A 56,279-nucleotide genomic window follows, 5' to 3' on the forward strand; every position below is an offset into this window, starting at 1 on the left:
CACCTCGCCCGACGGCGGCATCCTCGACGACTTCATGTTCGCCAATCTCGGCGACGCGCTGTTCCTCGTGGTCAACGCGGCGCGGCGCGAGCACGATTTCGCCCACCTGCGCGCCCACCTCTCCGAGGCCTGCGAGCTGGAGGAGCTGAGCGACCGCGCCCTGATCGCCCTGCAGGGCCCCAAGGCCGAGGCGGCGATGGCCGCGCTGGGCGCCCAGGTCGGCGAGATGCGCTTCATGGACGTGGCCGAGACGGCGCTGGCGGGCGTGCCGTGCCTCGTCTCCCGCTCCGGCTACACCGGCGAGGACGGGTTCGAGATCTCGCTGCCCGCCGACCGGGCAGAGGGCGTGGCCGAGGCGCTGCTCGAGCAGCCGGGCGTGGCCCCCGCCGGCCTCGGCGCGCGCGACAGCCTGCGGCTGGAGGCGGGCCTGTGCCTCTATGGCTCGGACATCGACGAGACCACCAGCCCGGTCGAGGCGGGCCTGCCCTGGGCGATCCAGAAGATCCGCCGCCGCGGGGGCGCCCGGGAGGGCGGCTTCCCCGGGGCCGAGCGGATCCTGCAGGAACTCGAGGCCGGCCCCGCCCGCCTGCGCGTCGGCCTGCTGCCCGAGGGCCGCGCCCCGATGCGCGCCCCCACGCCGATCTTCGCCTCCGAGGACGCCGCCGAGCCGCTGGGCCAGGTCGTCTCCGGCGCCTTCGGCCCGACCCTGGGCGGACCCATGGCGATGGCCTATCTCCCCCTCGACCATTCCGCCCCGGGAACCCGCCTGTTTGGCGAGGTCCGCGGCAAGCGCCTGCCGGTGCAGGTCGCCCCGCTTCCCTTCGTCCCCCACCGGTACAAGCGCTGAGGACCGCGATGACCAAGTATACCGAAGAGCACGAGTGGCTCGACCTCGACGGCGACATCGTCACCGTCGGCATCACCGAGCACGCCGCCGAGCAGCTGGGCGACATCGTGTTCATCGAACTGCCCGAAGTCGGAGACGAGGTCGCCGCGGGCGCCGAGGTCTCGACCATCGAATCCGTCAAGGCGGCCTCGGACATCTCGGCCCCGGTCGACGGCGAGATCGTCGAGGTCAACGACAAGATCGTCGAGAACCCCGCCCTGGTGAACGAGGATCCCTCGGGCGCCGGCTGGTTCTTCCGCATGAAGATTGTCGACGCCGGCGCGCTCGACGAATTCATGGACGAGGACGAGTACAAGACCTTCATCGAGTGAGGTCGCGCGGCCGGCGCCCGCCGCCGGCCGCTCCCCCCGTCGCCTTTCCCCAGCCGCCGGCCCCCGCCGGCAGGGAGACCCCATGCCCTTCGCCTTCACCGACTACGACCCCTACGACTTCGCCAACCGCCGCCACATCGGCCCCTCGCCGGCCGAGATGGAGGAGATGCTGGCGACCATCGGGGTCGAGAGCCTCGACGCGCTGATCGACGCGACCGTGCCCCAGGGCATCCGCCAGGACGCGCCGCTGGTCTTCGGGGCGCCGCTGTCGGAACGCGAAGTGCTGTGGAAGCTCCGCCGCACGGCGGAGAAGAACAAGGTCCTGGTCTCGATGATCGGGCTGGGCCACTACGGGACGGTCACGCCGCCCTGCATCCAGCGCAACATCCTGGAAAATCCCGCCTGGTATACGGCCTACACGCCTTATCAGCCGGAGATCAGCCAGGGCCGGCTCGAGGCGCTGCTGAACTTCCAGACCATGGTCTCGGACCTGACGGGGATGGACATCGCCAACGCCTCGCTGCTGGACGAGCCGACGGCGGCGGCCGAGGCGATGGCGCTGGCCCGCCGGCAGTCGAAATCCAAGGCCGCGGCCTTCTTTGTGGACGCCGACTGCTTCCCGCAGACGATCAACGTGGTGAAGACCCGGGCCGAGCCGCTGGGGATCGAGATCGTGGTGGGCGATCCGTTCAAGGACCTCGACCCCTCGGCCGTCTTCGGCGCGCTCTTCCAGTATCCCGGCGCCAACGGCGACGTGCGCGATGTCTCGCCGCTGGTCGAGAAACTGCATGAGCACAAGGCGCTGGCGGTGATCGCCGCCGACATGCTGGCGCTGACCCTGCTGAAAAGCCCCGGCGAGATGGGCGCCGACGTCGCCGTCGGCTCGACCCAGCGCTTCGGCGTGCCGATGGGGGGCGGGGGGCCGCATGCGGCCTACATGGCCTGCGCGGACGCGCACAAGCGGGCGATGCCGGGGCGGCTGGTGGGCGTCTCGGTCGACGCGCGGGGCAACCGCGCCTATCGGCTCGCGCTGCAGACGCGCGAGCAGCATATCCGGCGCGAGAAGGCGACCTCCAACGTCTGCACGGCGCAGGCGCTGCTGGCGGTGATGGCCTCGATGTACGCCGTGTTCCACGGGCCGCAGGGGCTGAAGGCGATCGCCCAGCGGGTGCACGAAAAAGCCGTGCGCATGGCCGACGGGCTCGAGAGTCTGGGCTTCAAGGTCGGCCCCGCCGCCTTCTTCGACACGCTCTGCGTCGAGACCGGCCCCTTCCAGGGGGTGATCATGCGCGCCGCGCTGGCCGAGGGCGTGAACCTGCGCGCCGTCGGCTCCGACCGCATCGCCATCGCGCTCGACGAGATGGTGCGCCCGGCCGAGATCGAGGCCGTCTGGCGCGCCTTTGGCGGCGCCATGGCGGTCGAGGGCCCGGCCCCGGCGCCCCGCCTGCCGGCCGAGCTGCTGCGCGAGACCGACTACCTGACCCACCCGGTGTTCCACATGAACCGGGCGGAGGCGGAGATGACCCGCTACATGCGCCGCCTCGCCGACCGGGACCTGGCGCTGGACCGGGCGATGATCCCGCTTGGCTCGTGCACCATGAAGCTCAACGCCACCGCCGAGATGATGCCCGTCACCTGGCCCGAGTTCGCCGGCATCCACCCCTTCGCCCCCGCCGACCAGCGGCAGGGCTATGCCGAGATGGTGGCGGACCTGTCCGAAAAGCTCTGCGCGATCACCGGCTACGACGCGGTCTCGATGCAGCCGAACTCCGGCGCGCAGGGCGAGTTCGCGGGGCTGATGACGATCCGGCGCTACCACATCGACCGGGGCGAGGGGCGCCGCGACGTCTGCCTGATCCCGACCTCGGCCCATGGCACCAACCCCGCGACCGCGCAGATGGTCGGCTACAAGGTGGTGGCGGTGAAGGCGCGGGCGAACGGCGACATCGACGTCGAGGATTTCCGCGCCCAGGCCGCGAAATACGAGGGCCGGGTGGCGGCCTGCATGATCACCTACCCCTCGACCCACGGCGTCTTCGAGGAGACGGTGCGAGAGGTCTGCGAGATCACTCATCAGGCGGGGGGGCAGGTCTATCTCGACGGCGCCAACCTGAATGCGATGGTGGGGATCGCGCGGCCGGGGGACGTGGGCTCGGACGTGAGCCACATGAACCTGCACAAGACCTTCTGCATTCCCCATGGCGGCGGCGGTCCGGGCATGGGGCCGATCGGGGTGAAGGCGCATCTGGCCGAGCATCTGCCGGGCGACCCGATCTCCGGAGAGGGGGCGGTCGCGGGGGCCGAGTGGGGCTCGGCCTCGATCCTGCCGATCTCCTGGTCCTACATCCTGATGATGGGCGGCGAGGGGCTGACCCAGGCGACCAAGGTGGCGATCCTGAACGCCAATTACATCGCGGCGCGGCTGCAGTCGGACTACAAGATCCTCTACGCCGGCAAGGGCGGGCATGTGGCCCATGAGCTGATCCTCGACACCCGCCCGCTGGCCGACAGCGCCGGGGTGACGGTGGACGACGTGGCCAAGCGCCTGATCGACTGCGGCTTCCACGCGCCGACCATGTCCTTCCCGGTGGCCGGCTGCCTGATGGTGGAGCCCACCGAGTCCGAGCCCAAGGCCGAGCTCGACCGCTTCTGCGACGCGATGCTGGCGATCCGCGCCGAGGCCCAGGCCATCGAGGACGGCGAGCTGGACCGCGAGGCCAACCCGCTGAAGGGCGCGCCCCACACGGTCGAGGATCTGGTCGGCGACTGGGACCGCCCCTACTCGCGCGAGCAGGCCTGCTATCCCCCGGGCGCGTTCCGGGTGGACAAGTACTGGGCCCCGGTGAACCGGGTCGACAACGTCTTCGGCGACCGCAACCTGGTCTGCACCTGCCCGCCGATGGAGAGCTACGCGGAAGCGGCCGAGTAAGCGCCCCGTAGCGCAGGCGTCGCGCAGGCGCCGCGTCGGCCGGCGCGCCGGTCGGACCTGTCCGCCCGCGGCGCGCGGCTGGCGTGGCGCCTCTGGGCGCCGTCTCGTCCGGCGGGCGGGGGCGAGGGCGGCCAGCGGGGAGCGCCGCGTCAGGCGTCGCTCGGCTGGTGGAGGGTCGCGCCCGCGGCGCGCGGCGGGCCGGGCGCCGTGTGTCGCCGTCTCCTGATGCTGGGCCTTGGAGCGGGTCCTCGGCGAGGCGCTGTGCGTGGGCGGGTCCGGCGCGCGCGCCGCCGCCCCGCAGCGGCGTCGCGTCGCTTGATCGGCGGGGGGGCGCGGGGCAGGGTCGCGCCGCCCAGACCCATGATCCCAGCCCCGGACCTCTGCCATGACCCCGCCCCCCCGCGCCGTCGTCTTCGACGTCGGCAACGTGCTGATCGACTGGCAGCCCACCCGCCTTTACGAGCGGCTCGTCCCCGACGCGGCCGAGCGCGAGGCCCTGTTCGCCCGCGTGGACTTCGCCGCCTTCAACCTCGAGGGCGATCGCGGCGACCTGGCCGAGGCCACCGCCGCCGCCGCCGACCGCCATCCCGCCGACGCGGCCCTGGTGCTGGCCTGGCGGGAGCGCTGGGCGGAGATGTTCGGGCCCGAGATCCCGGGCTCCCCCGAGATCTTCCGGGCGCTGAAGACCTCCGGCATCCCCCTGGCCGCGCTGACGAACTTCGCCCGCGACACCTGGCTGACGGCGCAGGAGAGCTTTCCGATGCTGGCGGAGTTCGACGTCGAGGTGGTCTCGGGACGCGAGGGCGTGATCAAGCCGCAGGCCGAGATCTACGCCCTGGTCGAGTCGCGCCTGGGGCTCTCGGGCAAGGACCTGTTCTTCACCGACGACAAGCTCGCCAATGTCGAGGCCGCCGCGGCGCGCGGATGGCGGATCCACCACTTCGAGGGGGCCGAGGGTCTCGCCGCCGCGCTGCGCGCGCAGGGCCTGCCGGTCTGAACGGGCAACCCCCGCGCGCGCGAGCCCGGCGCGCGGGGGTTCCGGGCCCGCATCGCCAGGCTCAGGTGGTGACCCGGGCCTCGAGCGCCAGGCGGCCGTCGGGGCTCACGGCCCAGAGGTCGGCCTTGCCGCCCAGAGTGCGGCCGCAGACCGTGAGAGTCTGGCCGCAGAACGCCGGCGCGACCGCACGATATTCGAAGGTTTTCGGAAGCTTCCGGGTCTCGTCGCGCAGCAGGTCGGCCAGCAGCTGGGCCATCAGGGCAGGGTCTACCACCCGCTCGGGATAGCCCTCGCGCTCGGTCGCATAGGGCAGATCGTAGTGGATGCGCAGCCCGTTGAAGGTCAGCGCGGCATAGCGGAACAGCAGCGTCGGATCGGTGGCGACCTCGCGGCGGAAGGCCGGACGCTCCTGCCGGGTCGGAGGCTCGCCGGGGGGCGTGTCCTCGGCGCTCCAGGGGGGGCGGAACACCAGGTCCTCCTCCTCGCGCAGGGCCAGGGCGCCGTCGACGAGGAACTCGTGCCGCACGGTGACGATGGCCATGGCCGCGGCGGCCGCCTGCTTGATCGCCACGTTCTGCAGGACCGAGACCCGCTCGACCTCCGCCCCGACGGGGATCGGGGCGAGATACTCCAGCCGGCCCCCCGCGCGCCGCCGCCGGGGCAGGCCGGTGTCGGGCAGGAAGCCGCCGGAGCGGGGCTGGCCGTCCTCGTGCAGGTCCGAGGGGCCGGCGATCTCGGGGAAGAACAGCAGGTGCCACATCGGCGGCAACGGCTCGCCGGGGGCGGGGGCGGGGCCCTGGCGATCGAGCGTCGCGTGCAGGGCGGCGACGCGCGCGGGGGCGATCGTCTCGCGCATCACGCGCGGCTCGCCGGCGCTGTCGGGGAGGGGGGGACGGGCGGGAGACGGAGACTCGCGGCCCATCCTCAGAACTCGGCCAGCGCGTCCAGGTCGATGGCCTCGAAGAAGGCCTGAAGGGTCTCCGCAGGGGCCGAGCCGGAGACCGAGACCAGGATCCGGCGGTCGATCAGCGACTGGATCTCGCCGTCCGGGGTGACGATGGCGCGGTGCTTGCCCACGCGCATCACCGTGCCCATCGAGCCCATCGCCGCGGCGTTGCCGAACATCGCCGACATGGCGGTGACCATCGGGCTGTCGGCGGCGAAGGTGACGGTGACCTGGTCGCTGCCGTCCGAGTAGGAGGCCGAGGACACCAGCCCGCCCCCGAACATCTGCGCCCCCATGGCCTGGTCGCCGCCTTCCTCGCGGGTCCAGCCGGCCGGCGGCGCGGGGAGGTAGCCGCCGAGGTCCTGCGCCTTCAGCTGGCCCAGCAGGGTGACCGCGAACTCGGCCTCGTCGCGGGCGGTGACGAAGTCGCCGGCGCGGTAGGCCTCGAGCGCGGCGTTGAGGCTGTCCTCGACGTCGTCGGCGCGGGCGGGGCCGGCGGACAGTCCCGCAAGCAGCGCCGGCAGCAGGAGCGTGGCGACCGCGATCGGGCGCAGGAATGTCATGGCTGGCCTCCCCAGGCTTGGCTGAGCCTCCTGGCGGAGGCTGTCGTGTTCCCGTCGGGTATAAGACCGGCGGGCGCCTCCCGGTCAAGGACGAGGACGGCCTGGCGAGGGCGGGCGAGGCCCGAGCGGGGTCGAAAGCGACAGATCGTTCATGTGAGGCTAATGTTCAGGGCGAACGCGGCGCGCCGGCGGCGTGTCCGCCCCCGCGTTTGCGGCCGCGCGCCGCCGGCGCTCAGGCCGGCGGTCCGCTCACCACCAGCGGTCGGGACGGGCGGCGAAGCCGGCGGCGCGCTCCAGCGCATAGGCGATGTCGAGCATCTCGGCCTCGCCCCAGGGCTTGCCGACGATCTGCAGCCCGAGCGGCAGACCCGAGGCGTCCACCCCCGTGGGCACGGCCGCGCCCGGCAGCCCCGCGAGGTTCACCGTCACCGTGAACACGTCGTTGAGATACATCGCGACCGGATCCGCGTCGGCCATCTCGCCGATGCCGAAGGCGGCCGAGGGGGTGGCCGGCGTGAGGATCGCGTCCACCGTCTCGAACGCCTGCTCGAAGTCGCGCTTGATCAGGGTGCGGACCTTCTGGGCGCGCAGGTAATAGGCGTCGTAGTAGCCCGCCGAGAGCACGTAGGCGCCGATCATCACGCGGCGCTGCACCTCGGCCCCGAAGCCCTCCGCCCGGCTCTTCTCGTAGAGGTCCACGATCGCGTCGCCCGCGCCCAGGTCCGCGCGGTGGCCAAAGCGCACCCCGTCGTAGCGCGCGAGGTTCGAGGACGCCTCGGCCGGCGCGATCACGTAGTAGGCGGGCAGGGCGTATTTCGTGTGGGGGAGGCTGATCTCGACCGTCTTCGCGCCCGCGTCGCGCAGCATCTCGGCGCCGCGGTCCCACAGGGCCTCGATCTCGGGGGGCATTCCCTCCATCCGGTATTCCCTGGGAATGCCGATGGTCTTGCCGCGGATGTCGCCGGTCAGCGCGGCCTCGAAGTCGGGCACGGCGAGCTCGGCGGAGGTGGAGTCCTTGGGGTCGAACCCGGCCATGCCCTCGAGCATGATCGCGGCGTCGCGCACGGTCTTCGCCATCGGCCCCGCCTGGTCGAGCGAGGAGGCGAAGGCCACGATCCCCCAGCGCGAGCAGCGCCCGTAGGTCGGTTTCACGCCCACGATGCCGGTGAAGGCCGCCGGCTGGCGGATCGAGCCGCCGGTGTCGGTCCCAGTCGCCCCCAGGCACAGCGCCGCGGCCACCGCCGAGGCCGAGCCCCCCGAGGACCCCCCCGGCGTCAGGTCGCGGTTCGAGCCCTTGGCCCGCCACGGGTTCACCGCGGGGCCGTAGCACGAGGTCTCGTTGGACGAGCCCATCGCGAACTCGTCCATGTTCAGCTTGCCGACCATCACCGCGCCCCGCTCCCACAGGCGCGAGGTGACGGTGGATTCGTAGGTCGGCTTGAAGTTCTCGAGGATGTTGGAGGCCGCCTGGCTGGCCACCCCCTCGGTGCAGAACAGGTCCTTGACGCCCAGCGGGATGCCGCACAGCGCGGGCGCCCCGGCCCCCTCGGCGTCCAGCCGCTTGTCGGCGGCGGCGGCCATCTGGCGGGCCTTCTCGGGGGTCTTGGCGCTGACCGCGTTCAGGGCGTCGGCCGAGTCGATGGCCGCAAGGCAGGCCTCGGTCAGCTCGGCCGAAGTGATCTCGCGGGCGCGGAGCTTGTCGCGGGCCTCGGCGATGGTCAGGCGGGTCAGGTCGGACATGGGGTCTCTCGGGCGTGCGGGAGGGAAGGCGGAGGGCGCGTCAGCGGACGCGGGTCACTCGACCACCTTGGGAACGGCGAAGAACCCCTCGCGGGTGGCGGGGGCGTTGGCCAGCACACGCTCGCGGATGCCGCCGTCGGTGACCGCGTCCTCGCGCCGGCGCAGGGCCATGGGCGTGACCGAGGTCATCGGCTCGACCCCCTCGACGTCCACCTCGCCCAGCTGCTCGACCCAGCCCAGGATGCCCGAGAGCTGGGTGGCGAGCGTCTCCAGGTCCTCGTCCTTCACCCGGATGCGGGCCAGGTGGGCGACGCGGGCGGCGGTGGCCTTGTCGATGGACATGGAACGGGCTCCGTCGGAGGGAAGTCAGGCGGGGATTTCGTGGCCCCGCTCTAGCCCGACGTCGGGTTCCGCGCAACCCGGGCCCGGGACGGCCGCGGGCTCGGGCCGGCGGCCGCGGCGCGCGCCTAGGACGGCGCTCTGGGCGCCCGCCGCTCGCCATGGCGCGCGAAGGTGACGATCAGCACGCCCAGCAGGGCGCCGTTCAGCAGGTGCCAGCCCCAGTGCATCCCATAGGGAAACGCCTCGCACACCGGCCCGGTCTGGTTGTCGAGCGTGCGCATGGTCAGCGAGACGACCAGCAGCCCCGCGGCCGTCGCGATCCCCCGCCAGGCGGGATGCGCGCGCAGACCCAGCAGCAGGGCGAAGCCGCACATCGCGAGCAGGGTCGGCACATAGCCGATCGAGCCGTTCAGCCGCCCCACCACCGGCGTCAGCCACCCCTGGAGCACCGAGGACACGGGAATGAAGGCCGCCGCGATCGCCGCGCCGCCCCACGCCGGCAGGCGCAGATAGCGCACGCCGGTCAGGTAGAGATAGAGCAGGATGAACAGCATGATCGGCACGACGTCGGCGATCACCGACCAGCGGTTCGCCAGCGTGTGAAACAGGAACGAGCCGATGCCGATCGCGGTCAGCACCCCGCACAGCGCGCGCACCGCCCAGTCCTCGTCGCGGCCCTCGCGCCGCGCGACGCTCCAGGCCCAGGCCGCCGCCAGCAGGAAGGCGGCGTTCGACACCGCGTTCAGCGGCTCGGCCCAGAACGAGGGGTCCAGCCGCTCGCAATAGGAGTCGATGGTGGCTGTCCAGTCCGACATCCGCGCTGATCCTTCCCCGACGATCCCGCTTGCCCGCTTGAGGCAAGCGCCTGGCCGCGCTCGCCTTCCGCAGGACGACGGGCCGGCGACGCGCCGGGCGCGAAGCTGCCGCGGCGCCTTCGCGGAGGATCTTGGCGGGCGCAGGGGGTTTGTCCATGCAAGCCTCCGTGTTTCCGTCGGGACGCGCTTTTGAATGTGTCATATCGGCCGCGATCGCCCTTGCCGTCTCCTGCCGGGCGGTTTCGCAGGGCGGGGCGGTCTGACCCCAGGGAACCCGCGCCGCGCCCCTTTATTCCTGCGACGGCCTGCGGCAAGACTCGGCCTCGCGCCGGCCGGGCCCGCCGGGCCGGGCGCCGACGCGACAGGCGAGGAGGAGACGATCATGAAAATCACCTGGCTGGGGCATTCCGGCTTCCGCATCGAGATCGCGGACCAGGTCCTGCTGATCGACCCGTGGCTGCACGGCAACCCGATGTTCGACGAGTCCAACGCCGAGGCCGCCACCAAGGGCGCCACCGCGCTGCTGCTCAGCCACGGCCACTTCGACCACACCAACGACTCGGTCGATGTCGCCAAGAAGACCGGCGCCAAGGTCGTCGGCATCTTCGAGCTGATGGGACACCTGGCCGAGAAGGAGGGGGTCGAGACCGTCGGCTTCAACCTCGGCGGCACGGTCTCGCTGGGCGAGGTCTCGGTGACGCTGGTCGGCGCGCGGCATTCCTCCTCGATGGCCGGGCTGGGCTATGCGGGGACCGAGGCGGGCTTCATGATCTCGGGCGAGGGGAAGACGATCTACTTCTCCGGCGACACCGACGTGATGGCCGACATGGGCGTCTACCAGGACCTGCACGCGCCCGACATCGGCATCCTGTCCTGCGGCGGCCACTTCACCATGGACATGAAGCGGGCGGCCTACGCGGCCAAGAAGTTCTTCAAGTTCAAGACCGTGATCCCGTGCCACTACAAGACCTTCCCGCTGCTGGCGCAGGACGCCAAGGAGCTCGCGAAGGGCCTGCCCGGCGTCGACGTGATCGAGCCCGAGGTGATGAAGGCGATCGAGCTCTGATCGCGCACCCGGCCCGACAGGGGCCGGAGGGACTGACGAAGGGCCGCGCGGATCCTTCCGCGCGGCCCTTCCGTCTTCCCGGCCCCCGGCCCCCGCCCGGGGACGGGCAGGGCGGCGAACGGTCGCCAGGCGCGGATTTCCTGGCCGGCGGCGTTGACCCGCACGCGCCTCGGTCCCAGATCGGGCGTGGCGGACGACCGCTTGCCATCCCGTTTCCCGAGGGGACGACCCCGCGGGTGGGAGCGTGTCATGGCCTGGGTCCTACTCTTCGCCGCCGGTCTTCTCGAAATCGTCTGGGCGGTCGCCCTGAAACAGTCGCACGGGTTCTCGCGGCTCGCGCCCACGCTGATCGCGGGGGCGGCGCTGCTGGGCAGCCTGGCGCTGCTGGCCCAGGCGATGCGCGTGCTGCCGCTCAGCGTCGCCTACCCGGTGTGGACGGGGATCGGCGCCCTGGGCGCGGTGCTTGCCGGCGTCGCGCTGGCGGGCGAGGCGCCGAGCCTGTCGCGCGTCCTCGCCGCCGCGCTGATCCTCGCGGGCGTGGTGTTGATGAAGACCTCGTCGAGCGGCTGACCCGGCGGGCCCCCGCGCTCCGCGCCGCTCAATCCCTGCGCTCCGCGCCGCTCAGTCCCTGCGCCGGGCGGCGAAGAAGGCGCGCAACAGCTCGGCGCAGTCGGCCTCGGCGAGGCCGCCGTAGACCTCGGGGCGGTGGTGGGCCTGGGGGTGGTCGAAGACCCTCGCGCCATGTTCGACGCCGCCTGACTTGGGGTCGGAGGCGCCGAAATAGACCCGCTCGATCCGGGCGCCGGCGATGGCCGCGGCGCACATCGCGCAGGGCTCGAGCGTCACCCACAGCTCATGGCCGGGCAGCCGCTCTGAGCCGAGCGCGGCGCAGGCCTCGCGGATCGCCAGGATCTCGGCATGGGCGGTGGGGTCGTGACGCTCGCGCACCCGGTTGCCGGCGGCGGCGCGGATCTCGCCGGTGGCGCGGTCGACCAACACGGCGCCGACCGGCGTCTCGCCCCGCGCGGCGGCTGCGCGGGCCTCGTCGAGCGCCTGGCCCATGCGCGAGGCGAACGGGAAGGCGCGGCTCATGGCGCGGACCCGGCGTCGACGGGCCGGGCGAAGCGGCGCAGGCCCTGCAGGGTCGAGGCGCGTTCGACAAAGCCCAGCCGGCGCAGGACGGCGACGGCGGGGGCGTTGCCCTCGCGCACCACGGCCTGCACCTCGACGCAGATGGCGCGGGCCTCGCAGAGGGCGGCGGCCATCGCCTCGGTCGCGAGGCCCGCCCCCCAGCGCTCGGGCGCGAAGGCGAACGAGGCTTCTATCGCGGCCGCGCCTTCCATCACGCAGAACTGCAGCCCGGCGATGCCCGCGGCGCCCTGGCGGTCGCGCCACAGCCGCAGGCCGAAGCCGTGGGCGGTCCAGTGGGCGGCGAAGGCGCGGGCGCGGTCGGCGGCCTGGGCGCGGCTCCACGGGTCGTCGTCGCCGATCCAGCGGCCGACCTCGGCGCGCCCGAACAGGGCCGCCGCGAAGGCCGCGTCGCGGGGGCGCACGGGCCGCCCCTCCAGCCGCTGGGTGCGCAGGATGCTCATGCCCGCGTTATGGCAAGCGCAGTCGCCCGCGGCCAGCGGCTTGCGCAGGGCCGGCAGGGGCGCGCGAGGGCGGGTTCGCGCCGGGAAATGCAGTCCGAAGCGAGGCGCGAGGCAGGTTCCTTGCGCCTTCCGCGCTCCAGGCGCGCGGAACCGCTTCCGTCCGGGCCTGCACGCTGCGATAAGCCGCCGATGACAAGCGATTCCGACAGCGACTCCGGGCGCCCGCGCCGCGGCGGCCCGACCCGTCCTTCCTCCAGGGGAAAGGACCTCGGCAAACCCGTGGGCAAGGGCGGCGCCGCGAAGGCCCGCGGGGGCGCCACGGCGCCCGACACGCCCACCGGTCCGCGGACCGAGCGGCTGGCCCGCCGCCTCGCGCGCGCCGGCGTCGCCTCGCGCCGCATGGCCGAGGAGATCATCCTCGCCGGCCGGGTGCGCGTGAACGGCAAGCCCGTGGACACGCCCGCGCTGAACGTCGATCCCTCGGATCTGGTCGAGCTCGACGGCGCCCCGATCGCGGACGCCGAGCCGCCGCGGATGTGGCGCTACTACAAGCCCATCGGCCTGGTGACCTCGGAGTCCGACGAGAAGGGCCGCCCGACGGTGTTCCAGCGCCTGCCGGCCGAGCTTCCGCGGGTGCTCTCGGTGGGGCGGCTGGACCTGAACTCCGAAGGGTTGCTGCTGCTGACCAACGACGGCGATCTGAAGCGGCGGCTGGAGCTGCCCTCGACCGGGTGGCTGCGCAAGTACCGGGTGCGGGTGCACGGCGCGCCCGACGACAAGGCGCTCGAGCCGCTGCGCCGGGGCGTGGAGGTGGAGGGCGAACGCTTTCAGCCGATGACCGTGAGCGTGGATCGGCAGCAGGGCGCCAACGCCTGGCTGACCGTGAGCCTGCGCGAGGGCCGCAACCGCGAGGTGCGCCGGGCGCTGTCCTCGGTGGGGTTTGACGTCTCGCGCCTGATCCGGGTCAGCTACGGCCCGTTCCTGCTGGGCGACCTCGAGCCGGGGCAGGTCGAGGAGATCCGTCCCAAGGTCCTGCGCGACCAGCTGGGCCTGCCCGCCGCCGAGGTCGAGCGTCCCGCCCCGCGCGCCGCCAAGCCCGCCGACGACGGCGCCGGCCCCGCCAAGGCGGCCAGGGGCGCCGCAGGCGCAGGCCCCGCTCGAGGGCCGAAGGGCGCCGGCGCCGCCGCGCGCGGAGCCAAGCCCGCGCCGCGCCGCGCCGAGGCGTCGGCCGGGCGCAAGCCCGTCGGCCCCAAGCTCGCCTCGTCCTCCTCCGACAGCCCCGGAGGGCGCAAGTTCGCCTCCCGCAGCGCCGAGGCGCCGGGCGGCCGCAGCTTTGCGTCCCGCGCGACCGAGGGCACGCCGGGCCGCAAGCCCGCGCCGCGCGACTCCGCCGCCCCGGGCGGACGCGGGTCGCGCAGCGAGACGCCCAGAGGCGACGGCCCGAGAAGCGACGGACCCAGAAGCGGCGCCGGAGGCGGCGGGCCCAGGAGCGGGCCCAGAGGCGAGGGGCCCGGAAGCGGAGCCAGAGGCGAGGGGCCCGGAAGCGGAGCCAGAGGTCAGGGGCCCGGAAGCGGGGCCAGAGGTCAGGGGCCCGGAAGCGGGGCCAGAAATCAGGGGCCCGGAAGCGGGGCCAGAAATCAGGGGCCCGCAAGCGGGCCCAGGGGGAGCGCGTCGAGAAGCGGCCCCAAGGGGGATGGACCCGGAAGCGGGCCCAGAGGCGACGGGCCCTCCGGGGGCCGCGGGCCTCGGGGGGGCGCGCCCGCTGGACGAGGGCCGAAGCCCCGGCGCGGCTGAGACCCCCGGCGCCCGGATCGCGAGCCGGGCGCCGGGCGAGACCGCCGCGCCCGCGCCCGGCACGCCTCCCGCCCGCCCACCCCGGCGCGCCGGGCGCGGCCGCTCTGCGCGAGGGGCGTCTGACGCATTCCAGAACCGCGAGGGGCGACGCGTCGGGCGCATCGTCGGGGCGCGACCGGCAGCGCCCGCGGCGACCCTGCGCCGCGCGAGCGCAGGCGCCGGGTCGCGCCGGCGCGCCGGCGAGGCCTCAGGCGCGGGCGGAAGGGTGCAGCTGCGGGCGGAACCCGGCCGCCAGCGCCGCCAGGATGGCGGGCGGGGTCAGGACCTCGACCTCGCCGTCGGGCAGGGGGCGGGGCGGGGCGTAGCCCTCCCACCCCCAGGGCAGCGCCGCTTCGCCCAGCTTCAGCGCCGGCGCGCCCTCGAGCCTCAGCATCGCGCCCTCAGGCAGGGCTGCGGCCGGGCCGCGGGCGCGGGGGCCGAGTCGCTGGGCGTGCAGGACAAGGTCCATCGCCGGCGCCCTGGGGCGCTCGGGCAGATCGTGGGCGCGGGCCCAGGCCTCGGCGAAGGCCAGCGCGTCCGCTCGGCGACACTCGAAACAGGGACGGTGACCGGCGGCGAGCGCGGTGGCCTCGTCGAGAAAGAACAGCTCGGTGTAGCCCGCCCCCATCACCTGCCGCCTGCGCCCCTTGAAGCTCAGCACGCAGCAGATCCACTGGCGCGAGACCCAGCGACGGCGCCCCAGCCGCGGTCCCTCGCCGGTCTGCGGGTCAGCGGGCAGGTGAAACCGTCCCCCGCGGTTGCCCATCATCCCGCCCCGGGCCGCGACGGCATGGATGGCCCCGGACGGATCGACGCGGTTCTCGCGCGGTCTCGACATCTGCTCGCCCCGATGCTGTCATCCCCGCCAGGGGGAACCGGAGCGTAGAATGCCCAGCCGACGCGTCCACGAAAAGGCCGCCCCGTGACCGAGCGTGATCGACCACGGGACGAGGACAGCGGGGCCGCCGCCCCGCGCCCGCCGATGCGCCGCGCCCCGGCGCCGCCCGAGATCGTCGAGATCGCCTCGCCCAACCATGGCCCGCGCCGCGGGGTGGCGGCGCCGAACATGATCCTGATCCACTACACCAACATGAGTTCGGCGGCCCTCGCGCTCGCGCGCCTGTGCAACCCCGCCGCGGAGGTCTCGGCCCACTACCTGATCGACGAGACCGGCGGGACCTTCCGCATGGTCTCGGAGATGCGGCGCGCCTGGCATGCGGGCGTGGCGGCCTGGGGGCCGGTCGAGGACGTGAACTCCCACTCGATCGGCATCGAACTGGCCAATCCCGGACCCGAGGCCGGCCTGCCGCCGTTCCCCGAGGCCCAGCTCGACGCGCTGGAGCGGCTGCTGTTCGCCGTGCGCCTGCGCTGGGCGATCCCGCCGGCGCGGGTGCTGGGCCATTCGGACGTCGCGGTGGGCCGCAAGATCGACCCGGGCGAGAAGTTTCCATGGCAGCGGCTCGCCCGCGCCGGCCATGCCATCTGGTCGCAGGCCGAGGCGCCCGATCCCGCGCCCTTCCTGCCCCCCGAGACGCTGCTCGGCGTCCACGCCCTGAAGCTCGGCTACCGCTGGCAGGAGACCGAGGCCGGGTTCGCCGACCTCGTCCGCGCCCTGCAGATGCGCTTTGCGCCCGACGAGACCGGGGCCCCGGCCAGTCACCGCCTCGCGGCGCGCGTCGCCGAGATGGCCGGGCGCTTCCCCGTCGCCGACGGCGAGCGACGCTCGAGCTACGCGCCGCCAGGGCCTTCGGGCCGGGTCCACGTCTCCGCGCCCCGCCCGGGGGAGGAGGATGGCGGCTTCGACCCGGATTTCGACCTCGACACCGAGTAGGGGACGCCTGCGCGCCCCTGGCTTGCATGGGCGACGCGGCGGCGCCATAAGCGCCCCCGGCGGATGGCCGGGCGGCCGCGGTTCCCCTCGCTCAGGCGGGCGGGGGCCGAGGAAGGTCCGGGCTCCACGGAGGCACGGCGCCGGGTAACGCCCGGCCGGGGAAACCCGAGGGAAAGCGCCACAGAGAACAGACCGCCGTCCGCGCCCCTCGGGGTCGGGCGGCAAGGGTGAAACGGTGGTGCAAGAGACCACCGCGCCCCTGGCGACAGGGGCGGCACGGCAAGCCCCGCCGGGAGCAAGATCAAGTTGGGCCGATCGCGCGCCTCGACGCGCAGGGGGTCGCCTCCGCCCCTTCGGCCGTGGTGGATCGCGAGAACCCGCGCGTGAGCGCGGGTCCAGATGAATGGTCGCCCAAGGGTCTTCGGACCCCTGACAAAACCCGGCCTACAGGCCATCCGCCGCCAGGCTTCGCCCTCGGGACCGCATTTCGCGCGCCCGAGGGCGTTTCGGGTCCCGCAGGCTGCGCGAGCGCGTGGTTTCGGCCTTCCGGCCCGTCGAATCGCGAAATCCGGGAAATCGTGGGATCGACCCCTTCCAGGTCGTGGGGATTCGCCCCACCGGGCGGGGAAATGGCGCCGCCGCCGCCCACTTTACGGGGAAATCCGGGGCCGCGGCCCCCCGGAGTGGCCTCGGCGCCACGCTCCCTCGTCCCCCTCGAAACCATATCTGGTGGTTAACGCAGCGCCCTTGCCCACATGTGCCAGTTGCCATCGGTCGGCCCCAAAGTGGCGAGAGGTGGGTGAGTTTCCCGTTGATGCCCACGGAATCCCATGCTAGAAAATCTCCAGAGGCAGAGAGAACAAACAAAGAGCCCGCAAGCAGGTTCATACAGGCAACTCTCTAAAACAAAGAACTAGACCGGCGCGTGACACGGCGCATCAAGTGACGGCGCGAAGCTGGAAGTACACCCGAGGGACAGCAGGGCGGGTCGCGCATGAGGCAGGCGCGGCCCGCTTTTCCTTTTGGGCGGCCTTCCGACGTGAGGGGACAAGCAGCCCATGTGGCAGCAGTTCACGTCCAGTTTCTTCAACAAGGTGGACACGAAGGGTCGTGTCTCCATACCCGCGCTGTGGCGCAAGGCGCTCGAGCTGCGCAACGCCGAAGGCAACATCGTGCTCGTTCCCGGCTTCCGCGACAAGAACTGTGTCGAGGGCTATGCGCCTGACGAGTATCAGCGCATGTCCGCCGCCGTCTCGCGCATGCACCCCTCCGACCCCAATCGCCGCAAGCTGGAATACCGTCTGATGGGCCGCGCCCTGCCGCTGCAGCTCGACGACAACGGCCGCATCGTGCTGCCCAAGGAGATGCGCGACCGCTTCGATCTCGATGGCGACGTCGCCTTCGTGGGCACCGGCGACAGCTTCCAGATCTGGTCCAGGAGCCGCTACGACGAACTCGTCGCGCCGCTCGACGACGACGAGGACTTCGACGCCCTCTCGGCCATGCCCTGGGACGGGCCGGGGGCAGTCCAGTGATCGCGGCCCTCGCCCTCTCCCCCGGGCTCGCGCCCGCCGACCGGCCCCGCGGACCCATTGCGCCGCCGCCCGCGTCCTCCGCGCCGGGGCAGGGCCACCTGCCGGTGCTGCTCGACGAGGTGCTGGCGGCGCTCGACCCTGCGGTCGCGCCGGGTCCGGTGCTTGACGGCACGCTGGGCGACGGCGGCTATACCCGCGCGATCCTTGCCGCCGGCGCCCCGCGGGTGGTGGCGGTGGACCGCGATCCCACTGCGCTCGCGCGCGCCGCGGCCTGGTCGCACGCGCACGGCGACCGGCTGTCGCTGGTCGAGGGGCGGTTCGGGGATCTCGACACGCTCGCCGCGCAGGCCGGGGCGGCGCCGCTGGGGGGCGTGGTGCTCGACATCGGCGTCAGCTCGATGCAGCTCGACGAGCCCGACCGTGGCTTCTCGTTCCTGCGCGACGGTCCGCTCGACATGCGCATGGAGGGGGCCGGGGCCGACGGCCCCTCGGCCGCCGACCTGGTCAATGAATTGCCCGAGGCGGCGCTCGCCGACATCCTGTTCCAGTATGGCGAAGAGCGCGCCAGCCGCCGGATCGCCAAAGCCATCGTGGCCGCCAGGGCCGCCGGGCCGCTGCGCACCACGCTGCGCCTCGCCGAGACGGTGGCGACCTGCGTTCCCCGCGCCCGTCCCGGCCAGCCCCACCCCGCCACGCGCTCCTTCCAGGCGCTGCGCATCGCGGTCAACGACGAGCTGGGCGAGCTGGCCCGCGCGCTGGGCGCCGCCGAGCGGGCGCTCGCGCCCGGCGGGGTGCTGGCGGTCGTCACCTTCCATTCGCTCGAGGATCGCGTGGTCAAGCGCTTCTTCGCGGCCCGGGCCGGAGGCGCGGGCGGGGGCGGCTCGCGCCACGCGCCGGTGAGCGAGGTGGACGCGCCGCGCTTCGACCTGCTCTCGCGCCGTCCTGTCGAGGCGGGCGAGGACGAACTCGCCCGCAACCCGCGCGCCCGCTCGGCCCGGCTTCGCGCCGGGCGGCGCACCGCGGCGCCGGCCGTTCCCATGGATCCCCGCGGCCTGGGCCTGCCCGGGCTGACCGTTTCCGCGCTCAAGGAGGTCGGGCGATGATGCGCTCGCTTCTCTACGTCTCCGCTCTTGCGCTGGTCTGCGTGGTGGCGATCTGGGCCTACCGGGTGATCAACGACACCCAGGATCTTGGCGACCAGGTCGAGGCGCTGCACGCCCAGATCGCGCGTGAGCGCGAGGCGATCGCCGTGCTGCATGCCGAGTGGGCCTGGCTGAACCGGCCCGAGCGGCTGGACCGCCTGGTCGCCTCCCATACCGAGGAGCTGGGTCTCGCCCCGCTTACGCCCGCGCAGTTCGCCGAGGCCGCCGCGGTGGCCTTCCAGCCCCCGCCCCCGCGGGCGCCCGGCCCGGCGCCGGAGCCCGCCGTGGCCCCTGCCGTGGCGCTGGTCGCCGCCCTGGCCGAGCCGATCCTCGCCCCCGAACCCGCCGCCTTCGCCGTGCCGCCGCTCGCCCCCGCGCTCGCCGCGGCCGAGCCGCCGGTGACGATGGCCGCGCTCGCGGGCACCGACGCCGTCGCGCTCGGCGTCTCGCCGCCCCCGCCCCGCCCCGAACGACGCTGAGCCGGAGATCCGCCATGACCTCGTCGCACGTCGATCCCCACGATCCCGCCGCCGGGCGCCTCGTCCCCCGCCCGCCCGAGGGGCGCGATCCCCCCCGCTCTCCCGGGGGGCGCGATGCGTCTGAGGGCGAGGCGGTCGAGGGCGTCGTCTACGGCGCCGGCGCCGACGCGCTGCAGTTCGACATCGACCCCGGCGCGCCCGAACACTCCCACGGGCCCGAGGGCGCGCGGCTCGCCGACGTCATCGCCGCCCGCCGCGAGGGCGTCGATCCCAACGCCGAGGCCGCGGCCCGCCGCGCCGACCGCCGCCGCCGCACCGCGGTGCAGGAGCGCGCCCGCGCCCGCTGGCGGCTGCATCTGCTGTGCTTCGCCTTCCTGCTGGCCTACGCCTCGGTCGCCGGGCGCATGGCGCTGATCGCGGGCTCCGAGCCCGAGGAGCCGCGCGCCTCGTTCTCGGCCCCGTTCTCGGCCGCGCGCGCGGAGATCACCGACCGCAACGGCGAGCTGCTGGCCGCCAACATCCCCGTCTGGTCCCTCTACGCCCACCCCGAGGAGCTTTTGGACAAGCAGGGCGCGGCCGAGAAGCTGGCCGCGATCTTCCCCGACCTGACCGTCCCCGCGCTGATGCGCCAGTTCAACGACGGCCGCCGGTTCCTGTGGCTGAAGAAGGCGATCACCCCCGCCCAGCGGGTGCAGGTGCATGACATCGGCGACCCCGGCCTGCAGTTCGGCCGGCGCGACATGCGCGTCTATCCCGGCGGGCGGCTGGCCTCCCACATCCTGGGCGGCGCCTCCTTCGGGAAGGAGGGCGTGACCGCGGCCGAGATCGTGGGCGTCGGCGGGGTGGAGTCCAAGCTCGACGAGGCGCTGCGCGACCCCGCCCGGGCCTCCGAGCCGATGCGTCTTTCGATCGACATGCGGGTGCAGCGGGCCTTCACCGACGTGCTGCGCGCCAACGTCGAGAAATTCCACGCGCGCGGCGCCGCGGGCGTGCTGATGGACGCCAACACCGGCGAGGTGATCGCGCTCGCCTCGCTGCCCGACTTCGATCCCAACGACCGTCCCCCGCCCCCGACCAGCGGCCTGCCCGACGACTACGCCACCTTCAACCGCGCGGCGCAGGGGGTCTACGAGCTGGGCTCGACCTTCAAGATCTTCAACGCCGCCATGGCGATGGAGGCCGGCATCGCCACGCCGCAGACGATGATCGACACCACCGGCCCGATGCACTGGGGCCGCTTCAAGATCTCGGACGCCCACGCGATGCCCGCGCGGATGACCCTGCGCGAGGTGATCATCGAAAGCTCCAACACCGGTTCGGCCCGGCTTGCGCTGCAGGCCGGCGCCAAGCGCCAGCGCGCCTTCCTCGAGACGCTGGGCCTGCTGGAATCGACCCCGGTCGAGCTGTCGGAGGCCGGGCGCGCCGATCCGCTGCTGCCCGCGCGCTGGTCCGAGATCTCGACGATGACGATCTCCTACGGGCACGGGCTTGCGGTGACGCCGCTGCACCTGGCCGCGGCCTACGCCTCGATCACCAACGGCGGGCTGCGGGTGAAGCCGACGCTGCTGGCCGGCGCGCCGGGGCCCGACGAGTCCGACCGCGTGGTCTCCGAACAGACCTCCGACGCGATGCGCGAGATGCTGCGCGCGGTGGTCACCGAGGGCACCGGGCGCAACGCCGACGTCGAGGGCTATTTCCTCGGCGGCAAGACCGGATCGGCCGAGAAGCCGCGCCGCAACGGGGTCGGCTACGACAAGACCAAGGTGCTGGCGACGTTTGCGGGCGTGTTCCCCGCCCATGACCCGGCCTATGTGATCGTGGTGACGCTCGACGAGGGCTGGACCGAGAAGTACGGCCGCCGCTGGCGCACCGCGGGCTGGACCGCCGCGCCCACGGTCAAGGATGCGCTGACCCGCATCGCCCCGATCCTGGGCATGCGCCCGCAGGCCGAGCCGACCGAAGGCGACGGGCCCGCCGGCGCGCGCCAGGTCGCGAGCCGCTGAGGCCGGGGATGGCGAGGCTCGCCTCCCTCGGTCTTCCGGCCGCGCCGGGCGTCGACCCGGAGACGGAGATCCTCGGCCTCGCCTCCGACAGCCGGAAGGCGGGGCCGGGCGTGGTGTTCTTCGCCCTGAAGGGAAGCGTGGACGGCGCCGAGTTCGCGCCGTTCGCGTTGCGCATGGGCGCCCCGGTCGTGGTCTGCTCGCCCGAGGGCGCCGAGACGATCCGCGCCGCCTGGGCCGCGGAGGGGCGCGAAACCCCGCCCGCAGGCCTGCCGCTGGCCGTGGCGGAGGCGCCGCGTCTGGCCCTGGCGCGGGCCGCGGCGGCCTTCTACGCGGCGCAACCCGAGGGGGTCGCAGCCGTCACCGGCACCAACGGCAAGACCTCGGTCGCCTCGTTCCTGCGCCAGCTGTGGACCGCGCTTGGCCGGCGCGCGGTGAACATCGGCACCATCGGCGTCGAGGGCGCCGTCGACCGCCCCGGCGGCCTGACCACCCCCGATCCGCTGGCGATGCACGCGCTGCTGGCGGAGCTGGCGGGCCTCGGCGTCGAGCGGGCGGCCATCGAGGCCTCCTCCCACGGGCTCGCCCAGCACCGCGCCGACGGGGTGCGGCTGCGGGCGGCGGGGCTGACCAACGTCACCCGCGATCACCTCGACTATCACGCGACGCCGGAAGACTATCTCGAGGCCAAGCTGGGCCTTTTCGCGCGGGTGCTGCCCGCCGAGGGGACCGCGGCGCTGAACGCCGACGACCCCTCCTTCCCTCGCGCCGCCCAGATCGTGCGCGCCCGCGGCCAGCGCCTGATCGCGGTGGGCCGGGCCGAGGCCGCCGACCTGCGCCTGCTGAGCGCCGACTACCACGAGACCGGCCAGACCCTGCGCTTCGGCTGGCAGGGCGAGATCCACGAGGCGGAGCTTCCCCTCGTCGGCGCCTTCCAGGGCGAGAACGCGCTGCTGGCCGCCGCCCTCGCCATCGGCTGCGGCGAGGCGCCGGAGGCGGTCTTCAAGGCCCTCCCCGCGCTGCGCGGCGTGAAGGGGCGGATGGAGCATGTGGCGACCCGGGCCAACGGGGCGCGGGTCTATGTCGACTATTCCCACACGCCCGACAGCCTCGCGACGGCCATCGCCGCCCTGCGCCTGCACACGCCCGGCCGGCTGGTCGCGGTCTTCGGCGCCGGCGGCGACCGGGACGCGGGCAAGCGGCCGCTGATGGGGCGCGCGGCGCTGGCCGCCGACCTGGTCGTTGTGACCGACGACAACCCCCGCTCCGAGGACCCCGCCGCGATCCGCGCCCAGGTGCTGGCGGGCGCGCAGGGCGCCGACCCCGCGCCGATCGAGATCGGCGACCGGGCCGAGGCGATCCTCGCCGCGGTGGACATGCTGGGGCCCCAGGATCGTCTGCTGATCGCCGGCAAGGGTCATGAAACCGGCCAGATCGTGGGCCACGAGGTGATCCCGTTCGACGACGCCGAACAGGCGCGCGCCGCAGTCCAGGTTCTGGATGCGGATCGGGAAACGGGGGACGCATGACCACGCTCTGGACCAGCGCCGAGGCCGAGGCCGCCACCGGCGGACGCGCCACCCGCGCCTTCGAGGCCGCGGGCGTGAGCATCGACAGCCGCGCGGTCGAGCCGGGCGACCTGTTCGTCGCCCTCAAGGACGCCCGCGACGGCCACGACTTCGTCGCCGCCGCCCTCGAGGCCGGCGCGGCCGCCGCCCTCGTCTCGCGCATCCCCGAGGGCCTGGACGAGACCGCCCCCCTCCTGATCGTCGAGGACACGCTGGCGGGCCTCGAGGGGCTCGCCGTCGCGGCGCGGGCGCGCACCAAGGCGAAGGTGGTCGCGGTGACCGGCTCGGTCGGCAAGACCTCGACCAAGGAGATGCTTCGCGCGGCGCTCAGCCCCCAGGGCGCGACCCATGCCGCCGAGAAGAGCTACAACAACCACTGGGGCGTGCCGCTGACGCTGGCGCGGATGCCGAAGGCCACGAAATTCGCGGTGATCGAGATCGGCATGAACCATGCCGGAGAGATCCGCCCCCTGACCCGGCTCGCCCGCCCCCATGTGGCGCTGATCACCACCGTCGACCCGGTGCACATGGCCCACTTCCGCTCCGAGGCCGAGATCGCCTTCGCCAAGGCCGAGATCCTCGAGGGGCTGGAGCCGGGGGGCGTGGCGATCCTGCCCCGCGACAACCGTCACTACGACCGTCTGGCCCGGCGCGCGCGCCGCCTGGGGGTCGCCACGATCCTGCGCTTCGGCTCGTCTCCGCGCTGCACGGCGCGGATGCTCAGGGCGGCGCCGGGGCCCGGAGGCACCGCGCTGACCGCGCGCATCCACGGGCGCAACGCGCTGGTCAAGATCGGCGCGCCGGGGCGGCATTTCGCGATGAACGCGCTGGCGGTGCTGCTGGCGGTCGAGGCGCTGGGCGCCGACGGCGCCCGCGCGGCCCTGGCGCTGGGCGCCTGGCACGCGCCGGACGGGCGCGGCAGCCGCTGGCGCATCGCGCTCGACGCCACCGGGCTCGACGGCGCGGTGCATCTGGTCGACGAGAGCTACAACGCCAACCCCACCTCGGTCGGCGCGGCGCTGGAGGTGCTGGCCGCCTCCGCCCCCGAGGACGGCTTCGGGCGCCACGTGAAGGGCCGCAAGATCGCGATCCTGGGCGACATGCTCGAGCTCGGGCCCGACGAGACCGCGCTGCACGCGGGCCTCGCCGAGCATCCCGCGTTCGCCGCCATCGACCGCGTGCACACGGTCGGCCCGCGGATGAAGGCCCTGCACGACGCGCTTCCGCCGGGGCGCCGCGGCCGCCATGCCGCGGACAGCGAGGCGATGGCCCGCGAGGTCCGCCGCCTGCTTGACGCCGGCGACGTGGTCATGGTGAAGGGCTCGCTCGGCGCGCGGATGGCGCGCGTGGTCGCGGCCGTGAAGGCGCTCGGCCGCCCCGCGCCCGAGCTCCCCGCCGGCGAGGACGAAGGACCCGACGCCTGATGCTGTATCACCTGCTCACCCCCCTCTCGCAGGGCGGCGACGTGTTCAACCTCTTCAACTACCTGACCTTCCGGTCGGGGGGCGCGTTCCTGACGGCGCTGTTCCTGAGCTTCGGCTTCGGCAATCCGATCATCAACGCGCTGCGGCGGATGCAGAAGAAGGGCCAGCCGATTCGCGCCGACGGGCCCGAGGGACACCTGCTGACCAAGTCCGGCACGCCGACGATGGGGGGGGTGCTGATCCTGTTCTCGCTGCTGCTCTCGACCCTGCTGTGGTCGGACCTGTCGGAGGGCTATGTCTGGGTCGTGGTGCTGGTGGTCGCGGGCTTCGGCGCCATCGGCTTCGCCGACGACTACCTCAAGGTTTCCAAGTTCGACGTGAAGGGCGTGCCGGGCCGGATCCGGCTGGGCGCGGGCTTCGCCATCGCGCTGTGCGCCGCGCTCGCCACCGTCTGGCTGCAGCCCGCGCCGCTGTCGGGCGCGCTGGCGCTGCCGATCTTCAAGGACATGCTCATCGACATGGGCATCCTGTTCTACCCCTTCGCGATGCTGGTGATCGTGGGCTCGGCCAACGCGGTCAACCTGACCGACGGACTCGACGGTCTCGCGATCATGCCGGTGATGATCGCGGGCGCGGCGCTGGGCTTCATCGCCTACGTGGTCGGGCGCACCGACTTCACCGAGTATCTGGGCCTCTCCTACGTCCCCGGCACCGGCGAGATCGCGGTCTTCTCGGCCGCCCTGATCGGGGCGGGCCTGGGGTTCCTGTGGTTCAACGCGCCGCCCGCGCAGGTGTTCATGGGCGACACCGGCTCTCTGGCGCTGGGCGGGGGGCTCGGCGCCATCGCGGTCGCGACCAAGCACGAGATCGTGCTGGCGGTGATCGGCGGTCTGTTTGTCGTCGAGGCGCTGTCGGTGATCATCCAGGTCGGCTACTACAAGATGACCAAGAAGCGGGTGTTCCTGATGGCGCCCATCCACCACCATTTCGAGAAGCTCGGCTGGCAGGAGGCCACCATCGTGATCCGCTTCTGGATCATCTCGGTGATCCTGGCGCTGGTCGGCCTCGCCACCCTGAAGCTGCGGTAGGGAGACCATGGCGCGCGCGCCCCGCCTCTTCGTCATCTCGGGCTGCTCGGGCGGCGGCAAGTCCACGCTGCTGGCGCAGATGGCCGCCCGCGGCTGGGCGGTGGCCCACGAGCCGGGCCGCGAGGTGGTGCGCGAGGAGACCGCGCGCGGCGGCGACGGACTGCCGTGGGAAAACCTGACCCGCTTCGCCGAGCTGTGCGTCGCCCGTGCGGCCGCCGACCACGCGGCGGCGCTCGCCCGTCCCGGCGCCACCCTCTTCGACCGCTCGATCCTCGACGCGGTGGCGGCGCTGGAGCGCGCGGGCCTGCCCGTGCCCGCCGCGATGGCCGCCGAGCTCGCCGCCCGCCGCTACGACGCGCCCGTGTTCCTCGCCCCGCCCTGGCCCGAGCTGCGCCGCCCCGACGCCGAGCGCCGCCTCGACCTCGCCGCGGCGGTGGCCGAGCACGACCACCTCGAAACCCGCTATCCCGCCGAGGGCTACCGGACCGAGCCGCTCCCCCGCCTGTCGGTGGCCGAGCGCGCCGACTGGCTGGAGGCCCGTCTCGACGCCCTGGAGGCCGCCGCATGATCCCCGTTCCCGGATACGAGGACGCCCGGGTGGGCGTTCTGGGCCTCGGCCGCTCCGGCCTCGCGGCCGCCCGGGCGCTTGCCGCGGGCGGCGCGGTCCCGGTGTGCTGGGACGACGGCGAGGCCGCCCGCGCCGCGGCCGAAGCGGAAGGCTTCGCGATCGCCGACCTGTCCCGCGACCGGGCCTGGGACGAGGGGCTGGCGCTGCTGTGCCTGTCGCCCGGGATCCCCGCGCTCTATCCCGCGCCGCACCCCGCGGTGGAGCAGGCCTGGGCCCGCGGCGTTCCCGTCGACAACGACGTGGGGCTGCTGTTCCGGGCCCTGGCGGCGGAGGATTTCGACCATTTCGACACGCCCCCGCGGGTGGTCTGCATCACCGGCTCCAACGGCAAGTCGACCACCACCGCCCTGATCGGCCACATCCTCGCGGCCTCGGACGTGCCCGCCCAGGTCGGCGGCAACATCGGACTCGGCGTGCTGGGGTTCGAGCCGTTCCACGACGGCGAGGTGCTGGTGCTGGAGCTGTCGTCCTACCAGATCGAGGCGGCGCGCCGGCTGGCCCCGGACGTGGCGGTGTTCCTCAACCTCTCCGACGACCACCTCGACCGCCACGGCGGGCGGGGCGGCTACTTCGCCGCCAAGGCCCGCCTGTTCGAGGCCGGCGCGCCCGAGCGCGCGATCATCGGCCTCGACGAGCCCGAGGGCCGCTTTCTCGCCGACCGCATGCGGGGCAGGGGGGGCGAGGGCGAGGACCCGGTCATCGGCCTGTCGCTGAGCCGCAAGCTGCCGGGCGAGAGCTGGGCCGTCACCGCCCGCAAGGGGTTCCTCGCCGAGACGCGCCGGGGCAAGCAGGTCGCCTCGGTCGACCTGCGGGAACTCGCCACGCTGAAGGGCGCCCACAACCATCAGAACGCCTGCGCGGCCTGGGCGGCCTGCCGCTCGCTGGGCCTCGCGCCGCGGGCGATCGAGGCGGCGCTGAAGTCCTTCCCGGGCCTGCCGCACCGGCTGGAACTGGTGGCGGAGAGGGACGGGGTCAGCTTCGTCAACGACTCCAAGGCCACCAACGCGGACGCGGCCGAAAAGGCGCTGCTCGCCTGGCCCCGCGTTCGCTGGATCGCCGGCGGCGTGCCCAAGGCGGGGGGGATCGCGCCGCTCGTCCCCCTCTTCGACCGGGTCGCCTGCGCCTACCTGATCGGCGAGGCCGCCGAGGCTTTCGCGGCCACGCTGGGCGACACGCCCCATGTGCTCTGCGGCGACCTCGAGACCGCCGTGGCCCGCGCCGCCGAAGACGCCCGGGCGGGCGAGGCGGTGCTGCTCTCGCCCGCTTGCGCCAGCTTCGACCAGTTCCAGAGCTTCGAACACCGCGGCGACGCGTTCCGCGCGCTCGCCCGCCGCGCCGCCGGCCTGCCCGCGCTCAAGGAGGATCCCGCATGACCGAGATGGTCTTCGGCCACGTCGCCGCCGCCCGTTCCTCCGAGCCGATCCTGACCCGCTGGTGGCGCACCGTCGACCGCTGGACGGTGGGCGCGGTGCTGGGGCTGATCGTGATCGGGCTGGTGGTGGGCATGGCGGCCTCGGCGCCGCTCGCCGAGCGGCTGGGCCTGCCGCCCTTCTACTTCGTGATCCGCCAGGCCGCCTTCGCCCTGCTGGGCGTGGGGCTGATGGTGGCGATCTCGATGCAGGACGTGCGCACCGTGCGCCGGCTGGCGGTGATGGGCTTCGTGGGCGCGCTGCTGACCTGTCTGGCGTTGCCGGTGATCGGCACCGACTTCGGCAAGGGCGCGATCCGCTGGGTCTCGCTCGGCGTGCTGACGGTGCAGCCCTCGGAGTTCCTGAAACCCGCCTTCGTGGGCTGCGCGGCCTGGGTGATGGCCTCGACCTTCGACCGGCGGGGCCCTCCGGGCAAGTTCCTGAGCTTCCTGCTCGCCTGCGCCTGCTCGGCGATGCTGGCGCTGCAGCCCGACTTCGGGCAGGCGGCGCTGCTGCTGGCGACCTGGGGGCTGATGTATTTCGTGGCCGGCGCCTCGGTGCCGCTGATGGTGGGCATCGCCGGCGGCGTCGCCGCGGTCGGGGCCTTCGCCTACGAGAATTCCCAGCACTTCGCGCGGCGCATCGACGGGTTCCTGGCGGCCGAGGTCGATCCCCGCACCCAGATCGGCTACGCCACCAACGCCATCCAGGAGGGCGGCTTCTTCGGCGTCGGCGTGGGCGAGGGCTCGGTCAAGAACATCCTGCCCGACGCGCACACCGACTTCATCATCGCGGTGGCGGCCGAGGAATACGGCCTGCTGCTGTGCGTGCTGGTGATCGGGCTGTTCCTGTTCATCCCGATCCGCGCCCTCTACCGCCTGACCGAGGAGCGCGACCCCTTCGCGCGCCTCGCCGGCGCCGGCATGGCGGGGCTGATCGGCCTGCAGGCCTTCGTGAACCTCGGCGTCGCCATCCGCCTGCTGCCGGCCAAGGGCATGACCCTGCCGTTCGTCAGCTACGGCGGCTCCTCGCTGCTGGCGGCGGGCATCGGCATGGGCCTGCTGCTGGCGATGACCCGCAAGCGCCCCCAGCGCGACGTGCTCGAGGCGCTGGAGCACTCGGCATGAGCCGGGGAAGGGGAGAGGAGGCGCCCTGCGGGCGGGCTCGGCTGCGCCGCGCGGGGGGCGAGCGTCGCGCCCCGAGCCTCGGCCGCCCCGACGGGCGCCGGGCATGAGCGCGCCCCATCTCGTCATCGCCGCCGGCGGCACTGGCGGGCACATGTTTCCCGCCCAGGCGCTGGCGCAGGAGATGTTGCGTCGGGGCTGGCGGGTCTCGCTGACCACCGACGACCGGGGCGCGCGCTACGCGGGCGGCTTCCCCGAGGCGGTGGCGCGGGTGCCGGTGCGCTCGGCCACCTTCGCGCGGGGCGGGGCGACGGCGAAGCTGGCGGCGCCGGCCCTGATCGGCGCGGGCGTCGTCGAGACGCTGCGCTGGTTCCGCCGCGATCCGCCGGCGGTGGTGGCGGGGTTCGGGGGCTATCCCTCGCTGCCTGCGCTGTCGGCCGCCGTGATCTCGGGGCGGCCGCGGCTGATCCATGAGCAGAACGGGGTGCTGGGGCGGGTGAACCGCCTCTTCGCGCCCCGCGTGGGCGCAGTCGCCTGCGGAACCTGGCCGCTGAGCAACGCCCCCGCGGGCGTGGACGCGCGCCACGTCGGCAACCCGATCCGCGACGCCGCCCGGTCGCTCGCCGGCGCGGCCTATGCGCCCCCCGGCGACGGGCCCCTGAACCTTCTGGTCTTCGGCGGCAGCCAGGGCGCCTCGGCCCTCACCCGCCTGGCGCCCGAGGCGGCCGCCGCCCTTCCGGCCGACCTGCGCGCCCGCCTGCGCGTCACCCAGCAGGCCCGCGAGGGCGAGGCCGAGGCGCTGACTTCCGCCTGGGCCGCTCAGGGCATCCCCGCCGAGGTCGCGCCCTTCTTCCCCGACATGCCCCGGCGCATCGCCGAGGCGCAGCTTGTGGTCTGCCGGGCCGGCGCCTCGACGGTGGCCGAGCTGACCGCGATCGGGCGCCCCTCGATCCTGATCCCCTATCCTCACGCGATGGACGACCACCAGACCGCCAACGCCAAGCCGCTCGCCGAGGCCGGCGCGGCGCGCGTCGCCCGCGAGGCGGGGTTGACGCCGCAGGCGCTTTGCGGGCACATCGCCGCCGTCCTCGGCGACCCCGGCCGGGCCGCCTCGATGGCCTCGGCCGCCGCCGGACTGGGGCGGCCCGACGCGGCCGAGCGGCTCGCCGACCTCGCCGCGTCCCTCGCCCGCCCCTGAGCCCCGCCGCCTCTCCCCGCCGCCCTTCCTCGCCTGCCCCTGATCCCCGGAGCCCGCCCATGTCCCCCGTCAGCCGTCAGCCGCAGGAGATCGGCCCGATCCACTTCATCGGCATCGGCGGCATCGGCATGTCGGGCATCGCCGAGGTGATGCTGAACCTCGGCTACGACGTGCAGGGCTCGGACGCCAGGGACTCCGAGATCGTGCAGCGCCTGCGCACGCTGGGCGCGCGGATCGAGATCGAGCAGAAGGCCGAGAACCTGGGCCGGGCCAAGGTCGTGGTGATGTCCTCGGCGATCAAGCCGGGCAACCCCGAGCTCGACGCCGCCCGCGCCGCCGGCCTGCCGGTGGTGCGCCGGGCCGAGATGCTCGCCGAGCTGATGCGCCTGAAATACAACGTCGCCGTGGCGGGCACGCACGGCAAGACCACGACCACCTCGATGGTCTCGGCGATCCTGGATGCGGGCGGGGTGGACCCCACGGTGATCAACGGCGGGGTCATCCACGCCTACGGCTCCAACGCCCGGATGGGCGAGGGCGAGTGGATGGTGGTCGAGGCCGATGAATCGGACGGCACCTTCAACCGCCTGCCCGCGACCATCGCCATCATCACCAACATCGACCCCGAGCATCTCGACCACTACGGCGACTTCGAGGGCGTGAAGGCGGCGTTCGAGCAGTTCGTCTCGAACCTCCCCTTCTACGGGGCGGCCGTGTGCTGCATCGACCACCCCGAGGTGCAGGCCCTGGTCGGGCGCGTCGACGACCGGCGCAAGATCACCTACGGCTTCTCGCTGCAGGCCGACGTGGTGGGGGTGAACCTGCGCCACGAGGGGCCGGTCTCCAAGTTCGACGTCATCGCCCGCCTGCGCGACGGGCTGGCCCGCGGCGAGCGGCGGGTCGAGGGGATCGAGCTGCCGATGCCCGGCGACCACAACGTGCTCAATGCGCTGGGCGCGATCGCGGTGGGGCTCGAGCTGGGCCTGCCGGACGAAGCGATCCGCATCGGCCTGAAGAAGTTCGGCGGCGTCAACCGCCGCTTCACGCAGGTGGGGGCGTGGAACGGCGCCCCGATCATCGACGATTACGGCCACCACCCGGTCGAGATCTCGGCGGTGCTCAAGGCCGCGCGTCAGGCCGTCGGGCCGCAGGGCCGGGTGATCGCGATCCACCAGCCGCACCGCTATTCGCGCCTGAGCTCCCTGTTCGAGCAGTTCTGCACCTGCTTCAACGAGGCCGACATGGTCGCGATCCCCGAGGTCTACGCCGCCGGCGAGGCCCCCATCGAGGGCGCCGACCGCGACGCCCTCGTGGCGGGCCTCATCCGCCACGGCCACCGCGACGCCACGGCGCTGGCGGGCCCCGAGGCGCTGCCCGACTACGTGGCCGCCCGCGCCCGTCCCGGCGACATCGTGGTGTGCCTGGGCGCCGGCTCGATCAGCCAGTGGGCGCGCGAGCTGCCCGCCGCCCTCGAGGGTCGCGCCGCCGCCGAGTAGGCGCGGACGCAGCGCCCGTCGCGCCATCCTGGCCCCGCCTGTCGCGTCAGTCCCGGGCCGGACTGCGGTCCCGGCCGACTGGCGCCGCAGTCCTGGCGGATCGGCTGGCGAGCAGGACCGTCGCCCCTTGCCCGTTGCCCGCTGGCCTTGCGGCGGGCAGGGTGCGCGCGGCGGTCGCCTTGCCCCGGCGCGATGCGGCCCCACCCTCTCGGGACGCGCGCTCCGGCGCCATTCGACGCCACCGCCGCGCGGGTCCCTGACGTTGCGCGCGTCCTTTCCCGATCCGTCGCCTCCCCCCGGGGCCGGGCGGCCCGCAGCCGGAGACGCGCCCGATGTCCGACGCCTCGCCTTCCTCCGGGCTGCAACGCCGGCTCGGGTTCTGGCTGCTGATGCTCTACGGACTCGGGGTGATGGTCGGCGCGGGGATCTATGTGCTGATCGGCGAGGTGGGCGGGCGCACCGGGCTGCTGGCGCCGCTGGCTTTCGGCCTCGCCGCCCTCGTCGCCGCCCCCACCGCGATGAGCTACGCCGAGCTTTCGGGCCGGATCCCCGAGGCGGGGGGCGAGGTCGCCTGGCTGCGCGACGCCTTCGGCCTGCGTCTTCTGGCGCCTCTCGCGGGGGTGCTGATCGTGGGCGGCGCGACTCTCTCGGCGGCGGCCGTGATCCAGGGCGGGGCGGCCTATCTCTGGGCGCTGGTCCCGCTGCCGGGGGCGCTGAAGGCCGCGATCCCCCACACCTGGCTGATCCCGCCGCTGATCGCGGCGATGGCGGTGGCGGCGGTCTGGGGGGTGGTCGAGTCGCTCGCCGTCGCCGCGGCGCTGACCGTTGTCGAGGTCGCGGGCCTGCTGCTGGCGATCTGGGCGGGGTTCGAGGCCCCCGCGACCGCCGAATGGCGCGCCGGACTGCCCGGAACCATCGAGGACCTGGGCGGTTTCGGCGGCGCATCGGGCGCGCTGGCGGGGGCCTCGCTGCTCGCCTTCTTCGCCTTCATCGGCTTCGAGGACATGGTCAACATGGCCGAGGAGACCCACGATCCCGGCCGCACCATGGCCCGCGCGATCCTGGCCGCGCTGGGGATCACGGCGGTGCTGTATGCGCTGGTGGTCGCCGCGGCGCTGCATGCGGTGCCGGGCGCGCTGCTGGCCACGATGTCCAACCCGCTGGTGGGGGTGGTGCGGGCGGGGGCGCCGGCTCTGGTCCCCGCGATCGCGCTGATCGGCGGGGCGGCGGCGCTGAACGGGGTGCTGGCGCAGATGGTGATGGGCTCGCGGATTCTGTATGGAACCGGGCGGCGCTATCCGCGGCTGGCCTGGCTCGCGCGGGTGCTGCCGGGTCGCGGCACGCCCTGGATCGCGACCCTGATCATGGGCGGGCTGGTCGCGTTCGTGGCGGTGATCGTGCCGCTGGGGCCGCTCGCGGCGGGCTCGGCCGGCGTGCTGCTGGGGGTGTTCGTGGCGGTGAACCTGGCGCTGGTGGTGTTGCGGCGCAAGACGTCGGCGCCCGCGGGCGCCTGGACCGCGCCGACCTGGGCGCCCTGGGCGGGCATGGCCCTGTCCGTGGCCGCCGTGGCCGCGGGCGTGTTCGGAGGCTGATGACGTGAGCGATTCACAAACGACGCGCCCCCGCGTGCGCCTCGACCCCGCGGCGCTGGCCGACCGCCTGCCGCAGGTTCGCGGCCGCATCATGCCGATGCGCCCGCTCGCCGACCTGTGCTGGCTGCGCGTGGGCGGCCCGGCCGAGGCGCTGTTCCAGCCCGCGGACGTCCAAGACCTCGCCGGCTTTCTCGCCGCCTTGCCGGCCGAAGTGCCGGTGACCCCGCTGGGGGTCGGCTCGAACCTGATCGTGCGCGACGGGGGGCTGCCGGGGGTGGCGGTGCGTCTGGGGCGGGCGTTCATGGGGGTCGAGGTCCTGGATGGCGCGCGCCTGCGGGTCGGGGCCGGGCTGCTCGACAGCCGGGTCGCGATGGCCGCGGCCGAGGCCGGGATCGCGGGGCTGGAGTTCCTGCGCACCATCCCCGGCGCGCTGGGCGGGGCGGTGGCGATGAACGCCGGCTGCTATGGCGCCTATGCGGCCGACGTGGTCGAGGAGATCGCGGCGCTCGACCGGGAGGGCCGTCTGCACCGGCTGGCGGGCGCGGAGATCGGCTTCGCCTATCGGTCCAGCGACCTGCCCGGGGACTGGGTGATCGTCGAGGCGGTGCTGCGCGGCGCGCCGGGGGAGCCTGAGGCGATCCGCGCGCGCATGGACGACTACGTGGCCCGGCGCGAGGCCAGCCAGCCCACGAAGGAGCGCACCGCGGGATCCACCTTCCGCAACCCGGCCGGCTATTCCTCGACCGGCGAGGCGGGGGACCCGATGGATCTGAAGGCCTGGTCGCTGATCGACCGGGCAGGGATGCGGGGGGCGCGACGGGGCGGGGCGCAGATCTCGGAGAAGCACTCGAATTTCCTGATCAACGTGGGCGGGGCCACGGCGGCGGACCTCGAGGGGCTGGGGGAGGAGGTGCGCGCGCGGGTGCGCGACGCCTTCGGGATCGAGCTCGAGTGGGAAGTCATGCGGATCGGCCTGCCCGGCTGAGGCCGGGGGGGGCGAGAGGCGGGCGGCGTCCTCGCCCGGGCGGGGCGCCCGGAGCCGCCGCTCCGCCGCGCGCGGGCGCGCCTCCCGCCCACCCACCCCGGCGCGCCCGCGCGCGGCGGAGCGACGGCGGCGGGGGCGGCGCGGACTGGCGGCGGGGGAGGGCCCGGAGTGGAGGCGGCCTCCGCCCGTCGGGACGCGGCGCCGCCAGCCGGTTCCCGCACCTGCGCCCCGCTTTCTGGGTTCCGGCGAAGCCCCCCTTGCGCTACACTCCGAAAACGCCCTGCTTCGCAACGCCCTGCGGCCCGTTCCGCAGATTCGCTCCGAAGTCCGGGCGCAACAGAGCATCGGCCACGCGACCGGGAAAACCCGGCGGTGGTCATACAGGCTGGCGCACCTCGAAAACGGGGGCGCCGATGAAAGCCCCCACAGAGGGGCGAGGGATCGAGGCGGCATGTCGGGCAGGGCTTCCACCCGTGTCGCGGTGCTGTTGGGCGGCCGGTCGGCCGAGCGCGAGGTCTCCCTCGTCTCGGGCGCCGAATGCGCAGCTGCGCTGAGGACCGCGGGTTACTCCGTGATCGAGATCGACGCAGGACCGGACCTGGTCCAGCGGCTCGCCGAGGCGAGCCCCGACGTCGTGTTCAACGCGCTCCACGGCCGCTGGGGCGAGGACGGCTGCGTCCAGGGTCTGCTGGAATGGCTGGGCCTGCCCTACACCCACTCGGGCGTGCTGGCCTCGTCGGTCGCCATGGACAAGGTCAAGGCCAAGGAGGTCTTCGCCGCCGCCGGACTGCCGGTGGCCGAGGGCCGGCTGGTGCCCAGGGCCGAGGCCGCGACCTCCCACCCGCTGCCGCTGCCCTATGTGCTGAAACCCTACAACGAGGGCTCCTCGGTCGGGGTCTACATCGTGCTCGAGGGCGCCAACGGGCCCGCGCAGCTCGCCCCCGACGCCCCCGACCTGCTGCTGGCCGAGACCTTCGTGCCCGGCCGCGAGATGACCGTCGCGGTGATGGGCGACCGGGCGCTGGCGGTGACCGACATCCGCGCCGCCTCGGGCGGCTGGTACGATTACGCCGCGAAATACTCTGCCGGCGGCTCCCTGCATGTGATCCCCGCGGAAATCCCAGAAGACGTCGAGGCCGCCTGCCGCGACATCGCCGTGCGCGCCCACCAGGCGCTGGGCTGCCGGGGGCTGTCGCGCTCGGACTTCCGCTGGGACGAGAGCAGGGGCCTCGCCGGACTGATCCTGCTTGAGGTCAACACCCAGCCCGGCATGACCCCCACCTCGCTCGCGCCCGAGCAGGCGGCCCATGCCGGGGTCTCCTTCCCCGACCTCTGCGCCTGGCTGGTGGAGGACGCCTCATGCCTGCGCTGACCCCCCGCCCGCTGGTCCCGGGGGCCGCCCGATGAGCGCGCTCGCCCGCCTCATTTCCCGCCGCATGCGCCGCCTGCGCCCGGAGCCGCCGGGCCCGTTCGAGACGCCGCGCCGGCGCCGCGATCCCTCGCCCGCGCGCTGGCGCTACCGGCTCGACCGGCTGGGGCGGCGCGGCTACGTGCGCTTCGCCCTGCGCCGGCTGGCCGTGCCCGCCTGCCTGACGCTGGCCGGGCTGTGGGCCTGGCAGAGCCCGACGGTTCACACCAGCGTCCTCGATCTCGCCGAGCGCGCCCGCGCCGCGGTGGTCGAGCGGCCCGAGTTCGCGGTGCTGCGCCTCGACATCCAGGGCGGCAGCCCCGACCTGCAGGCCCGCGTCGCCACCCGTCTGGACCTGCAGCTGCCGGTCTCCTCGCTCGCCCTCGACCTCGCCGCGCTGAAGCTCGAGGTCGAGACCATTCCCGGCGTCGCCCGGGCCGAGCCCAAGGTGATGGCCGACGGCGCGCTGCGCATCGAGCTCGCCCAGCGCGCCCCCGCCGCGCTGTGGCGCTGGGACGGGCAGCTGCATCTGCTGGACCGCGACGGCGTGATCATCGGGCCTGTCGCCGCCCGCGCCGCCCGCCCCAACCTGCCGCTGATCCTGGGCGAGGGCGCCGACCGCGCCATCGCCGAGGCGCTGGCCCTGTGGGACCTCGCCCAGCCGGTCAACGACCGACTGCGAGGCCTCGTGCGCGTCGGCGAACGGCGCTGGTCGCTCGCGCTCAGCTCCGGCGTCGTGGTGCACCTGCCCGAGAAGGCGCCCGAGGCCGCGCTGCGCCGCCTCCTGCATCTCGAGCGGGACGAGCAGCTTCTCGACCGCGAGGTCGCCGTCATCGATCTGCGCGACCCCGAGCGCCCCACCCTGCGCCTGACCCCGCGGGCGGTGGACGTGCTTGAGGGGGCTCGCGAACTCCTGGAAGGACAGAAGGCATGAGGCACGCGCTTTTCGCGTCGCAGAGCATGATGCGCGACCAGCTTCGCTCCGCGCTGAAGCGGGGCCTGCTGGCGGTGCTCGACATAGGCACCTCCAAGACCGCCTGCCTGATCCTGCGCATCGACCCCGCCAAGCTCGCCGCCGCCACCGCCGAGGAGGGCCGCCAGGGCGGCTACCTCGCCATGCGGGTGATCGGCGTCGGCGTCACCCAGTCGCGCGGCGTGCGCCTGGGCGAGATCGTGGACATGGAGGAGTGCGAGCGCGCCATCCGCACCGCGCTGCAGGCCGCCGAGAAGATGGCCGGCGTGCGCGTCGACCAGGTGATCGGCGCCGTCTCGGGCGCGCGTCCCGTGTCGTGGGGCTTCACCGGCGACGCCGAGGTGCTCTCGGGCGAGGTCACCGACCAGGACGTGGCCACCGCGCTCGCCGCCTGCCCCGAGCCGCCGGCCGAGGAGGGGCGGGAGATCCTGCACGCCCTGCCGGTGAACTTCACCCTCGACCAGACCAGCTTCCTGTCCGATCCCCGCGGGATGACCGGGCAGAACCTGTCGGTCGACATGCACATCCTCTCGGTCGCCTCGGCGCCGCTGCGCAATCTGGCGCGCTGCGTGCGCCGCTGCGACCTCGAGCTCGCGGGCGTGGTGACCGCGCCCTATTCCTCGGGGCTCTCGAGCCTCGTCGAGGACGAGCAGGAGCTGGGCGCGGCCTGCGTGGACATGGGGGGCGGGGCCACCGGCGTCTCGATCTTCCTGCGCAAGCAGCTCATCTGCCTCGACGTCGCCCGCGTCGGCGGCGCCCACGTGACCCGCGACATCGCCGAGGCCTTCGGGCTCGACACCGCCACGGCCGAGCGGATCAAGACCCTGCACGGCGGCGTCATGGCGACCGGGCTCGACGACCGCGAGCTGATCACAGTGCCTGTCCTGGGCGGGGCCGAGGGCGAGACCCGCACCATCACCCGCGCCGCCCTGATCGGCGTGATCCGTCCCCGCGTGGAGGAGATTTTCGAGGAGGTGCGTCTGCTGCTCGACCGCGCCGGCTTCGCGGGCCTGCCCTCGCGCCGGGTGGTGCTGACGGGCGGCGGCAGCCAGCTTCCGGGGCTCGAGGACGTGGCTCGTCGGGTGATCGGCCAGCGGGTGCGCATCGGGCGTCCGCTGCGGGTGGCGGGCCTGCCGCAGTCGGCTGCCGGTCCGGCGTTCTCGGCGGCCGTGGGCCTCGCGGCCTACGCGGTGCGCCCCAACGACGAGTTCTGGGATTTCGAGGAGCCGGCCGGCATCGGCGGCGGCACCCGCCTGCGCCGCACGGTGCGCTGGTTCAAGGACAACTGGTAAGCGAAAGGGCCGCCCCCAGGGGCGGCCCTTTGCGTTCGCACGCGTGCGCGCCGGCGGTTGAGAGGGAGCAGGCGGCGCCGGCCCCCACGCAACCGCCGGCGAGGCGTCGTTCAGGCAATCTCGACCAGCTCCACGTCGAAGGTCAGCGCCTTGCCGGCGAGCGGGTGGTTGGCGTCGAGCACCAGTTCCTTCTCGGTCACGTCGGCGACCACCACGTTCATCGCCTGGCCGTCCTGCAGCTGCACCTGCAGCTGGGTGCCGGGCTCGGTGGGGATGTGGTCGGGCACGCCGGCGCGGTCGACCGACTGCACGCGGGAGGGGTCGTGCTCGCCATAGGCTTCGGTCGCCTCGACGCGCACGGTGCGCTTCTCGCCGACTTCCATGCCGGCGACGCCAGCCTCCAGTCCCGGAATGATCTGGCCCGATCCCAGCTCGAACGAGAGCGGATCGCGGCCCTCGGAGCTGTCGAAGACGGTGCCGTCGTCCAGCGAGCCCTTGTAGTGAAGATGCAGGGTGTCTCCCGGCTTGGCCTGGGTCATGGTGCATGTCCTTTCGAGGGGGAGTTTGTGAATGTGCCGAGGCCGCGCGCCGCGCGGGATGCTCGTTCGTTCCCCTCCAAGCTGGCGATTGCGCGCGGCGATGTAAACCACCTGGCGGCAAATCGGCGGTTTTCCGGCCCGAAACGGGCCGGCGCGGCGCGGTTCCGCGGGCGCGCCGCCCGTCGGCGGCCGCCGATGCGCCCCCGCGCGAGCGGACTGCCGGGGGCCTGTCCGCCGCCCGCGTCCGGCGGCGGTCGGGCGGCGCCGGAGCGGGCTGCGGCCCCTACTCCTCCGGTTTGAAGGTCATCGAGACGCCGTTCATGCAGTAGCGCAGACCCGTCGGCTGGGGGCCGTCGGGGAACACGTGGCCCAGATGCGCGTCGCAGCGGGCGCAGGTGACCTCGGTGCGGCGCATGAAGTGGCTGCGGTCCTCGTGCAGCTCGACCGCGTCCTGCTCGATCGGCTCCCAGAAACTGGGCCAGCCGCTGCCGCTCTCGTACTTGGTCTGGGCGTCGAAGAGGGGGGCGCCGCAGCATACGCACAGGAAGGCGCCGGGGCCCTTGGGGAAGCCCTCGTGGGCGCCGGGGGGCTCTGTGCCCTTCTGGCGGGTGACCTTGTAGGCCAGCGCGTCCAGCTGCTCGCGCCATTCCTCGTCGGACTTGATCAGCTTGTCGACCATGGTGTTCCTTCCCTGCGACAGTTTCGCCGCACGCGGCGGAGGCGTCATGCGCATGTCATCGCTCCGTTCCTATCTAGGGCCAGGTTCCCTGCCTGTGGAGGGGTGGATGCGCATGTTCTCTCGCGGTCGCTACACGGTGCGCCTCTCGCGCGAGCCCGAAGACGTGGAGGCCGCCCAGCGTCTCCGCTTCCGGGCCTTCATCGCCGCCCGCCCCGGGGCCGCGCTCAGCGGCGACCGGGCGCAGGGCCTGGACCGGGACGGGTTCGACGACCGCTGCCTGCATGCGCTGGTCGAAACGGCGGCGGGCGAGCTGGTCTGCTGCTTCCGGATGCTGCCGCTCAAGAGCGGGGCGGAGATCGGCAGCAGCTACTCGGCCCAGTATTACGAGCTGTCCTCGCTGACCGAGTTCGGCGGGCCGATGGTCGAGATGGGCCGGTTCTGCATGGCGCCGGGGGTGCGCGATCCCGACGTGATCCGGGCGGCCTGGGGGGCGATGACGTCCTATGTCGAGGCCGAGGGGGTCGAACTGCTGTTCGGCTGCTCGAGCTTCGAGGGGGTGGACGCCGAGACCTACATGGACGCGTTCGCCTACCTCAAGGAGAAGCACCTGGCGCCGCGACGCTGGCTGCCGCGGCCCAAGGCGCCGGCGATCTTCCGCTTCGCGGCGAAGTGGCGGCTGACGCGGCCGGACATGAAGCTGGCGATGCGCCGGATGCCGCCGCTGCTGCGCTCCTATCTTCTGCTGGGGGGCTGGGTGTCGGACCATGCGGTGATCGACCGGGACCTGAACACGCTGCATGTCTTCACCGGCGTCGAGATCAGCCGCGTGCCGCCCGCCCGCCGGCGCCTGATGCGCCCCGCGGCGGGCTGAGCCGCAAAGCCCCCGCGCGGGCGCGCCGGCGATCGCTCGCCGGGGCGACTGCGCGGGCGCTCGGCCTCGGGGGCGCCCTCAGGTGGCCACGTCCGGCTTGTCCCGGCCGGTGCGCGCGCGGATGCCGGCGAGCGCCTCGGCCGCCTCGATCACCGGGGCGAGGGAGACCTGGGGGTCGGCACGGGCGGCCTCGGCCGGGTCGGCGAGGCGGCGCTCCATGTAGACGCGCAGGGTCGCGCCCTCGGTGCCGGTGCCCGAGAGGCGCAGAACCAGGCGGGCGTCCTCGGCAAAGAGGATGCGGATGCCCTGGCCGGTCGCCACGTCGCCCGAGATCGGGTCGGTGTAGGAGAAGTCGTCCGCCGCCTCCACCGTCAGCGGCCCGGCGCGGGTCCCGGCGAGGTCCGCCAGCCGCGCGCGCAGGTCGCCCATCAGCGTCTCGGCGACGCTCGCGTCGATCGCCTCGTAGTCGTGGCGGGTGTAGACGTCGCGGCCGAAGCGGGCCCAGTGATCCTCGAGGATCTCGCGCACCGAGATCTTCCGCACCGCCAGGATGTTGAGCCACAGCAGCACCGCCCACAGCCCGTCCTTCTCGCGCACGTGGTCGGAGCCGGTCCCGAAGCTCTCCTCCCCGCAGATCGTGGCGCGGCTGGCGTCGAGCAGGGTGCCGAAGAACTTCCAGCCGGTAGGGGTCTCGTGCAGCTCGACCCCCAGCGCCTCGGCCACCCGGTCGGCGGCGCGCGAGGTGGGCATCGAGCGCGCGATCCCCTTCAGCCCGCGCGCGTAGCCCGGCGCGAGATGGGCGTTGGCCGCCAGCACCGCGAGACTGTCGGAGGGGGCCACGTAGACCTCGCGCCCCAGGATCATGTTGCGGTCGCCGTCGCCGTCCGACGCCGCGCCGAAGTCCGGCGCCTCGGGGCCGGTCATCAGGTTCCACAGGGCGTGGGCATGGGTGGGGTTGGGGTCGGGGTGGCCGCCGCCGAAGTCGGGCAGGGGGGTGGCGTTCATCACCGTGCCCGCGGGAGCCCCGAGGCGGGTCTCCAGCACCTCGACCGCGTAGGGGCCGGTGGCCGCGTGCATGGCGTCGAAGCGCAGGGTGAAGCCGGCGGCGATCATCTCGCGGATGGCGGCGAAGTCGAACAGGCTTTCCAGCAGGTCGGCATGGATCTTCACCGGGTCGATCACCTCGACCGTCATGCCGCCCAGGGTCAGGGTCCCGACGGTCTCGAGGTCCGGGTCGGGGGTGTCGAGGGTCAGGTAGCGCTCGATCGTCTCGGTGTGGGCGTGGATGGCGTTGGTGATGCTCTCGGGCGCGGGGCCGCCGGCGGCGATGTTGTACTTGACGCCGAAGTCGCCGTCCTCGCCGCCCGGGTTGTGGGAGGCCGAGAGGATCAGTCCGCCGTCCGCCTTCAGCGTGCGGATCACCGCCGAGGCGGCGGGGGTCGAGAGCAGTCCGCCGCGGCCCACCACCACTTTCGCCGCGCCATTGGCCGCGGCCATCTTGAGGATCCTCGCCGAGGCCTCGCGGCCGAAATAGCGGCCGTCCCCGCCGAGCACCAGCGTGCGGCCCTCGATCCCGCCGAGCGCGTCGAAGACCGACTGCACGAAGTTTTCGAGGTAGTGGGGCCCCATGAAGGTGCGCGTGCGGGCGCGCAGGCCCGAGGTGCCGGGCTTCTGGCCGGGGATCGGGGCGGTCTTCACGAGGGTGGGGGTCATCGAGGTCTCCGGCAGGTCAGGTTGGGGGCCGTGTCCGAGGGGCGGCGTGCGGGTCGTGGGGCGGGGGGAGTTAGGCGCGCCGCGGCGCGCCGGTCAACCGCGGCGCGGTCGCCGCAGGGCGTGAGGGGGCGGGACAGGGCGCAGCCTCTGGCGGGCCTGCGGCGGGAAGATGGCCCGGAGGGGGAGGCGGCAGGGCGCCGCGTTCTGGGCTGGGCGCAGGGGCGCGACGGCGCCGCCCGGGACCGCGCGGGTCCGGGCGCCCGGTGGAAACTGGGGCGCCAGGCCGCGCGCCTCCGCCCCTGGCGGAGGCGTCCGCGCGCAGGCGCGCGGACCCTGCGGGGAACCCGCAGGCGCGGCCGCGGTCGACGTTGCGCGGGTTGCGAGGGCCGCCGGCGGCGGCGTCGCCCGGGAGGTCCTGCGGAAGATCGTGTGGGGGCGCGGGGGCGCGGGCGGCGGCGTGCGCGCCGGAAATCCCGGGCGGCGCCCCAGGCTGGACCCGGGGCCTCCCCCGTCGGAGGCAATGCGCCGATCTCGGCGGGGCGCCCTGGCCCGGCGGCGGGAGGCGTCGCGCGCACCGGCCCTCTCGGGCCGACGTCGGCGCGCGGGATGTCCCGCCGCGCCAGCCGCCGCGGCGGCCGCTCCCCCCCGGCGCTCAGGTCTCGGCCGGGGCCGGGTCCTTTTTCTTGCGGGCCTTGGGCTTGGCGGTGTTGGCCTTGAAGCGCACCCGGACGTGGTTGGCGTCGTCCTTCTTCATGTCGAAGGCCCCCGCTCGCCGGATCAGGTCCGAGAGCTTGGAGGACCCGTAGGTGCGGCTGTCGAAGTCCGGCGCCAGCGCCCCGATCCGCTGGCCGATCACCCCCAGCGAGACCCAGCCGTCCTCGTCCGTCATCCCCTCCATCGCCTTGCGCAGCACCGGCACGGCGCGCGAGGGCGCCTCGGGGCGGCGGGGCTTGGAGGACTCCTCCGCTGCGCCGGCCTCGCCCGCGGGCTCGGTCGCGGCGGCGGTCTCGGGGGCCTCCTCGGGCGTCTCCTCGGCCGGGTCGTCGCCTCGGCCCGAGGCGGCCTCGGCCTCGGCCATCAGGTTCTCGATGTAGAAGAAGCGCAGGCAGGCCTGGCGGAACGCCTCGGGCGTCTTGCGCTGGCCGAAGCCGTAGGCGTGCATCCCCTGCTCGCGCACCCGGCTGGCGAGCCGCGTGAAGTCGCTGTCCGAGGAGACCAGGCAGAACCCGTCGAAGCGGCCCGAGTGCAGCAGGTCCATCGCGTCGATCACCAGCGCGATGTCAGAGCTGTTCTTGCCCTGTGTATAGGCGAACTGCTGGTGGGGGATGATCGCGTATTGCGCCAGGATTTTCGCCCAGCCCTTCAGCCGGTCGTCGGAAAAGTCGCCGTAGATGCGCCGGACGCTCGCCTCGCCCAGCTTGGCGATCTCGAGGAACAGGCCCTCGGCGACTTTGGGAGAGGTGTTGTCGGCGTCGATCAGGACGGCGAGGCGGGGCAGCGGCTCGGACATGGGCGGGCTCCCGATGAGGTCGCCCCCTGTTGCAGGGGCGCGCCCCTCCGCGTCAAGCGCGCTCTTCGCGCGATCCTCGCAATCGACGCGGCGCGGCGGGCGCGATCCGTCAGGCAGGAAGTGTGCCCGTCAGGCGAACGACGACCTCGCCGACCCCGGATTGCGCGGGGCCCCTGTCCGAACGCCGCAACGTTCCGGGCAGAACCGTTCTGCCGCCGAAACTGATGCTGGCTCAACAAGCCGGGCTGTGGCCGACTGCGCGCAAAGGCCCCTTCGGGGGCGAGGCGAGAGGGAATTTGAGATGGCGTTCCTCGAACAACTGTTCGGCTACATCGGCGACTTCACCTGGGGCTGGTCGCTGATCCCCTTCCTGGTGGTGCTGGGGGTGATGTTCACCCTGGTCTCCGGTCTGGTGCAGTTCCGCTTCTTCGGGCGCATGTTCGGGGTGCTGAAACCCTCGACCGATCCGGGCGCCGAGGGCCACATCTCCTCGCGAGAGGCGCTGCTGGTCTCGGTGGGCGGGCGCGTCGGCGGGGGCAACATCGCGGGCGTCGCGGTGGCGATCACGCTGGGCGGCCCCGGCGCGGTGTTCTGGATGTGGGCGATCGCGCTGATCGGCATGGCCACCAGCCTGTTCGAGTGCTCGCTCGCCCAGCTCTACAAGCGCGCCGAGCCCGACGGGACCTTCCGCGGCGGCCCCGCCCAGTACATCATCCACGGCCTGGGGAAGGAGTTCCGCTGGCTCGCCATCGTCTACGCCGTGTGCCTGATCGCGGCCTTCGCGCTGGGCTTCAACGCCTTCCAGGGCAACACGGTGGCCGGCGCGGCCGAGGACAGCCTGGGCGTGCCGCGGGTGTGGAGCGGCGTGGTGCTGGCGGTGCTGACCGGCTTCGTCGTCTACGGCGGCATCAAGCGGATCGCGAGGGCGGCCGACGTGATCATCCCGATCATGGCGATCGGCTACCTGCTGATGGCCTTCGTGGTGATCCTCCTGCACCTGCCCAGCCTGCCCGGCGTGCTCTGGCAGATCGTGGCCAACGCCGTGGGGATCGAGGAGGCGGTCTCCGGCGGCATCGGCGCCGCGGTGGCGCAGGGCCTGCGGCGCGGGCTCTTCTCCAACGAGGCGGGCCTGGGCTCGGCCCCCAACGTGGCCGCGACCGCCTGGGTGCGCCACCCGGTCAGCCAGGGCATCGTGCAGAGCCTGTCGGTGTTCATCGACACCATCGTGATCTGCTCGTGCACCGCCTTCGTGATCCTGCTGGGCGACGTCTACGTGCCCGGCGACGAGGCGGTGAACGGCGTCGCGCTGACCCAGCAGAGCCTCGCCAGCCACGTCGGCGCGTGGTCGAGCTACTATCTGACGGCGGCGATCCTGCTCTTCTCGTTCTCGTCGATCATCTACAACTACTACCTGGGCGAGACGGCGCTGACGGTGTTCACCGACAACCCAATGGCCGGCCACATCCTCAAGGTGCTGATCATGGGGCTGGTGCTCCTCGGGGCCATGGCGCCGGAGGCGACCTCGGTGTTCTTCTTCTCGGACCCGATGATGGGGATCCTGGCGCTGGTCAACCTGGTGGCCCTGACCATGCTGTTCCCCATCGGCATGCGCCTGCTGCGCGACTACCGCGAGCAGCTGGCCCAGGGGGTCGAGCATCCCGCCCTGCATGTCGAGCGCTACGCCGATCTCGACATCGACCGCGAGGCCTGGGCCGACGCCGCGAAGTAGGCGCCGCCGGCGCCGAAGGGCCCGTCCCCTCCGGGGGGCGGGCCTTTTTCGTGGCCGCGCGCCGAGGCGCCCCTCAGCGCCCGCCCGCCAGCACCGAGAACGCGCCGTCGGATTCCAGGATCACCGCCTCCAGCCCCTCCAGCGAGCCGTGGCCCGCCTCGCGCGCCACCGTCTCCAGATCGGCGTGGGTGACCCGGGCGCGGCGCATCGCGTCCTCCAGCGGCGCGCCGTCGCGCAGCAGCAGCGAGGGCTCCGAGCGCACCAGCCGCGCGAAGCGGCGCGAGCGGACCGACAGCGCGGCGACCGCGTACTGCAGCCCGATCAGCAGCAGCAGCGCCGTCGCCCCCTGGGCCAGCGCCACCCCCTCCGACAGCAGGATCGAGGCGAGGACCGAGCCGAACGCCACCGTCACCACCAGGTCGAAGGCGTTGAGCTTGGCCAGCGTCCGTTTGCCCGCGCCGCGCAGCGCCAGCACCAGGAAGGCGTAGGCCAGCGTGCCCGCCACCAGCGTGCGGACGATGCCGGCCCAGCCCTGAAAGAAAATCTCGCTCCAGTCCATCGCCCGTCTCCCCCTCGTCGCGCCCGTCGGTTGCGGTCGCGGTCCCGCGCCACCTAGGGCGCGCGGAGGGATCGGCGATGTCGGCGCGGCCCCGGGGGGACGTCCCCCGGGCGGCAAGGCCCCCCAGGGCAGCCGCAGGGCGCGTCTCGCCGCGCCCTGCCAGTCGGGATCAGTAGACCACGACCGAGCGGATGCTCTCGCCCGCGTGCATCAGGTCGAAGCCCTTGTTGATGTCCTCGAGCTTCAGCAGGTGGGTGATCATCGGGTCGATCTCGATCTTCCCGTCCATGTACCAGTCCACGATCTTGGGCACGTCGGTGCGCCCCCGCGCGCCCCCGAAGGCCGAGCCCTTCCACACGCGTCCCGTCACCAGCTGGAACGGGCGGGTCGCGATCTCGGCCCCCGCCGGCGCCACGCCGATCACGATCGACTGGCCCCAGCCGCGATGCGCGCATTCCAGCGCGTCGCGCATCACCTTGACGTTGCCGGTGCAGTCGAAGGTGTAGTCGGCGCCGCCGATCTGGTCGAACGGGGTCTTGGTGAGGTTGACGATGTAGGGGACCAGATCCTCGCCGATCTCGCTCGGGTTGATGAAGTGGGTCATCCCGAAGCGCTCGCCCCAGGCCTTCTTCTCGTTGTTCAGGTCCACGCCGATGATCATGTCCGCGCCCGCCAGCCGCAGGCCCTGGATCACGTTCAGCCCGATGCCGCCCAGGCCGAAGACCACCGCCTTGGCGCCGATCTCGACCTTCGCGGTGTTGATCACCGCGCCCACGCCCGTGGTCACGCCGCAGCCGATGTAGCAGACCTTGTCGAAGGGCGCGTCCTCGCGGATCTTGGCGACCGCCACCTCGGGCATCACCGTGAAGTTCGAGAAGGTCGAGCAGCCCATGTAGTGCAGGATCGGATCGCCATCGAGCGTGGTGAAGCGGCTGGTCCCGTCGGGCATCAGCCCCTGTCCCTGGGTGGCGCGGATCGAGGTGCACAGGTTGGTCTTGCCCGACAGGCACGAGGCGCACTGGCGGCACTCGGGCGTGTAGAGCGGGATCACGTGGTCGCCCGGCTTCACCGAGGTCACGCCCGCCCCGACCTCGCGCACCACGCCCGCGCCCTCGTGGCCCAGGATCGCGGGGAACAGGCCCTCGGGGTCGGCGCCCGAGAGGGTGAACTCGTCGGTGTGGCAGATGCCGGTGGCCATGATCTCGACCAGGACCTCGCCCGCGCGCGGGCCTTCGAGGTTGACCTCGGCGATCTCGAGCGGCTTTCCGGCCTCTACGGCGATGGCGGCGCGGGTTCTCATGGCGGACCTCCTGGGGGCGCTTCCGGTTGGCGCGGAAACTGGACCGGCGGGGGCCGGGATGTCCAGCGCGAAGCGCGCCCGAGCCGGTCGCGGGACCGGGTCGTCGCAAGCATGGAGGGGGGAGCGAAACGTCCTCTTAACCCGGGCCGGGGCACAAGGCGCCCGAGTCATCCGTCTGCTCCGGGGAGAGATATGGGCAATCTTCGATCGCGCGCGGCGCTGGCCGCCGCTGGTATCGTGCTGTTTGCGGTGTTGGCCATGTCTGCGTCCATCGCGGTGCAGACGCTCGACCGCCTTGCCGCGCAGGCGCAGCAGCGCCAGGGCCAGTCCCTGCGCGCCGCAGCCGCCATCGTGGACGCCGAGGTTCCGGGGGTCGAGGCGCGCTTCGGTCCCGGCGGCGAGGTGCAGGCCCTGTCGTGGGAGGGCGAGCCCGACCTCGCCTCCCACGCCGTCATCGACCGCGTGGCGGCGGTGACGGGCGAAACGGCGACCGTCTTCGCGCTCGACCCCGCGCAGGGGGAGTTCGTGCGACGCTCGACCAACATCATCAAGCCCGACGGGCAGCGCGCCGTGGGAACGGTGCTGGGCGCATCGGGTCCGGTGCATCCGGTGGTGATGTCGGGCCGTCCCTACCGCGGCGAGGCGACGATCCTGGGCCGCGACTACTACACCGTCTATTTCCCGATCCGCGGGGCCTCCGGGATCGAGGGCATCCTCTACGTGGGCGTCGAGAAGGCCGGCGTCGCCGGCGCGATGACGAAGCAGATGGCCGGGGTGCTGGTCACCGCGCTGCTGACGCTGGGCGTGGCGATCGGGCTGGCCTGGTGGCTTGCCGGCCGCGCCACCGCGCCGGTGCTTTCGCTCGAGGTCGCGGTCGGGCGCCTCGCCGCCGGCGAGCGGCAGATGGAGATCCCCGCCAAGGACCGCGGCGACGAGATCGGGGCCCTGGCCCGCGGGGTCGAGACCCTGCGCCGGGCGCTCGCCGAGGCCGAGGCCGGCGCGGGCCAGGAACGGGAGCGGACCGAGGCCGCGCGCGCCGCCGCCGCCCGCACCCTGACCGAGCTTCGCGACGGCGTGAACGCGGTCGTCGAGGCCGCGGTCCACGGCGATTTCTCCCGCCGCGTCGACGCCCGCTTCGAGGCGCCCGAGCTGCGCGAGCTCGCCGCCGGGGTGAACCGCCTGGGCGAGAGCGTCTCGGGCTTCCTCGACGACGTCGACGGGATGCTGTCGGCCATGTCGAAGGGCGACCTCTCCCGCCCGCTGGAAGGACGCTACGGCGGCCGGCTGGCGCGGCTGACCGAGGTGTCGCGCGCCTCGCTGGGCGAGCTCGCCTCCGCGATCTCGGCGATGCGCGAGGGGGCCGAGACCCAGCGCGGAGAGCTTGACCGGGTGGCCGACGCCATGCGCGCCCTCTCCGACCGGGCCGAGGGCCAGGCCTCGACCATCGAGGAGACCGCCGCCACCATGACCCAGATGTCGGAGACGGTGGCCCAGTCCGCCCGCAACCTGACCGAGGCCGAGCGGATGACGGAAAGCGCCCGCCAGCGCGCCCGGCAGGGCGCCGAGTCCGCCGACAAGGCCACCGGCGCGATGCAGCGGATCGAGAAATCCTCGGCCCAGGTGTCCGACATCATCAGCCTGATCGACTCGATCGCCTTCCAGACCAACCTGCTGGCGCTGAACGCGGCGGTCGAAGCCGCCCGCGCGGGCGAGGCCGGCAAGGGCTTCGCGGTGGTCGCCTCCGAGGTCCGCACGCTCGCCCAGCGCTCGTCGGAGGCGGCGCGCGACATCTCGGAACTGATCAAGGGCAGCGCGGCCGAGGTCGCCGACGGCGTCAACCTGGTCAACGCGACCGGCGCCTCGCTGGCCGAGATCGTCACCGCCATCGATCAGCTCAACACCGCCATCGCCGACGCCGCTGCCGCGGGCCGTGAGCAGGGCCAGGGCGTGCAGGAGATCAACTCCGCGGTTCAGCACATGGACTCCACGGTGCAGGAGAACACCCGCCAGACCGGCGAGGCCGCCGCCGCCGCCGCCCATGTCGCCGCGGCCGTCGCCGAGCAGGTCCGTCGCCTCGAGGCCTTCGTCACCACCCGCGACCCCCGGCGCGCCCGCGCCGCCTGACCGGCGCCCGGCGCTGACCGCGCGCGACCGCTGCCCGGCGTCGGCAGACCGTCGTTCGACGACGTGGTCGCCGGGCTGGCCCGGCGACCACGCGACCAAGGGCCCTGCTACCGGGCCTATCCCGGCGGCAGGGCGGCCCCCCTTGCCGTTTCGCCGCGGCCTCGTCTTGCGACCGCGGCCATCGCCGGGCGCGAGCCAAGGCCGCTCCGGGGCGCCGGTTCCTGCCCGGGCTTGCGGTTTGAGCGGCCACAAGCGCGGGGCCGCAGCGGTGATCACGTTGCGCTTCCGGGGGATGACCGCCACCGGGTCCCTGCAGGTCACCAGCAGACGGGCATCGGGGTCGGCGCAGCATGGAAGCGTCGGGGGCAGGGGCCAGCCGGCGGGGGGAACGGCGCGTCGGGCGCCCTCGATCCAGGTCTCGGACGCGGCGCCCACGCTTGCCGAGAGCACGCAGTCGCGCCGATGCCCCGGACGCGCCGAGGCAGAGCGCGACGACAAGGCCGGCCGCCGTCGCGCGCCGGCGTCGACTGTGGAGCGGCGCCATGGGCCCCCTCGCTTCGATCACGAGGGGGAGACTGCCGGGCCGGGGGACGACCCGTCAGCCGTGCGCGAGGGAAAAGGCGCCGTTGCGGCGCCTTTTCCCGGGGCTCTCTCAACCCTCGCGGCGGGCGCGCCTGCGCTCGGCGGCGGCCTTGATCTCGCCCACGATGCCCTTGCGGAACACCGAGACGACCAGCACGAAGATGCAGCCCTGGATCACCAGCACCCACTCGCCGAACGAGGCGAGGTAGTTCTGCATCATCACGATGATCGCCGCCCCCACCGCCGGCCCCAGGATCGTGCCCATGCCGCCGACGATGGTCATCAGCACCACCTCGCCCGACATGGTCCAGTAGACGTCGGTCAGCGAGGCGAGCTGGAACACCAGCACCTTGGTCGACCCCGCCAGCCCCGCCAGCGTCGCCGACAGCACGAAGGCCAGCAGCTTGTAGCGGTTGACGGAATAGCCCAGCGAGATCGCGCGCGGCTCGTTCTCGCGGATCGCGCGCAGCACCTGGCCGAAGGGCGAGTGCACGATCCGGTGGATCAGCGCCACGCCGGCGACGAAGATCACCGCTACGACGTAGTAGAGCGAGAGGTCGTCCGAGAGGTCGATCAGTCCCAGGAAGATCCCTCGCGGCACGCCCTGGATGCCGTCCTCGCCGTTGGTGAACGGGGCCTGCAGGCAGAAGAAGTAGAACATCTGGGCCAGCGCCAGCGTGACCATGGCGAAGTAGATCCCCTCGCGCCGGATCGCCAGCGCGCCCACCACCAGACCCAGCGCCGCCGCAAAGGCGGTGCCGGCGACGATCCCGAGTTCCGGCGGGAAGCCCAGCTCCTTGATCGTGTGGGCGCAGATGTAGGAGGCCCCGCCGAAGAACATCGCGTGGCCGAAGGACAAGAGCCCCGTGTAGCCCGGCAGCAGGTTGAAGGCGCAGGCGAACAGCGCGAAGCACATCACCTTCATCAGCATCACGGGATAGACGCCGAAGGGCGCGGCGACCAGCGCGGCGGCGACGGCCGCGGCCAGCGCCAGCTTCATGGGGGCGGAGAGGGCGGGGGTCATCGTGGCGGCGCTCATTTCGCGGCTCCGAACAGGCCCGAGGGACGCACCATCAGGACCAGGGCCATGATGACGAAAATCACGGTGTTGGAGGCCTCGGGGTAGAAGACCTTGGTCAGCCCCTCGATCACCCCCAGCCCGAAGCCGGTGACGATCGCCCCCATGATCGAGCCCATGCCCCCGATCACCACCACCGCGAACACCACGATGATGAGGTTCGAGCCCATGTTCGGGCTGACCTGATAGGCGGGCGCGGCCAGCACGCCGGCGAGCGCCGCGAGCCCCACGCCGAAGGCGTAGGTCAGGGTGATCATGCGCGGCACGTCGATGCCGAAGCTCTGCACGATCTCGGGCCGCTCGGTCGCGGCGCGCAGGTAGGCGCCGAGCTTTGTGCGCTCGATCACGAACCAGGTGGCCAGGCACACCACCAGCGAGGCGACGATGATCCAGCCCCGATACCACGGCAGCCACATGAACCCGAGGTTCACGCCGCCCGGCAGCGGATTGCCGTAGGGCATCCCCGCCGCCCCGAACTGCGAGCGCATCACCCCCTCGAAGATCAGCGCCAGCCCGAAGGTCAGCAGCAGACCGTAGAGGTGGTCGAGGTCATGCAGCCGGCGCAGCAGCGTGCGCTCGATCACGAGGCCGGTGGCGGCGACGACGATGGGCGCCAGCACCAGCGCCCCCCAGTAGGGAATGCCCAGCCAGTTCAGCAGCATCCAGGCCACGAAGGCGCCCAGCATGTACTGCGCCCCGTGGGCGAAGTTGATGACGTTCAAAAGGCCGAAGATCACCGCGAGCCCCAGGCTGAGCATCGCGTAGAACGACCCGTTGATCAGCCCCAGCATCAGCTGCCCGAACAGGGCCTGCGGCGGGATTCCGATCAGCTCCATCATGGCGCGTCTCTCCCCTCAGACCCCGAGGAACGCCTCGAGGCGCTCCGCGTTCTCGGCGATCTCGTCATTGGTCATGTGGTCGACGACCTGGCCGTGCTCGACCACGTAGTGGCGGTCGGCGACGGTGGAGGCGAAGCGGAAGTTCTGCTCCACCAGCAGGATCGTCAGGCCGCGGCGTTTGAGCTCCAGCAGCGCGTCGCGGATCTGCTGGACGATGACGGGGGCCAGCCCCTCGGTCGGCTCGTCGAGCAGCAGGAGCGTGGCGCCGGTGCGCAGGATCCGGGCGATGGCGAGCATCTGCTGCTCCCCGCCCGAGAGCTTGGCGCCGGAGTTGCCCCACCGCTCCCGCAGGCGCGGGAACAGGGTGTCGATCTCGGCGTCGGTCATGCCGCCCTCGCGCAGGACGGGGGGCAGGTGCAGGTTCTCCTTGACCGTGAGGGCCGAGAAGATGCCCCGCTCCTCCGGGCACAGGGCGACGCCGAGGCGGGCGATCCTGTGCGGGGCCATGGCGATGGTCTCGGCCCCGTCGAAGGCGACCGAGCCCTTGCGCTGTTTCAGCAGGCCCATGATGGCCTTGAGCGTGGTGGTCTTGCCCGCGCCGTTGCGGCCCAGCAGGGTCACCAGCTCGCCGCGCGGAACCTGGAACTCCATGCCGTGCAGGATGTGGCTTTCGCCATACCAGCCGTGCAGGTCGGCGACTTTCAGCAGCGCGTCAGGCATGGGCGTCGCTCCCCATGTAGGCCTCGATCACGGCCGGGTTGGCGGAGACCTCCGCATACGGTCCCTCGGCCAGCACCTCGCCGCGGGCCAGCACCGTGATCCGGTGCGAGAGGTCCGAGACGACCGAGAGGTTGTGCTCGACCATCAGCACGGTCCGCTTTTCGGCGGCGCGCCGGATCAGGTCGGCGGTGCGCGCGATATCCTCGCGCCCCATGCCGGAAGTCGGTTCATCGAGCAGCAGCAGCTTGGGGTCGAGCGCGAGCGTGGTCGCGAGCTCCAGCGCCCGCTTGCGGCCATAGGGCAGTTCGGCGGCCTGCCGGCGGGCGTCCTCCTCGAGCCCCACGTCGCGCAGGAGCGCCATCGCCTGGTCGTCGAGCACCGAGAGCGCCGTCTCCGGCCGCCAGAAGCTGAAGCTGTCGCCGCGGGGGCGCTGCAGGGCGATGCGCACGTTTTCCAGCACGCTCATGTGGGCGAAGGTCGCCGAGATCTGGAAGCTGCGCACCATCCCCATGCGCGCCACCTCGGCCGCGCCTGCGCCGGTGATGTCGTGCCCGTCGTAGCGGATCACGCCCTCGGTCGGGTCGAGGAACTTGGTGATCAGGTTGAAGCAGGTGGTCTTGCCCGCCCCGTTGGGGCCGATCAGCGCGTGGATCGTGTTTCGCTCCACGCCGAGATCCACGCCGTTCACGGCCTTGAAGCCCTTGAACGACTTGGTCAGCCCCTTGATGTCGAGGATCGCGTCCATCTAGCCGGCCCTCCCCGGATGTCCGTTGGTTTTCCAGTGGAAGTCGCGCGCCTCGATGGCCGCGGCGCGCAGGCCGCTGGTGATCCAGGCGCGGGTCTCGGCGGGGTCGATGACCGCGTCGATCTCGAGGAAGGCGGCCATGGTGGTGGCCTTGCCGACTTCATAGAGGTGGGCGAGCTTCTCCTGATAGAAGGCCTCGCGCGCGTCGGGGTCCTCGATCGCCTCCATCTCGCGGCGATAGCCCAGCCGCACGGCGCCCTCGAGGCCCATGCCGCCGAATTCCGCAGTGGGCCAGGCGACGGTGAAGACCGGGGCGTGGAAGCCGCCGGCGGCCATCGACTGCGCGCCCAGCCCGTAGCCCTTGCGCAGCACCACGGTGAACAGCGGCACCGAGAGCTTCGAGGCGACGGTGAACAGCGCCGCCGAGGCCCGCATCTGGCCCGAGGCCTCCGCCTCCGGCCCCACCATGAAGCCGGGCGTGTCGCACAGCGACAGCACCGGCAGGCCCCAGCGGTCGCAGAGCTTGAGGAACTCGGCCGACTTGCGCGCGCCCTCGGCGTCCACCGCGCCGCCCAGGTGGCGGGTGTCGTTCGCGACCAGCCCCATGGCCCGGCCCTCGATGCGCACCAGCGCGGTGACCATGCCCGGCGCGTGGTCGCGCTTCATCTCGATCACGCTGTCGGCGTCGGCCAGCGTCTCGATCACCTCGCGCACGTCATAGGCGCGGCGGCGGTTCTCGGGGATCTTCCAGCGCAGCAGGCGCTGGTCGGCGGCCTCCCAGTGCGCCGCGGGGCCCTGCACGTAGGACAGCAGGCGGCGGGTCATCTCGGTCGCCGCCTCCTCGTCCTCGACCACCAGGTCGACCGCGCCGATGGGGGCCAGCGTCGAGACGGGGCCGATCTCGTTCGGGGCGTAGACGCCCAGGCCCCCGCCCTCGACCATCGCGGGGCCGCCCATGCCGATGCAGGCGTTCCTGGTCGCCACGATCACGTCGCAGCAGCCCACCAGCGCCGCGTTGCCCGCAAAGCAGAAGCCCGAGACGACGGCGATCATCGGGACCTCGCCCGAGAGGTCCGCGAAGCGGCGGAAGCTGGGGGTGTCGAGCCCGTGGACCATCAGCCCGTCGGTTTCGCCCGGCCGCCCGCCGCCGCCCTCGCCATAGAGCACCAGCGGCAGGCGCAGGCGGTGGGCGAGCTCCAGCAGCCGGTCCTTCTTCTTGTGGTTCATCCAGCCCTGCGTGCCCGCGAACACCGTGAAATCGTAGGCCATGGCCATGATCTGGGTGCGCTCGGGCCCGTAGGCCTGCGCGTTGACCGTGCCGATGCCGGCCACCAGGCCGTCGGCGGGGGACATGTCGATCAGCTCTTCGGTCGTGCGCCTCTGGCGCTGGGCGGCGAGCGCGAGCGCGCCGTATTCGGTGAAGCTGCCCGGATCGCAGAGCTGGGCGAGGTTCTCGCGCGCCGTGCGCTGGTTGCGCGAGCGGCGGCGCTCGATGGCCTTGGGGCGGTTTTCGTCAAGGCCCCGCGCGTGACGCTCGATCACCGAGGCGAGGTCGGGGCGGATCGCCTCGAGGTCGATCTCCTCGGCCTCGACCACCGCGGCGCCTGCGGTCTCGGAGGCCTCGATCCACAGGATCGGGTCGCCCTCGCCCAGCGCCTCGCCGGGGGTCGCGGCGAGGGCGCGGACGATGCCGGCGGTCTGCGCGGCGACCACATGCTCCATCTTCATCGCTTCGAGGATCGCCACCGGCTGACCCTCGGCCACCGCGTCGCCCTCGGCGATCTCCAGCGAGGCGAGGACGCCGGTCAGGGGGGCGTTCAGCGGCTCGGCGCCCTCGGGCCCGTCCTGAGCGGCGGGCTTGGGGGTCTCGCCGGGCGTGGCGGGCAGGGCGGGGGCGTCGGCCATCTGCGCGATGACGGCGCCGGCGATCTCCTTGACCCAGGCGGTGTGGACCGTGTTGCGGGCGACTTCCGGGCGGGCGAGCAGGCCCGCGAGGAAGGGCGCGTTGGTCTGCACGCCGGCAATGCGGAACTCGCCCAGCGTCCTGGCGGCGCGGGCGATGGCGGCCGGGAAGCCGGGCACGGCCGAGCGCACGATCAGCTTCGCCAGCAGGCTGTCGAAGCGCGGGTTGATCTTCATCCCCGCGAAGCCCTGGCCGTCGACGCGCACGCCGGGGCCGGTCGGGGGTTCGTAGAGGCTCAGCGTCCCGCCCTGCGGACGGCTGTCGCCCGTGGGCGTCATGGTCTCGGCGTTCACCCGCAGCTGCACGGCGTAGCCGGAGCGCAGGGCCGGGGGGGTGGCGAGGCCCAGCGAGGGGAGGCTCTCGCCCCCCAGCAGCAGGATCTGGGTCGCCACGAGGTCGAGGCCGGTCACCTCTTCGGTCACCGTGTGCTCGACCTGGAGGCGGGGGTTGGCCTCCATGAAATAGAAGGCGCCGGGCGCGTCGAGGTCGACCAGGAATTCGAACGTGCCCAGGCCCCGATAGCCCACCGCGCCGGCGAGCTTCAGGGCGGCCTCGAGGATCGCCTCGCGCAGGTCGGGGGCGAGGTCGGGGGCGGGGGCGATCTCGACCAGCTTCTGGCCCTGGCGCTGCAGGGTGCAGTCGCGCTCCCAGGCGTGGACGACCGCCCGACCGTCGCCGATCACCTGCACCTCGATGTGGCGGGCGCGCCTGACCAGCTTCTCGGCGTAGAGCGCGCCGTCGCCGAAGGCCCCGGCGGCCTCCGACGCGCAGCGGGCGTGGGCGTCGGCGACCTGGGCCGCGTCCTCCACCGCGCGCATCCCGCGCCCGCCGCCGCCGGCGACGGCCTTGATCATCGTGGGGCCATGGTCTTCGACGAAGGCGCGGACCGCCTCGACGTCGGCGCCGCCGGGCAGGCCCGGCAGCAGCGGCACGCCCAGCTCGGCGGCCAGCGCGCGGGCGGCGGACTTGTCGCCCAGCCGCGAGAGCGTGGCGGCCTCGGGGCCGATGAAGACCAGCCCCGCCTCGGCGCAGGCCGCGGCAAAGCCGGCGTTCTCCGAGAGGAACCCGTAGCCCGGGTGAATCGCGTCGCAGCCGGTGGCCCTGGCGGCCTCGATCACCGCCTGGCCGTCCAGGTAGGCGGCCGGGCCGGTCCCGGGCAGCGCATGGCAGGCCTCGCCGGCGCGCGAATGCAGCGCCTGCGCGTCGTCCTGCGAGGCCAGCGTCACCGCCCGCAGGCCGAGGTCGGCGGCCGCCCGCGCGATGCGGATGGCGATCTCTCCACGGTTGGCGATCAGGATCGAGCGGATGGGCATGGCGTCTCGCATCGGCGGCTCGGCCCGGCGGCGCAGGGGCGCCCGGCGGAACCGTCGTCAAAGGGGGGGGCGGACCGGAGGCGCCTGCTGGCGCCTCCGCGGGATCGAAGGGGGCGCCTGTGCGCGCCCCCGGGGGATCAAAGGCTTACTGCACCAGCGCGCAGCCGCCTTCCTCCAGCGTCTGGAAGGCCTCGCCGTCGGCCAGCGTGCCGATCTTGGTCAGCATGTCCCACTCGCCCTCGGAGTCGCCCGGCGCCTTGACCTGGTAGAGCGAGAAGTCCCGCATCACCCGGCCGTCGGCGCGCACCTTGGCGCCCTTGGTGTAGAAGTCCTCGACGGGCAGCTCCTTCATCTTGGCGGCCACCGCGGCCCCCTCGGTGGTGCCCGCGGCCTCGACCGCCTTGAGGTAGTGCAGCACCGAGCCGTAGACGCCCGCCTGCATGCCGTTGGGCATCTCGCCGGTCTTGTCCTCGTAGCGCTTGCCCATCGCCCGGGTCTCGTCGGTCTCGTCCCAGTAGAAGGTCTCGGCGAGGTAGAGGCCCTGCGCGGCATCCAGGCCCAGGGCCTTGATGTCGTTGACGAAGATGATGAAGCCAGCCATCGCCTGGCCCTGCTCGGTCACGCCGAACTCGGAGGCCTGCTTGATGAAATTCACCAGATCGCCGCCGGCCAGCGCCAGGCCGATGGTCTGCGCGCCCGAGGACTGGGCCTGCAGGATGAAGGACGAGTAGTCGGCCGTCGACAGCGGCGCGTTGACCTGGCCCACGACCTCGCCGCCGGCTTCCTCGGTGAACTTGCGCGC

At 73.3% G+C, this 56,279-nt stretch carries 48 protein-coding genes and 1 other RNA gene (2 of these 49 cut by a window edge); 29 read left to right on the forward strand and 20 right to left on the reverse strand.

Translation table 11 applies throughout. The annotated features are described in order from the left end of the window. From gcvT to AAC134_RS02815, 4 genes are all read left to right on the forward strand, one after another. Positions 1 to 847: the 3' portion of a glycine cleavage system aminomethyltransferase GcvT gene (gcvT, locus tag AAC134_RS02800; protein ID WP_339947528.1), read on the forward strand. 299 nt of this gene lie to the left of the window's left edge; the window shows 847 of its 1,146 coding nt (coding positions 300–1,146); the start codon falls outside the window, past its left edge; its stop codon occupies positions 845 to 847. 8 nt (positions 848 to 855) lie between these two features. Beyond that, positions 856 to 1,218: a glycine cleavage system protein GcvH gene (gene gcvH / locus AAC134_RS02805; protein ID WP_339947529.1), complete on the forward strand. Its 363-nt coding sequence runs from the start codon at positions 856 to 858 to the stop codon at positions 1,216 to 1,218. An 82-nt stretch (positions 1,219 to 1,300) separates the two neighbouring features. Further along, positions 1,301 to 4,147, forward strand: a complete 2,847-nt coding sequence (gene gcvP, locus AAC134_RS02810) for an aminomethyl-transferring glycine dehydrogenase (RefSeq protein WP_339947530.1) — start codon at positions 1,301 to 1,303, stop codon at positions 4,145 to 4,147. Positions 4,148 to 4,532: 385 nt separating this feature from the next. Beyond that, positions 4,533 to 5,144 carry an HAD family phosphatase gene (locus AAC134_RS02815; protein ID WP_339947531.1) on the forward strand — a complete coding sequence of 204 codons (612 nt, stop codon included), beginning with the start codon at positions 4,533 to 4,535 and terminating at the stop codon, positions 5,142 to 5,144. 61 nt (positions 5,145 to 5,205) lie between these two features. On the opposite strand, the gene AAC134_RS02820 is transcribed toward AAC134_RS02815, so the two are convergent. The 5 genes from AAC134_RS02820 to AAC134_RS02840 form a co-directional block, all read right to left on the reverse strand. Further along, positions 5,206 to 6,000, reverse strand: a complete 795-nt coding sequence (locus AAC134_RS02820; RefSeq protein ID WP_339947532.1) for an acyl dehydratase — start codon at positions 5,998 to 6,000, stop codon at positions 5,206 to 5,208. A 68-nt stretch (positions 6,001 to 6,068) separates the two neighbouring features. Next, the gene (locus tag AAC134_RS02825; protein ID WP_339947533.1) at positions 6,069 to 6,653 is read right to left on the reverse strand and encodes a hypothetical protein; all 585 of its coding nucleotides are present in this window, start codon (positions 6,651 to 6,653) and stop codon (positions 6,069 to 6,071) included. Positions 6,654 to 6,902: 249 nt separating this feature from the next. Beyond that, positions 6,903 to 8,393: an Asp-tRNA(Asn)/Glu-tRNA(Gln) amidotransferase subunit GatA gene (gene gatA, locus AAC134_RS02830; RefSeq protein WP_339947534.1), complete on the reverse strand. Its 1,491-nt coding sequence runs from the start codon at positions 8,391 to 8,393 to the stop codon at positions 6,903 to 6,905. A 54-nt stretch (positions 8,394 to 8,447) separates the two neighbouring features. Further along, a complete protein-coding gene (gene gatC / locus AAC134_RS02835; RefSeq protein WP_339947535.1) occupies positions 8,448 to 8,735 on the reverse strand; it encodes an Asp-tRNA(Asn)/Glu-tRNA(Gln) amidotransferase subunit GatC in 288 nt (95 codons plus the stop codon). Positions 8,736 to 8,860: 125 nt separating this feature from the next. After that, positions 8,861 to 9,550, reverse strand: a complete 690-nt coding sequence (locus tag AAC134_RS02840; RefSeq protein ID WP_339947536.1) for a hypothetical protein — start codon at positions 9,548 to 9,550, stop codon at positions 8,861 to 8,863. Positions 9,551 to 9,932: 382 nt separating this feature from the next. On the opposite strand from AAC134_RS02840, the gene AAC134_RS02845 reads away from it, so the two are divergent. After that, positions 9,933 to 10,616: a metal-dependent hydrolase gene (locus AAC134_RS02845; protein WP_339947537.1), complete on the forward strand. Its 684-nt coding sequence runs from the start codon at positions 9,933 to 9,935 to the stop codon at positions 10,614 to 10,616. Between the two features lie 249 nt (positions 10,617 to 10,865). Continuing rightward, the gene (locus tag AAC134_RS02850) at positions 10,866 to 11,186 is read left to right on the forward strand and encodes a multidrug efflux SMR transporter (protein ID WP_339947538.1); all 321 of its coding nucleotides are present in this window, start codon (positions 10,866 to 10,868) and stop codon (positions 11,184 to 11,186) included. Between the two features lie 51 nt (positions 11,187 to 11,237). On the opposite strand, the gene AAC134_RS02855 is transcribed toward AAC134_RS02850, so the two are convergent. Then, positions 11,238 to 11,708 (reverse strand): nucleoside deaminase, encoded by a 471-nt coding sequence (locus tag AAC134_RS02855; RefSeq protein ID WP_339947539.1) that lies wholly within the window; start codon positions 11,706 to 11,708, stop codon positions 11,238 to 11,240. Beyond that, the gene (locus AAC134_RS02860) at positions 11,705 to 12,208 is read right to left on the reverse strand and encodes a GNAT family N-acetyltransferase (RefSeq protein ID WP_339947540.1); all 504 of its coding nucleotides are present in this window, start codon (positions 12,206 to 12,208) and stop codon (positions 11,705 to 11,707) included. Before AAC134_RS02860 ends, AAC134_RS02855 begins: the two co-directional genes overlap by 4 nt. A 279-nt stretch (positions 12,209 to 12,487) precedes the next feature. Here AAC134_RS02860 and AAC134_RS02865 point away from each other — a divergent pair, with 279 nt between their 5' ends. Then, entirely contained in the window at positions 12,488 to 14,002 is a 1,515-nt protein-coding gene (locus tag AAC134_RS02865; RefSeq protein ID WP_339947541.1) for a pseudouridine synthase, read from the forward strand. A gap of 247 nt (positions 14,003 to 14,249) precedes the next feature. Here the strand turns inward: AAC134_RS02865 and AAC134_RS02870 are convergent, their stop codons facing one another. Then, positions 14,250 to 14,879, reverse strand: a complete 630-nt coding sequence (locus tag AAC134_RS02870) for a hypothetical protein (RefSeq protein ID WP_339947542.1) — start codon at positions 14,877 to 14,879, stop codon at positions 14,250 to 14,252. 84 nt (positions 14,880 to 14,963) lie between these two features. Here AAC134_RS02870 and AAC134_RS02875 point away from each other — a divergent pair, with 84 nt between their 5' ends. The 19 genes from AAC134_RS02875 to ftsA all read left to right on the forward strand — a co-directional run bounded on the left by AAC134_RS02875 (position 14,964) and on the right by ftsA (position 37,213). Then, on the forward strand, positions 14,964 to 15,872 hold the full coding sequence (locus AAC134_RS02875) for an N-acetylmuramoyl-L-alanine amidase (RefSeq protein ID WP_339947543.1): 909 nt from the start codon (positions 14,964 to 14,966) through the stop codon (positions 15,870 to 15,872). A gap of 59 nt (positions 15,873 to 15,931) precedes the next feature. After that, positions 15,932 to 16,335, forward strand: an RNA gene (gene rnpB / locus AAC134_RS02880) — RNase P RNA component class A. A 595-nt stretch (positions 16,336 to 16,930) separates the two neighbouring features. After that, complete coding sequence (locus AAC134_RS02885) at positions 16,931 to 17,407, forward strand: hypothetical protein (protein WP_339947544.1); 477 nt, start codon at positions 16,931 to 16,933, stop codon at positions 17,405 to 17,407. A 56-nt stretch (positions 17,408 to 17,463) separates the two neighbouring features. Further along, on the forward strand, positions 17,464 to 18,510 hold the full coding sequence (gene rsmH, locus AAC134_RS02890; protein ID WP_339947692.1) for a 16S rRNA (cytosine(1402)-N(4))-methyltransferase RsmH: 1,047 nt from the start codon (positions 17,464 to 17,466) through the stop codon (positions 18,508 to 18,510). After that, entirely contained in the window at positions 18,507 to 19,028 is a 522-nt protein-coding gene (locus AAC134_RS02895) for a hypothetical protein (RefSeq protein WP_339947545.1), read from the forward strand. The genes rsmH and AAC134_RS02895 overlap by 4 nt, the downstream gene beginning before the upstream one ends. Before the next feature lie 14 nt (positions 19,029 to 19,042). Continuing rightward, complete coding sequence (locus tag AAC134_RS02900; protein ID WP_339947546.1) at positions 19,043 to 21,031, forward strand: penicillin-binding protein 2; 1,989 nt, start codon at positions 19,043 to 19,045, stop codon at positions 21,029 to 21,031. An 8-nt stretch (positions 21,032 to 21,039) separates the two neighbouring features. Next, complete coding sequence (locus AAC134_RS02905; protein ID WP_339947547.1) at positions 21,040 to 22,557, forward strand: UDP-N-acetylmuramoyl-L-alanyl-D-glutamate--2,6-diaminopimelate ligase; 1,518 nt, start codon at positions 21,040 to 21,042, stop codon at positions 22,555 to 22,557. Then, positions 22,554 to 24,020 (forward strand): UDP-N-acetylmuramoyl-tripeptide--D-alanyl-D-alanine ligase, encoded by a 1,467-nt coding sequence (gene murF, locus AAC134_RS02910; RefSeq protein ID WP_339947548.1) that lies wholly within the window; start codon positions 22,554 to 22,556, stop codon positions 24,018 to 24,020. Before AAC134_RS02905 ends, murF begins: the two co-directional genes overlap by 4 nt. Next, on the forward strand, positions 24,020 to 25,108 hold the full coding sequence (mraY, locus tag AAC134_RS02915; RefSeq protein ID WP_339947549.1) for a phospho-N-acetylmuramoyl-pentapeptide-transferase: 1,089 nt from the start codon (positions 24,020 to 24,022) through the stop codon (positions 25,106 to 25,108). The genes murF and mraY overlap by 1 nt, the downstream gene beginning before the upstream one ends. 7 nt (positions 25,109 to 25,115) lie before the next feature. Further along, entirely contained in the window at positions 25,116 to 25,676 is a 561-nt protein-coding gene (locus AAC134_RS02920; RefSeq protein WP_339947550.1) for an AAA family ATPase, read from the forward strand. After that, positions 25,673 to 27,109: a UDP-N-acetylmuramoyl-L-alanine--D-glutamate ligase gene (gene murD, locus AAC134_RS02925; protein WP_339947551.1), complete on the forward strand. Its 1,437-nt coding sequence runs from the start codon at positions 25,673 to 25,675 to the stop codon at positions 27,107 to 27,109. The genes AAC134_RS02920 and murD overlap by 4 nt, the downstream gene beginning before the upstream one ends. Then, the gene (locus tag AAC134_RS02930) at positions 27,106 to 28,272 is read left to right on the forward strand and encodes a putative peptidoglycan glycosyltransferase FtsW (protein ID WP_339947552.1); all 1,167 of its coding nucleotides are present in this window, start codon (positions 27,106 to 27,108) and stop codon (positions 28,270 to 28,272) included. The genes murD and AAC134_RS02930 overlap by 4 nt, the downstream gene beginning before the upstream one ends. Positions 28,273 to 28,375: 103 nt before the next feature. Next, complete coding sequence (locus AAC134_RS02935; protein WP_339947553.1) at positions 28,376 to 29,467, forward strand: UDP-N-acetylglucosamine--N-acetylmuramyl-(pentapeptide) pyrophosphoryl-undecaprenol N-acetylglucosamine transferase; 1,092 nt, start codon at positions 28,376 to 28,378, stop codon at positions 29,465 to 29,467. Positions 29,468 to 29,526: 59 nt separating this feature from the next. Further along, positions 29,527 to 30,963, forward strand: coding sequence for a UDP-N-acetylmuramate--L-alanine ligase (murC, locus tag AAC134_RS02940; protein WP_339947554.1), 1,437 nt, complete (start codon positions 29,527 to 29,529; stop codon positions 30,961 to 30,963). A 332-nt stretch (positions 30,964 to 31,295) separates the two neighbouring features. Continuing rightward, the gene (locus AAC134_RS02945) at positions 31,296 to 32,555 is read left to right on the forward strand and encodes an APC family permease (RefSeq protein ID WP_339947555.1); all 1,260 of its coding nucleotides are present in this window, start codon (positions 31,296 to 31,298) and stop codon (positions 32,553 to 32,555) included. A gap of 55 nt (positions 32,556 to 32,610) precedes the next feature. After that, the gene (murB, locus tag AAC134_RS02950) at positions 32,611 to 33,540 is read left to right on the forward strand and encodes a UDP-N-acetylmuramate dehydrogenase (protein WP_339947693.1); all 930 of its coding nucleotides are present in this window, start codon (positions 32,611 to 32,613) and stop codon (positions 33,538 to 33,540) included. A gap of 451 nt (positions 33,541 to 33,991) precedes the next feature. Beyond that, positions 33,992 to 34,912 (forward strand): D-alanine--D-alanine ligase, encoded by a 921-nt coding sequence (locus AAC134_RS02955; protein ID WP_339947556.1) that lies wholly within the window; start codon positions 33,992 to 33,994, stop codon positions 34,910 to 34,912. Between the two features lie 31 nt (positions 34,913 to 34,943). Next, positions 34,944 to 35,882: a cell division protein FtsQ/DivIB gene (locus AAC134_RS02960; RefSeq protein ID WP_339947557.1), complete on the forward strand. Its 939-nt coding sequence runs from the start codon at positions 34,944 to 34,946 to the stop codon at positions 35,880 to 35,882. Beyond that, positions 35,879 to 37,213 (forward strand): cell division protein FtsA, encoded by a 1,335-nt coding sequence (gene ftsA, locus AAC134_RS02965; protein ID WP_339947558.1) that lies wholly within the window; start codon positions 35,879 to 35,881, stop codon positions 37,211 to 37,213. Before AAC134_RS02960 ends, ftsA begins: the two co-directional genes overlap by 4 nt. Positions 37,214 to 37,323: 110 nt before the next feature. Here the strand turns inward: ftsA and AAC134_RS02970 are convergent, their stop codons facing one another. Next, entirely contained in the window at positions 37,324 to 37,752 is a 429-nt protein-coding gene (locus tag AAC134_RS02970; protein WP_339947559.1) for a peptidylprolyl isomerase, read from the reverse strand. A 283-nt stretch (positions 37,753 to 38,035) separates the two neighbouring features. Further along, positions 38,036 to 38,431: a peptide-methionine (R)-S-oxide reductase MsrB gene (gene msrB, locus AAC134_RS02975; RefSeq protein ID WP_339947560.1), complete on the reverse strand. Its 396-nt coding sequence runs from the start codon at positions 38,429 to 38,431 to the stop codon at positions 38,036 to 38,038. A 106-nt stretch (positions 38,432 to 38,537) separates the two neighbouring features. Here msrB and AAC134_RS02980 point away from each other — a divergent pair, with 106 nt between their 5' ends. Continuing rightward, complete coding sequence (locus AAC134_RS02980) at positions 38,538 to 39,302, forward strand: GNAT family N-acyltransferase (protein WP_339947561.1); 765 nt, start codon at positions 38,538 to 38,540, stop codon at positions 39,300 to 39,302. Positions 39,303 to 39,380: 78 nt separating this feature from the next. Here the strand turns inward: AAC134_RS02980 and AAC134_RS02985 are convergent, their stop codons facing one another. Both AAC134_RS02985 and AAC134_RS02990 read right to left on the reverse strand, forming a co-directional pair. Next, positions 39,381 to 41,015 carry an alpha-D-glucose phosphate-specific phosphoglucomutase gene (locus tag AAC134_RS02985; RefSeq protein ID WP_339947562.1) on the reverse strand — a complete coding sequence of 545 codons (1,635 nt, stop codon included), beginning with the start codon at positions 41,013 to 41,015 and terminating at the stop codon, positions 39,381 to 39,383. Between the two features lie 652 nt (positions 41,016 to 41,667). Then, positions 41,668 to 42,525, reverse strand: a complete 858-nt coding sequence (locus AAC134_RS02990) for an NYN domain-containing protein (protein ID WP_339947563.1) — start codon at positions 42,523 to 42,525, stop codon at positions 41,668 to 41,670. Positions 42,526 to 42,826: 301 nt separating this feature from the next. Between AAC134_RS02990 and AAC134_RS02995 the strand changes: the two genes are divergently transcribed. Continuing rightward, positions 42,827 to 44,254 (forward strand): alanine/glycine:cation symporter family protein, encoded by a 1,428-nt coding sequence (locus tag AAC134_RS02995; protein ID WP_339947564.1) that lies wholly within the window; start codon positions 42,827 to 42,829, stop codon positions 44,252 to 44,254. Positions 44,255 to 44,327: 73 nt separating this feature from the next. On the opposite strand, the gene AAC134_RS03000 is transcribed toward AAC134_RS02995, so the two are convergent. Together AAC134_RS03000 and AAC134_RS03005 are read right to left on the reverse strand one after the other, a co-directional pair. Further along, a complete protein-coding gene (locus tag AAC134_RS03000; protein ID WP_339947565.1) occupies positions 44,328 to 44,813 on the reverse strand; it encodes a YetF domain-containing protein in 486 nt (161 codons plus the stop codon). Between the two features lie 169 nt (positions 44,814 to 44,982). Then, positions 44,983 to 46,113 (reverse strand): S-(hydroxymethyl)glutathione dehydrogenase/class III alcohol dehydrogenase, encoded by a 1,131-nt coding sequence (locus tag AAC134_RS03005; protein WP_339947566.1) that lies wholly within the window; start codon positions 46,111 to 46,113, stop codon positions 44,983 to 44,985. A 192-nt stretch (positions 46,114 to 46,305) separates the two neighbouring features. Between AAC134_RS03005 and AAC134_RS03010 the strand changes: the two genes are divergently transcribed. Then, the gene (locus AAC134_RS03010; protein ID WP_339947567.1) at positions 46,306 to 48,237 is read left to right on the forward strand and encodes a methyl-accepting chemotaxis protein; all 1,932 of its coding nucleotides are present in this window, start codon (positions 46,306 to 46,308) and stop codon (positions 48,235 to 48,237) included. A 652-nt stretch (positions 48,238 to 48,889) separates the two neighbouring features. Here AAC134_RS03010 and AAC134_RS03015 read toward each other — a convergent pair. From AAC134_RS03015 to AAC134_RS03040, 6 genes are all read right to left on the reverse strand, one after another. Next, positions 48,890 to 49,819, reverse strand: a complete 930-nt coding sequence (locus AAC134_RS03015; protein ID WP_339947694.1) for a branched-chain amino acid ABC transporter permease — start codon at positions 49,817 to 49,819, stop codon at positions 48,890 to 48,892. Between the two features lie 35 nt (positions 49,820 to 49,854). Further along, complete coding sequence (locus AAC134_RS03020; RefSeq protein WP_339947568.1) at positions 49,855 to 50,736, reverse strand: branched-chain amino acid ABC transporter permease; 882 nt, start codon at positions 50,734 to 50,736, stop codon at positions 49,855 to 49,857. A 15-nt stretch (positions 50,737 to 50,751) separates the two neighbouring features. Then, positions 50,752 to 51,456 (reverse strand): ABC transporter ATP-binding protein, encoded by a 705-nt coding sequence (locus tag AAC134_RS03025; protein ID WP_339947569.1) that lies wholly within the window; start codon positions 51,454 to 51,456, stop codon positions 50,752 to 50,754. Next, on the reverse strand, positions 51,449 to 52,201 hold the full coding sequence (locus AAC134_RS03030) for an ABC transporter ATP-binding protein (RefSeq protein WP_339947570.1): 753 nt from the start codon (positions 52,199 to 52,201) through the stop codon (positions 51,449 to 51,451). The genes AAC134_RS03025 and AAC134_RS03030 overlap by 8 nt, the downstream gene beginning before the upstream one ends. Then, positions 52,202 to 55,489, reverse strand: coding sequence for a carboxyl transferase domain-containing protein (locus AAC134_RS03035; protein WP_339947571.1), 3,288 nt, complete (start codon positions 55,487 to 55,489; stop codon positions 52,202 to 52,204). A gap of 133 nt (positions 55,490 to 55,622) precedes the next feature. After that, positions 55,623 to 56,279: the 3' portion of an ABC transporter substrate-binding protein gene (locus AAC134_RS03040; protein ID WP_339947572.1), read on the reverse strand. The gene runs 543 nt beyond the window's last position; the window shows 657 of its 1,200 coding nt (coding positions 544–1,200); the start codon falls outside the window, past its right edge — the gene reads right to left on this strand; it ends in the stop codon at positions 55,623 to 55,625.

It is taken from the genome of uncultured Albimonas sp., assembly GCF_963977235.1.
Taxonomy (GTDB): domain Bacteria; phylum Pseudomonadota; class Alphaproteobacteria; order Rhodobacterales; family Rhodobacteraceae; genus Albimonas.

Coding starts and splice junctions, on each gene's coding strand:
- AAC134_RS02850 (WP_339947538.1), top strand. CDS start 10,866: ATGGCCTGGGTCCTACTCTTCGCCGCCGGTCTTCTCGAAATCGTCTGG.
- murF (WP_339947548.1), top strand. CDS start 22,554: ATGACCACGCTCTGGACCAGCGCCGAGGCCGAGGCCGCCACCGGCGGA.
- AAC134_RS02980 (WP_339947561.1), top strand. CDS start 38,538: ATGCGCATGTTCTCTCGCGGTCGCTACACGGTGCGCCTCTCGCGCGAG.
- AAC134_RS02955 (WP_339947556.1), top strand. CDS start 33,992: ATGTCGGGCAGGGCTTCCACCCGTGTCGCGGTGCTGTTGGGCGGCCGG.
- msrB (WP_339947560.1), bottom strand. CDS start 38,431: ATGGTCGACAAGCTGATCAAGTCCGACGAGGAATGGCGCGAGCAGCTG.
- AAC134_RS02900 (WP_339947546.1), top strand. CDS start 19,043: ATGACCTCGTCGCACGTCGATCCCCACGATCCCGCCGCCGGGCGCCTC.
- AAC134_RS02870 (WP_339947542.1), bottom strand. CDS start 14,879: ATGTCGAGACCGCGCGAGAACCGCGTCGATCCGTCCGGGGCCATCCAT.
- AAC134_RS02995 (WP_339947564.1), top strand. CDS start 42,827: ATGGCGTTCCTCGAACAACTGTTCGGCTACATCGGCGACTTCACCTGG.
- AAC134_RS03005 (WP_339947566.1), bottom strand. CDS start 46,113: ATGAGAACCCGCGCCGCCATCGCCGTAGAGGCCGGAAAGCCGCTCGAG.
- gcvP (WP_339947530.1), top strand. CDS start 1,301: ATGCCCTTCGCCTTCACCGACTACGACCCCTACGACTTCGCCAACCGC.
- AAC134_RS03000 (WP_339947565.1), bottom strand. CDS start 44,813: ATGGACTGGAGCGAGATTTTCTTTCAGGGCTGGGCCGGCATCGTCCGC.
- gatC (WP_339947535.1), bottom strand. CDS start 8,735: ATGTCCATCGACAAGGCCACCGCCGCCCGCGTCGCCCACCTGGCCCGC.
- AAC134_RS02920 (WP_339947550.1), top strand. CDS start 25,116: ATGGCGCGCGCGCCCCGCCTCTTCGTCATCTCGGGCTGCTCGGGCGGC.
- AAC134_RS02860 (WP_339947540.1), bottom strand. CDS start 12,208: ATGAGCATCCTGCGCACCCAGCGGCTGGAGGGGCGGCCCGTGCGCCCC.
- AAC134_RS03010 (WP_339947567.1), top strand. CDS start 46,306: ATGGGCAATCTTCGATCGCGCGCGGCGCTGGCCGCCGCTGGTATCGTG.
- AAC134_RS02840 (WP_339947536.1), bottom strand. CDS start 9,550: ATGTCGGACTGGACAGCCACCATCGACTCCTATTGCGAGCGGCTGGAC.
- AAC134_RS03020 (WP_339947568.1), bottom strand. CDS start 50,736: ATGATGGAGCTGATCGGAATCCCGCCGCAGGCCCTGTTCGGGCAGCTG.
- AAC134_RS02985 (WP_339947562.1), bottom strand. CDS start 41,015: ATGACCCCCACCCTCGTGAAGACCGCCCCGATCCCCGGCCAGAAGCCC.
- AAC134_RS02855 (WP_339947539.1), bottom strand. CDS start 11,708: ATGAGCCGCGCCTTCCCGTTCGCCTCGCGCATGGGCCAGGCGCTCGAC.
- AAC134_RS02820 (WP_339947532.1), bottom strand. CDS start 6,000: ATGCGCGAGACGATCGCCCCCGCGCGCGTCGCCGCCCTGCACGCGACG.
- murD (WP_339947551.1), top strand. CDS start 25,673: ATGATCCCCGTTCCCGGATACGAGGACGCCCGGGTGGGCGTTCTGGGC.
- AAC134_RS02895 (WP_339947545.1), top strand. CDS start 18,507: ATGATGCGCTCGCTTCTCTACGTCTCCGCTCTTGCGCTGGTCTGCGTG.
- AAC134_RS02905 (WP_339947547.1), top strand. CDS start 21,040: ATGGCGAGGCTCGCCTCCCTCGGTCTTCCGGCCGCGCCGGGCGTCGAC.
- AAC134_RS03025 (WP_339947569.1), bottom strand. CDS start 51,456: ATGCCTGACGCGCTGCTGAAAGTCGCCGACCTGCACGGCTGGTATGGC.
- ftsA (WP_339947558.1), top strand. CDS start 35,879: ATGAGGCACGCGCTTTTCGCGTCGCAGAGCATGATGCGCGACCAGCTT.
- AAC134_RS03030 (WP_339947570.1), bottom strand. CDS start 52,201: ATGGACGCGATCCTCGACATCAAGGGGCTGACCAAGTCGTTCAAGGGC.
- AAC134_RS02970 (WP_339947559.1), bottom strand. CDS start 37,752: ATGACCCAGGCCAAGCCGGGAGACACCCTGCATCTTCACTACAAGGGC.
- gcvH (WP_339947529.1), top strand. CDS start 856: ATGACCAAGTATACCGAAGAGCACGAGTGGCTCGACCTCGACGGCGAC.
- murC (WP_339947554.1), top strand. CDS start 29,527: ATGTCCCCCGTCAGCCGTCAGCCGCAGGAGATCGGCCCGATCCACTTC.
- AAC134_RS03035 (WP_339947571.1), bottom strand. CDS start 55,489: ATGCGAGACGCCATGCCCATCCGCTCGATCCTGATCGCCAACCGTGGA.
- AAC134_RS02960 (WP_339947557.1), top strand. CDS start 34,944: ATGAGCGCGCTCGCCCGCCTCATTTCCCGCCGCATGCGCCGCCTGCGC.
- AAC134_RS02930 (WP_339947552.1), top strand. CDS start 27,106: ATGACCGAGATGGTCTTCGGCCACGTCGCCGCCGCCCGTTCCTCCGAG.
- AAC134_RS02815 (WP_339947531.1), top strand. CDS start 4,533: ATGACCCCGCCCCCCCGCGCCGTCGTCTTCGACGTCGGCAACGTGCTG.
- AAC134_RS02945 (WP_339947555.1), top strand. CDS start 31,296: ATGTCCGACGCCTCGCCTTCCTCCGGGCTGCAACGCCGGCTCGGGTTC.
- AAC134_RS03015 (WP_339947694.1), bottom strand. CDS start 49,819: ATGAAGCTGGCGCTGGCCGCGGCCGTCGCCGCCGCGCTGGTCGCCGCG.
- gatA (WP_339947534.1), bottom strand. CDS start 8,393: ATGTCCGACCTGACCCGCCTGACCATCGCCGAGGCCCGCGACAAGCTC.
- mraY (WP_339947549.1), top strand. CDS start 24,020: ATGCTGTATCACCTGCTCACCCCCCTCTCGCAGGGCGGCGACGTGTTC.
- AAC134_RS02845 (WP_339947537.1), top strand. CDS start 9,933: ATGAAAATCACCTGGCTGGGGCATTCCGGCTTCCGCATCGAGATCGCG.
- AAC134_RS02935 (WP_339947553.1), top strand. CDS start 28,376: ATGAGCGCGCCCCATCTCGTCATCGCCGCCGGCGGCACTGGCGGGCAC.
- AAC134_RS02825 (WP_339947533.1), bottom strand. CDS start 6,653: ATGACATTCCTGCGCCCGATCGCGGTCGCCACGCTCCTGCTGCCGGCG.
- AAC134_RS02990 (WP_339947563.1), bottom strand. CDS start 42,525: ATGTCCGAGCCGCTGCCCCGCCTCGCCGTCCTGATCGACGCCGACAAC.
- AAC134_RS02885 (WP_339947544.1), top strand. CDS start 16,931: ATGTGGCAGCAGTTCACGTCCAGTTTCTTCAACAAGGTGGACACGAAG.